At 68.9% G+C, this 56,576-nt stretch carries 52 protein-coding genes and 2 pseudogenes (1 of these 54 only partly in view); 19 read left to right on the forward strand and 35 right to left on the reverse strand.

Annotated features, from left to right (window positions below; translation table 11 throughout):
* Positions 1–6 precede the first annotated feature (6 nt).
* Positions 7–216, reverse strand: a complete 210-nt coding sequence (locus ACIA6B_RS24885) for a hypothetical protein (protein ID WP_396776788.1) — start codon at positions 214–216, stop codon at positions 7–9.
* Positions 217–350: 134 nt separating this feature from the next.
* Here ACIA6B_RS24885 and ACIA6B_RS24890 point away from each other — a divergent pair, with 134 nt between their 5' ends.
* From ACIA6B_RS24890 to ACIA6B_RS24905, 4 genes are all read left to right on the forward strand, one after another.
* Positions 351–869 carry an MFS transporter gene (locus tag ACIA6B_RS24890; RefSeq protein WP_396776790.1) on the forward strand — a complete coding sequence of 173 codons (519 nt, stop codon included), beginning with the start codon at positions 351–353 and terminating at the stop codon, positions 867–869.
* Entirely contained in the window at positions 866–1,168 is a 303-nt protein-coding gene (locus ACIA6B_RS24895; RefSeq protein WP_396776792.1) for a hypothetical protein, read from the forward strand. The genes ACIA6B_RS24890 and ACIA6B_RS24895 overlap by 4 nt, the downstream gene beginning before the upstream one ends.
* Positions 1,169–1,358: 190 nt before the next feature.
* A complete protein-coding gene (locus ACIA6B_RS24900) occupies positions 1,359–1,661 on the forward strand; it encodes a hypothetical protein (RefSeq protein ID WP_396776793.1) in 303 nt (100 codons plus the stop codon).
* Positions 1,651–2,721 carry a tyrosine-type recombinase/integrase gene (locus ACIA6B_RS24905; RefSeq protein WP_396776794.1) on the forward strand — a complete coding sequence of 357 codons (1,071 nt, stop codon included), beginning with the start codon at positions 1,651–1,653 and terminating at the stop codon, positions 2,719–2,721. Before ACIA6B_RS24900 ends, ACIA6B_RS24905 begins: the two co-directional genes overlap by 11 nt.
* A gap of 279 nt (positions 2,722–3,000) precedes the next feature.
* Here ACIA6B_RS24905 and ACIA6B_RS24910 read toward each other — a convergent pair whose 3' ends face one another.
* A complete protein-coding gene (locus ACIA6B_RS24910) occupies positions 3,001–4,002 on the reverse strand; it encodes a hypothetical protein (RefSeq protein ID WP_396776796.1) in 1,002 nt (333 codons plus the stop codon).
* Positions 3,999–4,340 (reverse strand): hypothetical protein, encoded by a 342-nt coding sequence (locus ACIA6B_RS24915; protein WP_396776798.1) that lies wholly within the window; start codon positions 4,338–4,340, stop codon positions 3,999–4,001. The genes ACIA6B_RS24910 and ACIA6B_RS24915 overlap by 4 nt, the downstream gene beginning before the upstream one ends.
* 272 nt (positions 4,341–4,612) lie before the next feature.
* On the opposite strand from ACIA6B_RS24915, the gene ACIA6B_RS24920 reads away from it, so the two are divergent.
* Positions 4,613–5,095, forward strand: coding sequence for an NUDIX domain-containing protein (locus ACIA6B_RS24920; RefSeq protein ID WP_396776800.1), 483 nt, complete (start codon positions 4,613–4,615; stop codon positions 5,093–5,095).
* 67 nt (positions 5,096–5,162) lie between these two features.
* Here ACIA6B_RS24920 and ACIA6B_RS24925 read toward each other — a convergent pair whose 3' ends face one another.
* Together ACIA6B_RS24925 and ACIA6B_RS24930 are read right to left on the reverse strand one after the other, a co-directional pair.
* The gene (locus tag ACIA6B_RS24925) at positions 5,163–5,996 is read right to left on the reverse strand and encodes a hypothetical protein (RefSeq protein ID WP_396776801.1); all 834 of its coding nucleotides are present in this window, start codon (positions 5,994–5,996) and stop codon (positions 5,163–5,165) included.
* A complete protein-coding gene (locus ACIA6B_RS24930) occupies positions 5,993–10,471 on the reverse strand; it encodes an AAA domain-containing protein (protein WP_396776803.1) in 4,479 nt (1,492 codons plus the stop codon). Before ACIA6B_RS24930 ends, ACIA6B_RS24925 begins: the two co-directional genes overlap by 4 nt.
* 225 nt (positions 10,472–10,696) lie before the next feature.
* On the opposite strand from ACIA6B_RS24930, the gene ACIA6B_RS24935 reads away from it, so the two are divergent.
* The 3 genes from ACIA6B_RS24935 (at position 10,697) to ACIA6B_RS24945 (ending at position 12,693) form a co-directional block, all read left to right on the forward strand.
* Complete coding sequence (locus tag ACIA6B_RS24935) at positions 10,697–11,083, forward strand: hypothetical protein (RefSeq protein ID WP_396776805.1); 387 nt, start codon at positions 10,697–10,699, stop codon at positions 11,081–11,083.
* On the forward strand, positions 11,080–11,607 hold the full coding sequence (locus tag ACIA6B_RS24940; protein WP_396776806.1) for a DUF6036 family nucleotidyltransferase: 528 nt from the start codon (positions 11,080–11,082) through the stop codon (positions 11,605–11,607). The genes ACIA6B_RS24935 and ACIA6B_RS24940 overlap by 4 nt, the downstream gene beginning before the upstream one ends.
* Positions 11,608–11,784: 177 nt before the next feature.
* Positions 11,785–12,693, forward strand: coding sequence for a hypothetical protein (locus ACIA6B_RS24945; protein ID WP_396776808.1), 909 nt, complete (start codon positions 11,785–11,787; stop codon positions 12,691–12,693).
* Between the two features lie 226 nt (positions 12,694–12,919).
* Here ACIA6B_RS24945 and ACIA6B_RS24950 read toward each other — a convergent pair whose 3' ends face one another.
* Positions 12,920–13,942 carry a zinc ribbon domain-containing protein gene (locus ACIA6B_RS24950; protein WP_396776810.1) on the reverse strand — a complete coding sequence of 341 codons (1,023 nt, stop codon included), beginning with the start codon at positions 13,940–13,942 and terminating at the stop codon, positions 12,920–12,922.
* 177 nt (positions 13,943–14,119) lie between these two features.
* Between ACIA6B_RS24950 and ACIA6B_RS24955 the strand changes: the two are divergent.
* Both ACIA6B_RS24955 and ACIA6B_RS24960 read left to right on the forward strand, forming a co-directional pair.
* Positions 14,120–14,227 (forward strand): annotated as a pseudogene (locus ACIA6B_RS24955) (LLM class F420-dependent oxidoreductase); the annotation flags it as partial.
* Between the two features lie 367 nt (positions 14,228–14,594).
* Entirely contained in the window at positions 14,595–15,947 is a 1,353-nt protein-coding gene (locus ACIA6B_RS24960) for an AI-2E family transporter (protein WP_396776812.1), read from the forward strand.
* A 99-nt stretch (positions 15,948–16,046) separates the two neighbouring features.
* Here ACIA6B_RS24960 and ACIA6B_RS24965 read toward each other — a convergent pair whose 3' ends face one another.
* The 4 genes from ACIA6B_RS24965 to ACIA6B_RS24980 form a co-directional block, all read right to left on the reverse strand.
* Positions 16,047–16,256, reverse strand: a complete 210-nt coding sequence (locus tag ACIA6B_RS24965; protein WP_396776814.1) for a hypothetical protein — start codon at positions 16,254–16,256, stop codon at positions 16,047–16,049.
* A 159-nt stretch (positions 16,257–16,415) separates the two neighbouring features.
* Positions 16,416–17,171, reverse strand: coding sequence for a class I SAM-dependent DNA methyltransferase (locus ACIA6B_RS24970; RefSeq protein ID WP_396776816.1), 756 nt, complete (start codon positions 17,169–17,171; stop codon positions 16,416–16,418).
* Positions 17,172–17,174: 3 nt separating this feature from the next.
* On the reverse strand, positions 17,175–18,422 hold the full coding sequence (locus ACIA6B_RS24975) for an MFS transporter (RefSeq protein ID WP_396776817.1): 1,248 nt from the start codon (positions 18,420–18,422) through the stop codon (positions 17,175–17,177).
* Positions 18,419–19,375: an alanine racemase gene (locus tag ACIA6B_RS24980; protein ID WP_396776819.1), complete on the reverse strand. Its 957-nt coding sequence runs from the start codon at positions 19,373–19,375 to the stop codon at positions 18,419–18,421. Before ACIA6B_RS24980 ends, ACIA6B_RS24975 begins: the two co-directional genes overlap by 4 nt.
* A gap of 445 nt (positions 19,376–19,820) precedes the next feature.
* Between ACIA6B_RS24980 and ACIA6B_RS24985 the strand changes: the two genes are divergently transcribed.
* Complete coding sequence (locus ACIA6B_RS24985) at positions 19,821–20,366, forward strand: hypothetical protein (protein ID WP_396776821.1); 546 nt, start codon at positions 19,821–19,823, stop codon at positions 20,364–20,366.
* Between the two features lie 108 nt (positions 20,367–20,474).
* Here the strand turns inward: ACIA6B_RS24985 and ACIA6B_RS24990 are convergent, their stop codons facing one another.
* From ACIA6B_RS24990 to ACIA6B_RS25015, 6 genes are all read right to left on the reverse strand, one after another.
* Positions 20,475–21,875 (reverse strand): acyltransferase family protein, encoded by a 1,401-nt coding sequence (locus tag ACIA6B_RS24990; RefSeq protein WP_396776823.1) that lies wholly within the window; start codon positions 21,873–21,875, stop codon positions 20,475–20,477.
* A 197-nt stretch (positions 21,876–22,072) separates the two neighbouring features.
* Positions 22,073–23,233, reverse strand: a complete 1,161-nt coding sequence (gene wecB / locus ACIA6B_RS24995) for a non-hydrolyzing UDP-N-acetylglucosamine 2-epimerase (RefSeq protein WP_396776825.1) — start codon at positions 23,231–23,233, stop codon at positions 22,073–22,075.
* A 6-nt stretch (positions 23,234–23,239) separates the two neighbouring features.
* Positions 23,240–24,103 carry a choice-of-anchor P family protein gene (locus tag ACIA6B_RS25000; RefSeq protein ID WP_396776826.1) on the reverse strand — a complete coding sequence of 288 codons (864 nt, stop codon included), beginning with the start codon at positions 24,101–24,103 and terminating at the stop codon, positions 23,240–23,242.
* A 6-nt stretch (positions 24,104–24,109) separates the two neighbouring features.
* Positions 24,110–25,627 (reverse strand): glycosyltransferase family 2 protein, encoded by a 1,518-nt coding sequence (locus ACIA6B_RS25005; protein ID WP_396776828.1) that lies wholly within the window; start codon positions 25,625–25,627, stop codon positions 24,110–24,112.
* A complete protein-coding gene (locus tag ACIA6B_RS25010) occupies positions 25,617–26,159 on the reverse strand; it encodes a hypothetical protein (RefSeq protein ID WP_396776829.1) in 543 nt (180 codons plus the stop codon). The genes ACIA6B_RS25005 and ACIA6B_RS25010 overlap by 11 nt, the downstream gene beginning before the upstream one ends.
* On the reverse strand, positions 26,156–26,305 hold the full coding sequence (locus tag ACIA6B_RS25015) for a hypothetical protein (RefSeq protein WP_396776831.1): 150 nt from the start codon (positions 26,303–26,305) through the stop codon (positions 26,156–26,158). The genes ACIA6B_RS25010 and ACIA6B_RS25015 overlap by 4 nt, the downstream gene beginning before the upstream one ends.
* Before the next feature lie 140 nt (positions 26,306–26,445).
* Between ACIA6B_RS25015 and ACIA6B_RS25020 the strand changes: the two genes are divergently transcribed.
* A complete protein-coding gene (locus ACIA6B_RS25020) occupies positions 26,446–27,498 on the forward strand; it encodes an LCP family protein (RefSeq protein ID WP_396776833.1) in 1,053 nt (350 codons plus the stop codon).
* A gap of 122 nt (positions 27,499–27,620) precedes the next feature.
* On the opposite strand, the gene ACIA6B_RS25025 is transcribed toward ACIA6B_RS25020, so the two are convergent.
* From ACIA6B_RS25025 to ACIA6B_RS25075, 11 genes are read right to left on the reverse strand one after another with little or no spacing between them, the layout of a single operon-like run.
* Complete coding sequence (locus ACIA6B_RS25025; protein ID WP_396776835.1) at positions 27,621–28,484, reverse strand: TylF/MycF family methyltransferase; 864 nt, start codon at positions 28,482–28,484, stop codon at positions 27,621–27,623.
* Positions 28,485–28,499: 15 nt separating this feature from the next.
* Positions 28,500–30,380, reverse strand: a complete 1,881-nt coding sequence (locus tag ACIA6B_RS25030) for a hypothetical protein (RefSeq protein WP_396776837.1) — start codon at positions 30,378–30,380, stop codon at positions 28,500–28,502.
* 47 nt (positions 30,381–30,427) lie between these two features.
* The gene (locus tag ACIA6B_RS25035) at positions 30,428–31,630 is read right to left on the reverse strand and encodes a glycosyltransferase family 4 protein (RefSeq protein WP_396776839.1); all 1,203 of its coding nucleotides are present in this window, start codon (positions 31,628–31,630) and stop codon (positions 30,428–30,430) included.
* Positions 31,630–32,616, reverse strand: coding sequence for a glycosyltransferase family 2 protein (locus tag ACIA6B_RS25040; protein WP_396776841.1), 987 nt, complete (start codon positions 32,614–32,616; stop codon positions 31,630–31,632). Before ACIA6B_RS25040 ends, ACIA6B_RS25035 begins: the two co-directional genes overlap by 1 nt.
* On the reverse strand, positions 32,613–33,935 hold the full coding sequence (locus ACIA6B_RS25045; RefSeq protein WP_396776843.1) for an O-antigen ligase family protein: 1,323 nt from the start codon (positions 33,933–33,935) through the stop codon (positions 32,613–32,615). The genes ACIA6B_RS25040 and ACIA6B_RS25045 overlap by 4 nt, the downstream gene beginning before the upstream one ends.
* Entirely contained in the window at positions 33,932–35,089 is a 1,158-nt protein-coding gene (locus tag ACIA6B_RS25050; protein WP_396776845.1) for a glycosyltransferase, read from the reverse strand. The genes ACIA6B_RS25045 and ACIA6B_RS25050 overlap by 4 nt, the downstream gene beginning before the upstream one ends.
* Positions 35,082–36,392, reverse strand: coding sequence for a glycosyltransferase family 2 protein (locus tag ACIA6B_RS25055; protein ID WP_396776847.1), 1,311 nt, complete (start codon positions 36,390–36,392; stop codon positions 35,082–35,084). The genes ACIA6B_RS25050 and ACIA6B_RS25055 overlap by 8 nt, the downstream gene beginning before the upstream one ends.
* Complete coding sequence (locus ACIA6B_RS25060) at positions 36,392–37,240, reverse strand: class I SAM-dependent methyltransferase (protein WP_396776849.1); 849 nt, start codon at positions 37,238–37,240, stop codon at positions 36,392–36,394. Before ACIA6B_RS25060 ends, ACIA6B_RS25055 begins: the two co-directional genes overlap by 1 nt.
* The gene (locus ACIA6B_RS25065) at positions 37,237–38,079 is read right to left on the reverse strand and encodes a class I SAM-dependent methyltransferase (RefSeq protein WP_396776851.1); all 843 of its coding nucleotides are present in this window, start codon (positions 38,077–38,079) and stop codon (positions 37,237–37,239) included. The genes ACIA6B_RS25060 and ACIA6B_RS25065 overlap by 4 nt, the downstream gene beginning before the upstream one ends.
* A complete protein-coding gene (locus tag ACIA6B_RS25070) occupies positions 38,076–39,641 on the reverse strand; it encodes a lipopolysaccharide biosynthesis protein (protein WP_396776853.1) in 1,566 nt (521 codons plus the stop codon). The genes ACIA6B_RS25065 and ACIA6B_RS25070 overlap by 4 nt, the downstream gene beginning before the upstream one ends.
* Entirely contained in the window at positions 39,634–40,515 is an 882-nt protein-coding gene (locus tag ACIA6B_RS25075; protein WP_396776855.1) for a sugar transferase, read from the reverse strand. The genes ACIA6B_RS25070 and ACIA6B_RS25075 overlap by 8 nt, the downstream gene beginning before the upstream one ends.
* Positions 40,516–40,909: 394 nt before the next feature.
* Here ACIA6B_RS25075 and ACIA6B_RS25080 point away from each other — a divergent pair, with 394 nt between their 5' ends.
* The 3 genes from ACIA6B_RS25080 to ACIA6B_RS25090 all read left to right on the forward strand — a co-directional run bounded on the left by ACIA6B_RS25080 (position 40,910) and on the right by ACIA6B_RS25090 (position 43,669).
* Positions 40,910–41,965 (forward strand): NAD-dependent epimerase/dehydratase family protein, encoded by a 1,056-nt coding sequence (locus tag ACIA6B_RS25080; protein WP_396776857.1) that lies wholly within the window; start codon positions 40,910–40,912, stop codon positions 41,963–41,965.
* A gap of 179 nt (positions 41,966–42,144) precedes the next feature.
* Positions 42,145–43,065: a glucose-1-phosphate thymidylyltransferase RfbA gene (gene rfbA, locus ACIA6B_RS25085; protein WP_396776859.1), complete on the forward strand. Its 921-nt coding sequence runs from the start codon at positions 42,145–42,147 to the stop codon at positions 43,063–43,065.
* The gene (locus ACIA6B_RS25090) at positions 43,040–43,669 is read left to right on the forward strand and encodes a dTDP-4-dehydrorhamnose 3,5-epimerase family protein (RefSeq protein WP_396776861.1); all 630 of its coding nucleotides are present in this window, start codon (positions 43,040–43,042) and stop codon (positions 43,667–43,669) included. Before rfbA ends, ACIA6B_RS25090 begins: the two co-directional genes overlap by 26 nt.
* Before the next feature lie 534 nt (positions 43,670–44,203).
* Here ACIA6B_RS25090 and ACIA6B_RS25095 read toward each other — a convergent pair.
* From ACIA6B_RS25095 to ACIA6B_RS25105, 3 genes are all read right to left on the reverse strand, one after another.
* On the reverse strand, positions 44,204–45,463 hold the full coding sequence (locus ACIA6B_RS25095; RefSeq protein WP_396776863.1) for a low temperature requirement protein A: 1,260 nt from the start codon (positions 45,461–45,463) through the stop codon (positions 44,204–44,206).
* 437 nt (positions 45,464–45,900) lie between these two features.
* Entirely contained in the window at positions 45,901–46,899 is a 999-nt protein-coding gene (locus ACIA6B_RS25100; RefSeq protein ID WP_396776865.1) for an aromatic acid exporter family protein, read from the reverse strand.
* Between the two features lie 402 nt (positions 46,900–47,301).
* Entirely contained in the window at positions 47,302–47,493 is a 192-nt protein-coding gene (locus ACIA6B_RS25105; protein ID WP_396776866.1) for a hypothetical protein, read from the reverse strand.
* 136 nt (positions 47,494–47,629) lie between these two features.
* On the opposite strand from ACIA6B_RS25105, the gene ACIA6B_RS25110 reads away from it, so the two are divergent.
* Both ACIA6B_RS25110 and ACIA6B_RS25115 read left to right on the forward strand, forming a co-directional pair.
* Positions 47,630–47,974, forward strand: a complete 345-nt coding sequence (locus tag ACIA6B_RS25110) for a hypothetical protein (RefSeq protein WP_396776868.1) — start codon at positions 47,630–47,632, stop codon at positions 47,972–47,974.
* A gap of 789 nt (positions 47,975–48,763) precedes the next feature.
* Positions 48,764–50,521 (forward strand): hypothetical protein, encoded by a 1,758-nt coding sequence (locus ACIA6B_RS25115; RefSeq protein ID WP_396776869.1) that lies wholly within the window; start codon positions 48,764–48,766, stop codon positions 50,519–50,521.
* Positions 50,522–50,936: 415 nt separating this feature from the next.
* Here ACIA6B_RS25115 and ACIA6B_RS25120 read toward each other — a convergent pair whose 3' ends face one another.
* Positions 50,937–51,533 carry a LysR family substrate-binding domain-containing protein gene (locus tag ACIA6B_RS25120; protein ID WP_396776871.1) on the reverse strand — a complete coding sequence of 199 codons (597 nt, stop codon included), beginning with the start codon at positions 51,531–51,533 and terminating at the stop codon, positions 50,937–50,939.
* Between the two features lie 47 nt (positions 51,534–51,580).
* Here ACIA6B_RS25120 and ACIA6B_RS25125 point away from each other — a divergent pair.
* A pseudogene (locus ACIA6B_RS25125) lies at positions 51,581–52,281 on the forward strand (ABC transporter permease).
* Between the two features lie 57 nt (positions 52,282–52,338).
* Here ACIA6B_RS25125 and ACIA6B_RS25130 read toward each other — a convergent pair.
* The 4 genes from ACIA6B_RS25130 to ACIA6B_RS25145 all read right to left on the reverse strand — a co-directional run bounded on the left by ACIA6B_RS25130 (position 52,339) and on the right by ACIA6B_RS25145 (position 56,447).
* A complete protein-coding gene (locus tag ACIA6B_RS25130) occupies positions 52,339–54,171 on the reverse strand; it encodes a VWD domain-containing protein (RefSeq protein ID WP_396776873.1) in 1,833 nt (610 codons plus the stop codon).
* A 196-nt stretch (positions 54,172–54,367) separates the two neighbouring features.
* The gene (locus ACIA6B_RS25135; RefSeq protein ID WP_396776875.1) at positions 54,368–54,940 is read right to left on the reverse strand and encodes a hypothetical protein; all 573 of its coding nucleotides are present in this window, start codon (positions 54,938–54,940) and stop codon (positions 54,368–54,370) included.
* Between the two features lie 595 nt (positions 54,941–55,535).
* Positions 55,536–56,105 carry an RICIN domain-containing protein gene (locus ACIA6B_RS25140; RefSeq protein ID WP_396776945.1) on the reverse strand — a complete coding sequence of 190 codons (570 nt, stop codon included), beginning with the start codon at positions 56,103–56,105 and terminating at the stop codon, positions 55,536–55,538.
* Positions 56,106–56,111: 6 nt separating this feature from the next.
* Positions 56,112–56,447 (reverse strand): RICIN domain-containing protein, encoded by a 336-nt coding sequence (locus tag ACIA6B_RS25145; RefSeq protein ID WP_396776877.1) that lies wholly within the window; start codon positions 56,445–56,447, stop codon positions 56,112–56,114.
* A gap of 62 nt (positions 56,448–56,509) precedes the next feature.
* Here ACIA6B_RS25145 and ACIA6B_RS25150 point away from each other — a divergent pair, with 62 nt between their 5' ends.
* Positions 56,510–56,576: the 5' end (the start) of a hypothetical protein gene (locus ACIA6B_RS25150; protein WP_396776878.1), read on the forward strand. 68 nt of this gene lie beyond the right edge of the window; only the first 67 of its 135 coding nucleotides appear in the window; it begins with the start codon at positions 56,510–56,512; the stop codon falls past the right edge of the window.

Raw genomic sequence — 56,576 nt, forward strand, 5'->3', positions numbered from 1 at the left:
CTACGCCTACCCGGTGCTACTGATCCCGATGGCCACCAGCATCGGCGCGTCCACCACCGCCGTCACCGGCGCGCTCACCGCCTCCGTCCTCACCGGCGCCCTCATGGCCATCCCCGTCGGCCGGTGGCTCGACCACCACGGCGGTCGCGCGCTCATGACCGCCGGCTCGATCACCGCCACCGCGCTGCTGATCGCCTGGTCCCAGGTCCACACCATCGGCCAGCTCTACGCCGTCATGATCGGCATCGGCGCCTGTGGCGCCATAGTCCTCTACGAACCCGCCTTCGCCGTCATCGTCTCCTGGTTCACCCCCGAACCGCCGCGCCACCGCCCTCCTCGCGGTCACGATCGTGGCCGGGTTCGCCAGCACCATCTTCATGCCCCTGACCGGCCTGCTGGCAGAACGCCTCGGCTGGCGCGGCGCGCTGCTCGCCCTCGCCGCCATCCACGGCGCGGTGACCATCCCGCTGCACGCGATGGCCGTCCGCCATCCTCGACCGGCAGGCGCCGCACCGGCCGACCCGGCCCGACGCGAGCACCCCGGACGACGGGCGGTCGCCCACGCCGCGATGCGCGACACCCGCTTCTGGATCCTCACCGCGACCTTCACGGCCCACGGCCTCGCCACTAGCACCATGACCGTGCACCTCATCGGCTACCTGATCAGCCGCGGGCACCCCACCACCTTCGCCGCCACCACCGCCGGCCTGCTCGGCGTCCTGTCCGTCACCGGCCGGCTCGTCCTCACCGCCGCCCGACGACGACTCCCCGTCACCACCATCGTGGGCGCCGTCTACGCGACCCAGGCCGCCGCCATGCTCGCCATGCCCTGCTCGCCGCCACCCGCACCGGCGCGATCATTAGCGTGATCGGCTTTGGACTCGGCTTCGGCATCACCAGCCTCGCCACCCCCGCCCTGCTCACCGACCGGTACGGCACCACCGCCTACGCCACCATCGCCGGACGCCTCGCCGCCCCGGTCACCATCGCCAAAGCCAGCGCACCCCTGGCCGCCGCCGCGCTGCTACACGCCAGCGACGACTACGCACCCCTGCTCGTCGACCTCGCCACCTGCTGCGCGCTCGCCGCCATCGGCGTCACCACCCGAACGAACATCCCCGCCCAGGAGCCCTCCTGCAGACACTCGTCACCCACTGCCCGAATGTGATCGTTCGCCCATGACACGACCTATCCGACCGAAGGAACACCTCGTCGGTCCACTCGTACCTGCTGTCCTGCCCGCGCGTCCGGGTCCAAGCCCGATGCCGATGCCCGCTCTACCTGCTCGAGCCTGTCCGTCGGCAATCGCTGCGGCGGCCCTGTTGCTGTGGATGGCTCTTCCGGCACGCTGTGGCCGGGTGAGCGCGCAGCACCTCCTGCGCGCGCTGGACTGGCCCCCGCACCACCGCCTCGACATTCAGCCGCGCCACGGCATGCTCGCCGTCTGCTCGGCCAGCAACGGCCGCCACCAGGTGGGCAGCCGAGGAGACCTACCCTTGCCGGCGAACGCCCGGCAACTGTGCCGCATCGAGCCCGGCCAACCCGTGCTACTCGCCGCCATCGTCACGCACGACCTGCTCGTCGTGCATCCCGTCAGCACCGTCGCACGCCTGCTCGCCGACCTGCACACTCACCTGGCGGGAGTCAGGGATGGACACTGACCCCGCCGCCGTCGCTGCCGCTCACCAAATTCTGGCTCACCTGGGCGTCACGGTGACCGACCTGCAGTCACACCCCGCGACGCCGGCCGTCCTGCCGACGGTCGCCGAGTACCTGCCCCGTGTTGTCGCCGCTGCCGGGCCCGGATCACGCCGCACCTACGGCACCTACTGGAACCGGATGGCCGCCGCGTGGCCCGAACGGCCCTTGGACACCATCGTCGCAAGCGACGTCGAGGCCCTGAAACAAGCGATGATCGCCAGCGCCGTGGCGCGGCGCAACAGCCGCAACGGCCGGCACGCCGGTGAGCATGTCATCGCCGCCGCCCGCGCCTTCTACCGACGCGCTATCGCCGACGGGCTGATCGACGCCGCCGCCAGCCCGGCGCACCGGGTCGCGAAACCCCGACGCCTACCCGGTACCCGCCGCGCGTTGACCGCACAGGAGCTGGAGGAGATCAACGCGGTGGCGCGCACCAGCGGGAACGACGTCATCCTGGACGCGCTGCTCCTGCGCCTGCACACCGAGACCGCGTGTCGCCGCGGCGGCGCCCTTGCCCTACGGCTGGCCGACCTCGATACCACCAACGGCCTCGTCCGCCTCACCGAGAAGGGATCCACTGTCCGCTGGCAGCCCATCACCCTCGACCTCGCCGGACACCTGCGGGAGCACGCCGACGCTCGCGGCGCGGTCCTACCGACCGATCCGCTCCTGCGCGCACGCAACGGCCAACCGATCACCAGCCGCCGCTACGACCACCTGTGGCAACGCCTCGGCGTTCACCTACCCTGGGTCACCGTGCACGGCATCTCGACCCACTGGCTACGCCACACCACCCTGACCTGGGTGGAACGCCACTGCGGCTACGGCATCGCCCGCGCCTACGCCGGACACACCGACAGCCCGGGATCCTCCACCACCACCTACACCAAAGCCGACCTGCACGACGTCGCCAACGCGCTCTCCGCCATGACCAACCAGCCCCATCCACTGGCCCGGGTGGCAGATCACGCCGGCCCCTGTTCGCAGGTGAACCACGTCGTATCGCCCACGTCCGAGTAGGGGACAGTAGCCGCGTGCGGTGTCGGGGGAACAGGCTCCGAATGCACCGCACGCGGCGAGGGGAGTGGACTGGCCCTGCGACCGGAGCGCGACCTATGCTTCGCTCCCTCTCGTGGCCGTTGACCTGCGGATTCGTACTTACGTCGGATCAACGATTGTGAGGTTGATGGTGCCGCTCGAACTGCCGACCCCCGCCCCTTTTGGCTATACCGTCTAGCGGATGACCGTCAGGAACGGTGCCGACGAAGTGTCGTTCCTTCTAATCGGCGTCGAACGGACCTAGACCGTCGTCGTGTCCTTGATCTGGAGAACGACTGGCCCAGCGGCGGTCGGCGCGAGCAAAGCTTCATAGGTGGGATTCCGGTTGTCAGTCCTCGCGCTTCCGAGCCACGTGTAGCGCACCGACAACTGGTAGGTGCCCTTGACCCGGTAGATCCCGAACTGCGGGTCGAAGGTGGCGCGAGCGGTGAGTAGGGGATCGCCCGTGACATCCCATTTGATCTTCTCGGCGCCCGACGCGGGACTCCACTCCGGGCATCCGGTCGGCATGGCCGATCTCGCGCCGCGGACGCATCGGGTGAACGCCTCGCTCAGCTTCGCTGCCGCGGGCTCCCATGCCATCTTGGGATCTTGTTTCGCCACCTCAGGGTCGCCTATGGCCGAGTGCTCCTTGATTTCCTGGACGTTGAGCTTGCCGTCGGCCCACTTAATCTTGGCCCAGTATTTTGCTGGCGTCACGGCGCGACGCGCCTGCTTTGAAGCGGTGTAGTCGGCCGTCACGATGACGGTTCCGAGCATGTCGAAGCGGCTCTCTGCCTCGGTGTATTGGATAACCGGAGCTTCGAGCGGGTTGCCGTAGAAGGCCCAACGAACCTCGGAGACGTCTGATGTGTCGGCGATCGATTGTGGGCAGTTCGCGGGAGTTGAGGACGTCGACTTGGCGCACCTGTCGAGCCAGTCGCTTGCGGCCGCGATGACGGCCTCTTGCTTCACTTCAGCTGGCCAGGGATCCGATATCTTTGGGAAGGGCTCGTCTCCGCCGAAGATGAAGTAGCCCAGGACGGCAAGGGCAATGACCACGCCCAGTCCACCCCCGCCTGCGACTGCTGCCGTCCCGTGGCCCGAGCTGGACTCCGCTACCTCGGGTTCGCTTCGCTCGGCATGAGGTTCGGGTCCGAAGTGGTTGCGAATATTGTTGTAGACGGGCCCTTCATAGTAGTTTCCCTCGACATTGGCCTGACGTTCCCCGCCAAAGCCAGTTTGTTGGTCTACCACCCTCACCTGCCCTCGCGATCGCCATGGCCCTGCTCGAAGTAGTTTCCTGCGACGTTGACCTGACGTTCCCCGCCAATCCCGATCTGGTTGACGGTGGGGCTATCTCTAGCCGGCTTCTTCGGGCTGCTCGGGCCATCCCTATCCTGAGCGCCTGACCAGGGTGCTGAGTTGCTGGCACTGCGAATCGTCAAGATCACGCCGATGATAGCGACCGGCAATGCGATGATATTCGCCCAGGCTGCAGCACCATCGAGGCTGCCACTGAAGATCATTACTAGCGAGGCGATGATCAACAGGCAGAGCGCGCCGGCGGTCAGGTGTCTTTTGGGCACGACGTCCATCATGGATGACCGAAGCATCCTCGCGGAAGCATCAATCGGGAATGTCCTTGATCTGCCACTGCCGGGCGGCCCGCTATGGGCGTGCCGGCTGCCAGTAGGTGGGCGTCGAACGGAGGTGAGCAGTAGCCGGCCACGGCGCATCTGACGAAGTGGCTGGCGATGTCGCGCCTAGCAGCTGAAGCGGGCCCCTCGACTCGGCCCGCAGGGCGGCGTGCCTCAGCGCGAGATCGTCCGTGAGCCCGCGCCAGGGCTGCTGCCGGGCGTAGCCTGCCGTGGTGAGCACACCAAGCGACAACTACACCGCGACGCTTCCACGCAAACGTATGGGCGCTGCGGTCTTGTTCGCCGACGCTCTCGGACGCGCGATGCTGGTCGAGCCCGTCTACAAGGATTACTGGGAGATCGTCGGTGGGTGCGTCGACGCCGACGAGTCACCCCGACAGGCAGCGGCACGCGAGGTCAAGGAAGAACTGGGCAAGTACATCGTTCCCGGTCGACTGCGGGTGGTGGATTGGGTGCCGCCGCGGCCGGATCGTACCGAGGGCGTCATGCTCGTCTTTGATGGCGGCGTGCTGGACGAGGTGGGCACCGCCGACATCCACCTGCCGCCCGACGAGCTGCGCAGCTGGGCCTGGTGCGGCCAGGAGGACATCAAGCACCGGATGTCGGAGTTGCTGGCTCGCCGGGTGTTGGCGGCGCTGCGGGCGAAGGACGAGGGCACGACATTCGACTTGGAGGACGGCTTCTCCGTGCAGTGAAGGCATGACGGTGGCGCGCCTCCTAGTAGCGCTCTGTTAGGTCGGCGGACCCCGGTCGAAACAGCGCCTATGCCTTCAACTGTTCGAGGTCGTTCAGTGCGGCTACGACGACGTTCCAGGCTATCCGGACAGTGTCGTCGTCGGGCGAGTAGTGCTGTTTGATCTGCTTTTTTGGGTGCACCAGGTTACGGTGGTTGCGCAATACGTGGGCGTAGTCGGTCACGTCTCGAGCGACCCACTTTTTCTCGGCAGCTAAATCGATCAGCGACTCCAGGTGATCGGTGGGGCCAGGGCCCTCGGTGTGTCGAGCGAGTGCCACGTCGTAGAGGACGCCTTCGAGCAGGCTTCCGAGCATGATGACGGTGGCGGTGCAGGCGCCGGATTGCCAGCAGGTGTGGGCTTCGTTGAGCCGGGCGGTGAGGTGGCGCCCGAAGTCCGGGTCTTTCAGGATGTTGGCGAGGCTCGCAGTGAGTTCCAGTGGCACCTGCATGGTGGGCCGCGTCATCGTCGGGGTCTGCGTGACGAGTTCGGGTCGGCCCGACGCGTAGCGGATCTGATAGCCCTCCACGGCGAGTAGGCCGTTGAGGTCGTCAACGAGGTGGCACCGAGCCTCGTCGTCGTCAAGATATTCGCGGGGATCGGCGAGGCGGAGCAGCAGTCGGCGAAGCCCGTCAGGGTCGCGACGGCGACGCAACGTACGGAGGACCCATTCACGGCGACCGTCGTCGACGTCGCCAACGCGGCGCCAGCCTGCGGCCTCGAACAGGGCGGTGATCTGCCGGCCGGTCCGATAGTAGGGGGTGCTGTCGTCGCCGCAGATGAGGTCTGCGAGTCGGTCGAGGACTTTGCTGTCGAGTTCGACAGTGACCTCATTGCCGTTGTTGATGGGATCAGTTGTCACAGGTTCTGCTCCTCATGCGCGAAGGGCAACTCGATCGGCTCCCATGCGTCGGCAGGGGTGTCCGACGCGCTCCGCGGGGAGATCCCACGTTCGGTGAGCCGGGCGAACAGGGTCGCTAACTCCTTGTGGGCGTCGAGCTCGAACTCGCTTTCCCGGATTCGGATAACTTCCCAGCCCATGCGGAAGAGTTCTCGGTCGCGACGCCCATCGGAGACGACGTCCGTCGGTCGGGTGTGCCAGCGGTGGCCGTCGCATTCCACCGCGAGCCTGCCGCCGCTTCCGACTACCACGAGGTCAAGCGTGCGCGACCCGACCTTGAACTGGGGCACCACGTGATAGCCGCGACGTTTGAGGATTCGGAACACGCGCTGTTCCAGCAGGGATTCGAACGGAGGACACTGGCGGTCGGCGCTGACGCTCTTGAGGTCTGGCGATGGTCCGAACACGGACGGCGGGTTCATCATGTAGCCGATCAGGGAAGCACGCAGGTCGTCGGGTTTGTAGTCCTTGGGCGGCACGGAGGTGAACAGCCACAGTTGATCGCGGGCGCGGCTGGCGGCGACGTTGTAGTTCTGGTAGAGGTTCTCGCCGACACGTCGGGGTGCCGCAGTGACGACTGTGGACAGGAAGATGACGTGACGCTCTGCTCCTTGGAAGGTGGGCGCAGAGCCGACGCTGATCTGGCGGGCGGCGCGGACTTCCGGTGCGACGGCCGTGTTGATCTCGTGGTCAAGGAGTTTGATCTGTCCCTGTCCGTGAAGCACGATGACCCCAAACGTTTTGCCCGCATATTTGGGATCGTTCAAGCATCCAAGCAGTTGCGAGACGATACGTTTCACCTCCACCGGGTTGCGGATTGCCTGCGCAGATCCCTCCTGGTAGGCGCCCTCGACGTGGCAGACGCGCAGCGGCTCCAGATCGGTAGCCTTCCTCTCGCGCAGCGGAATGATCTCGCTGGCCCCGCGGTAGAACTGCTCCTTCGACCAGTTGATGATTTCGGGCATGCATCGGAAGTGTTCCCGTAAGCGAACGACGGCGTCCTTCCCGGATCGCGCCGAGAGGAGACCGTACAGGTGTGCCTTAGGGGTGAAATGGTACCGGATTTCGGGATCTAGGTCTCCCAAGTGCTCCGAAAGGGCTCGGAAGTGTTCGTCGAAGGTCCTGCCCATCCGATTGGGCGCCGGGGTGCATTGCTGGTCGTCGCCGACAACAATGATCCTTGGTGCCAGCCATAATAGAAACAGGTGTTCCAGCCCAACCTGACTCCCCTCATCAACGATGACTACATCGAAGGCGTTACGTTTGACGGTCAGATTCTCCAGCAGGCTCGGCAGGGGAATTACCCATGCAGGCACGATGCCCTGTGCTTTGCCCATCGCCGCCTGCGCTGCCTGACGCAGTTCGCGAACCTTGCGGCCGCCGCCGGCCCCGATCTGCTTGCGGAAACCGCGGAAGCTGCGCAGGGCCCGCATGTCGGCGTCAGTCATGCGGTTGACGAGCGCCCGGGTTGCCTCGGCCGCTGCCAGCTGCTCGGTGACCTGGGCAAGGTGTATCTCAACGTCGTCGTAGTCCCGTCTGACCTCTTGCTCCGTGCCGGCAGTGCGCCGTGTCCGCACGAAATGGTCCGCGTGGTACCAGGCCCACGCCGCAGGCAGATCCCGCATACGGGCGTCCCAACGAGGATCGACACAGCTGTCTTGCAGCAGGCGAAGCAGTTGCGGATGCGCACTCTCCAGGAGCTGCGTGAGTCTGAGGCGCCGCCGCTCGGCGTGCTGCTCATGGCGGGCAGTGTCCAGTACAGCGATTGCCTGGCGGTATCCGTCGAGGGACCGCTGGTCGATCGCGGCGATGACGAGTTCAACCTCGCGGCACGGATCCTCACGCGTCAGGTGCCTTCGGACCGCGTCACGCAGTCCAGCTACGGCGGCCTGTGCAGCTTGTAGGCGGATGTGGTGGCGGGCGGCTGCGGTCGATGAGATCACCGCGCTGACGTCGTCAACGGTGGATAACCTAGCCGGCAGACCGGCGGCTTCCAGGTGGTCGCGAATGGCGGTGTGGACGGCGGCGAGATGTCGGACGTGCAGAAGGAGGCGGTACGAATCTTGCAGCTCGGACAAGGTTGCGGTCACACGGCCAGGCGTGACAACTACTCCGACGTCGGCCCACAGCCGCAGGAGTTGAGTGGTTTCGATGTGGACTTCAAGGTGATCGAGCGCGGCGTCTAGCAGAGGCAGCGTGGTCGGCGGCCTTCCATCGACGCGTATGCCACTGATCAGTGCGGCGGCCTTGATGCGCGCAGGTTGGACGGCGAGAAGCGTGCGACAGGTCAGACTCGTGAGGTGAGTGCGGAGTTCGCGGCCCACGGCGAGCATGTGGCGGGCCCGCCCCAGGTCGAGCTCACCAGCGTTTGTGAAACGTACTTCCGCACCTAGCGTGTGCGCCCGAAGTTTGGCCTGCAGGCGCTCGGCGCGGCCGGCGACCTCGGCCACGTGCCGCCACAGGGACTGCCGCCGTCCTGAGAAGTGATCTGCGATGGCACGTGCCACCCAATGCGGCGACGACCCGGAGTCCGCTTCCAATCCGAGCCGCTCCGCGATGGCGGTGAAGCGCTGCCCTAGCAGGTCCAGGTCCTTCAGCATGTCCTCACCGGCAGCCGCCAAGCGGGGCGCCCACACGTTGGTGTGTTCCTGGACGGCGGCCGTGGCGTCGAGTTCGGCATCGATCGCCTCGGCGAGCGCGGCCGGCGTAGGTAGGTCTGACAAGTCGGGGATCACTTGAGTGAGGCGGGCGCGTCGAGCGGGGTTCGTCGTTCGTAGCAGGTGCACCAGTTCGGTGGCTTCCGCTGTCGTCATGGGTGGCCTGTCGGGCAGCCCGCGGACGGCTGGCGGCATCCAGTCGAACTGCTCTGCGTTGCCCTTGACTTGGCGTGCGATCTGACCAAGTGATCCCCGGTAGAGCTCGGTGCTGAACCAGGGAGCGACCGGGTCGTGAGCGATGAACTCTGCCTCACGTAGCTGTTGAATGCGGTGGTTGAGGTAGGCGGATCGCGACCGTAACTTGTGCCGTTCACCGCGAAGCGCCTCAACCTGCTTGGTCAGTTCCTCAGTATCGGCGTACGCGGTCAGGTGCGACAGGGCGTCAAGACCGAAGCCGACCTCGGTAGCGGCGTTTCTGCCGTCGGTCATCAGTACGCAGAGATCACGCAACGAGGCTGGTACCTTCTCGCGAAGCTCGCGCAGCGCCTGATCCTTCTGGCTCGTGACGAGCACCCGCTGCCCGCGCGCCAACAGCGCCGACGCCAGATTCGCGATCGTGTGCGTCTTGCCGGTGCCCGGCGGCCCCTGAACCACGACCCCCGTCTCGGAGCGAAGCAGCTCGATGACATGCATTTGCTCATCGTTCGTCGGCAGGGGAAAGAGAGGGTCGCTACCGAGCACGTCGCCGTTGACAGCGCCCTGGCTCCTCAGCCACCCGTTACGCTGCTCGGGCTCGGTGTCCACCACGAGCTGGGCAAGCGCGACGGGAACCTCTGCGTCAGGTTGTCGTAGCGCCTCTCGGATGTGCTGGTAAGCCTCGGCAAGGAGCACCCGACTGCGCCGACGTACCAACAGCGCCGGCGACAAGCTGACCACTGGGACGCTCGGCAACTCGTCACCCGCCACTGCGGGACGGTCCTCCTGGTGCAGCTCCGTATCCAGGCATTCCTCGAGGAGGCCGACGATCGGAGGCAGCAAGGCTGGCCATGGAAGGTCTCCGTCGACGATCTCCTGCCGGCGATATCTCCCACGCTCACTCCGGAACAGCTCCTGATCGTCAAAGATTTCCCGATCTTCGATCCTTCGACGTCCCGTCCCCATCGAAACAGACACCTCGGCCGTCGCTCTGTCCAGTCGAACGACCACACCCTCGGCCATGATGTGACGACGAAAACGGGTGCCGTCCGGCGCTGTCCACCGAATCAGGCCGATCCCGAGAACGAACTCGTACTCGTCGTCCTGCTGCTCGATGGTCTTGGCAGCGCGCTCAAGTTGCTCGTACAACCGCCCGACAGCGTGCAGGCGCCGAGCCTCGTCGGACCATGTCTGCCACTGCTCAACCCAAGCGTCGAAGGCGCGTACGATCCGCGCCGGCGGCGGCCCGGGACTGTCGTCGCTATTCGGGTGGGCGTCCAGCAGGCGTGGCGAGGAACCAGCGAACCCGTCCATGGAGTCCATGTCGATCCACTCGTGTAGCAACTCCGGTGGCGCCGGCTCGGGCGGTGGTCGAGACGGACGCAGTCGCATGATCGTGTCATCTGCGGGGCTAGCAATCCACTGAACGCCGCGCGGCAGGGTGTCGAGCCAAATGACTGGATCAGGCGCGTCCGGGTCCTCCAGAATGTCGCACACTGGGTCCCGCTCGACTGCGGCCGTCACCTCCGCGAGAAACTCGACCAGCTTCGTCGTTTTCTCGATCGCAATCTGACTGAGAGTCACGCTCGCATGCACCCCCTGTAAGTTCGCGGCAACGTCACAGACTGCGCCGCCGTCAACCAAGATCACAAGAGTGATCCCGCGCGCCGCAGCGTGAGTAAGCGGTCCGAGCAGGGGTGCAGCACGAAAATCGGACCCCGTCGCCACCTCACCTCTGCGGTGTTCGCGGTCGGCGCCGCGATAGTCTGAAACGGATGAAGCTGTCGGCTCGAAGGTGAGGCTTGCCCGATGGGTTCCAGCTACGAACCGATGAGTCTGGCCAGGCTCGCCATCCATCTGGCATCCGCGGACACCGACCAGACTCGCTGGAAGCTCGTATGGGAGTTCCTCGAGGAGTACCGCTGGGAACCCGCAGAAACCAGGGTCGGCCTGTTGAGCGAGGAGCCTGGGCTGACCGGGGACTCTCGGTGGGATGCGCTACTTGCCGCGGTCGCGGAGCACCTGCTGGCTCAGGCGGATCTTGCTCCGCCCGCATGGGTCGACGCGCGTGTGCTGCGGCGGGCGTGGTTCCCTGCCGAACTGGCCATCCACCGGGCCGACGCCCTGGCATGGGCCCCGGCTGCATTTCGAAAGCATGGCGTGTACCTGTCCGTTCACGATCTGGCGGCGGCGTGAGCGGGTCAGACGGCGTCCTGATGGGGCGCGCGGAACTCGAACGCGCGTTCACTCACCTGGGCGAGCGGCTTGTCCGTCGCGGGGTCGTCGCCGACATCTTCGTTGTGGGTGGTGCCGCGATGGCGCTCGCCTACGATGCGAAACGGGTGACCAGGGACGTCGATGCGATGTTCGTACCGCACGGGGTCGTCCTGGATGAGGCGCGTGCGGTGGCCGACGAATTAGGTCTGCCGCCGTGGTGGCTCAACGAGCAGGCCAGTGTGTATGTCTCCGGCAAGGACGACCCGGGCAGGCGGCGGGTCTTCGACCACCCTGGCCTGCGCGTGATGGCGGCCTCTCCGGAGCATATCTTCGCGATGAAGGCGCTCGCGGCGCGGACCCGCGACGTGGACGACCTTCGGACCCTGGCAGCACTGGCCAACGTGGCGACAGTCGATGACGCCCTACGTTTGTGCAGCGACTTCTACCCTGACGAGGTCATTTCGCCGCGGGCCATGGGAGTCATCCGCGAACTGTTCGAGTAGGTCGAGCACTGCCGTCGAGATTGCCATCAGCAGTACCCGTCTGCGGTCATCGCAAGTATTCGGGACAAGCGCACCCGCTCGTGGTGGCTCACCTCCACCGGCTCGTACCTGTACGACGGGGGCGGCTCGGTCACTTCTTGCTCGTCCTGATTTCGTATGAAGGGAGCCCAGCGACCAATGGTTAAGCGCCGCCGGAACGTTGCCGTTGCAACCGCCGTCACCATCGCCGCGCTGGCCGGCTGTGCCCAGCCCGGAATGCCTGCCGCCGCGCCCGTCGGCGTCGATGCCCCGGCCATGTTGTCCGCTGTGATCGACCAGGTGTATGGAACGCCGCAACAGCGTCTGGCCGGCGAGGAGCGGATGTGGCTCACGAGCCAGTCCGCGATCGCCGCCTGCGCCCGGACCAAGGGCGCCGTGTACGGCGTCACCCCCTATCAGCCGATGAGCCCGCCTACCGACCCTGCCCCCGGCGATCTGCTCGGATTTGCGCCCCACCGCGCCGACTTCGGGGTTGCCGCCCGTATCGAGATGCTGGCCAAGCGAGGTGAGGCCCCCAACCCGGGTTTGCCTGCCGCCTCGGATGACCAAGCACGCTGGTTCACTGCTGTCGAGTCCTGCCAGAACGCCGCCACCGCGGGTGAGAAGCTCAGGGTTCCTGACGGGCAGCAGGAACTGGAAGTCGAGCTGGTAGACCTGCTCGGTAGCGTCCAGCAGCAGGTCGCACCGGACCTGACTCGCCAATACGCCAGCTGCATGAAGTCGGCCGGAATCGACGCCGGTGACCTGTCCGAGGCGTACCTGAAGGTCGAGCAGAAGTTCCCGCCTGTGTCATTTGAGCGTCCGTCGGACCCGACCGCCCTCCCTGAATGGGCCGACGCTGTCACATTTGAGAAGCAGGTAGCCGCTGCCGACTGGGCCTGCCGTGAATCACGGATTGATGGAGTCGTCAACGCCGCCGCTAACGACCTGCAGAAGTTCACCACCACCAACACCGCCCGAATCGCACGAGTCGCCGACGGCTGGAAGGCGATGCCCGGCCTCGCGCAGACGCTACGCGCCACCGTCAAGACCACACCTGTGAAGTGACACCCTCGCCGGGCTTGGTGGGCGACGGACCTGCCAAGCCCGTGCCGGAGTATGGGATGGAACTGGCGGAATTCCGGGAACCTCAGCAGGTGGAAAAGATCCTCTACTGCCGCCCTCGGACCAATCGTTGCCGACACCAATGTTCTCGGCGATCGAGTCGGTCTGGCGCTGCTCGCCGGGATCGCCGGCCATTACCTCGAGCCGTGCGCCTCAATGCTGTCCATGCTCACACACGGTAGTAGGAATGCCGGCTTGAGCCAACCCTGGTCGTACCGTAATCTATGAGCATGCGCACCCGAGGTGGTGCACATATGATACGTGCAGGTGTTCGGTTCCCCCCTCGGACACGTACAGTTATCCCACAGTAATCAGCGTCAGGCTTAGCCTCGACGCTGATTTTGTTTTCACCGGGGTTGTAGGTGAGAGCGAGCCGTAGCTCGCGGTAGACGGTGCTCTTGTCCTCGCTGCGGGCGTCGCGCAGGGTGGTGCGGAGGTCGTCGAAGCTGCCGACGAGGCGTCGGATGTCGTCCTCGGTGAGGCGACGGGGAGTCTGCGCTTGTGCTGACGTTGCCGTGTCGCGTTGGGCGAGGGCGGCGGCGCGTTGGGCGTTGACCTCGGCCATCCAGCCAGCGACGGTGGCCGGGTCGCCTCCGGCGTCTGCGACGGCGCGGTACTGGGCGAGTTTGGCGTCGCATGCGGCAATGATCTTGTTGGCGGCGGTGATCTCTGGTGCGATGCTGCCGGGGCCGGCGTCGAGGGCGTACTCGTTGGGGTGGCGGCACCGGTAGTAGGCGGTCTCATGTGCCTGGTGGCTTTGCATCTTGCGTCCGCACAGCCCGCAGAGCATGAGACCGCGAAGGATGTGGGGGCGGCGCGTCTTTCGTTGCCGGGTGCCGGTGCGGCCTCGACCGCTGGCCGCCATGATCGTCTGAACGAGCTCGAAGTCGTTGACGGTGACGAGCGGCGGATGCGCGATCGTGTCGGACCACACCCAGGAGGTCTTGTCGTTCCAACTGCAGCCGCTGTCTCCGACCAGGCTGCAGGGAGCTTCGCGCCCTTGGATTACGTGCACGCCTATGCCGCGAAGCGCTCCTTGCAGACTGCGACCAGGCAAACCATCGTAGAATTCAGTGCAGTAGACCCGGGTGATGTCGGTGCCGATCGCTGGTGTCCACGTAGCGGCACCGCGCACCCGCAGCGATCGCGACGGCTTCGTAGGTACACGTTCAGCCGCCAGCCAGACGCGCATGAACGGTAGGCCGCCATTCTCCATCCGAGTTCCAGGCGCGCTCGAATTCGGACGCAGTGATCTCGAAGGTTCTCCAGTCGTCGCCAGAGTCGTAGAGGCTCGTTTCGCCGAGGCGGGGGAGCGGCTCAACGAGCACGTCGTCGGGCAGGGCTTCCCGAGCGTCCGGGGAGCCACGAGCGGCTGCGGGAGGCGCTGGAGATCATCCGGCTACTCTGGCGCGGCGGCTACCAGTCGTACGAGGGGAAGCACCTGCAGTTGGAGGACGCGCGGGTGTTCGCCCCGTAGGGCGGAACTCCAGGACGACACCGGGCCCAGCGGCGTCGATGACCAGTCGACGCGCCGGTGGCCCTCCCGCAGCGAGCCCGCCGCCTCGAACAACTCATCCACCCGGTGACTGTGGCTAGCCTAGGAGCCGGCATCTCGTCCGAGCAGGCCATGGGCCTTTGCCTCGACGACGGCGCGACGCGGTGACGCGCCCGGCCTCTCAGCCGTCACGCCTCTCCCGACTCCTCCCCGGGGCATTCTCTCTTCCCGGGTCGGAGGTCATGGCCATCGACAGGGTTTCCTCGCCATGCGACGGGTAGGAGGGATGCCGTCACGGACAGGATGCCTCTGCCGCCCGGCACGGCCGACGACAGGACGAGGTGTGATCATGCGATGGACGGCGCGGGTGCGCGACGAGGCACGCGCGCGGCTGACAGCCGCCCGGCAGGCCGAACCCCCGCCCTTCGACGAGACCGGCCTGACCGACCAGCCGGCCCACATCATCGTCGTCGAACCCGACGATTCCCAGCGCGACCAGGTCGTCCCGCGCGGAATCCGAGTGGCCGCCGCGTGGGCCTGGCGACTGATCCTGCTGGTCGCCGGTGCCTACGTGCTGATCAAGGTGATCGGCGTGTTGCGGGTGGTCGTCATCCCGGTCATCGTGGCCGTACTGCTGGCCGCCCTGCTGCAGCCCGTCGCCGGGCTGCTGCGCCGCCGCGGCCTCGGCCCCGCGCCGGCCGCCGCCATCGTGCTGGTCGCCGGTCTGGTCGCGGTGTTCGGCACCCTCGCGCTGATCGTGCGGACCTTCGTCAACCAGTACGACGACCTCGCCGACCAGGTCCGCGGCGGCCTCGACGAGGTGCAGACCTGGCTGGCACGCGGCCCCCTGCACCTCGACGACCAGCAGTTGAGCGGTCTGGTCGATCGCGCCCAGCAGCAGGTCACGCAGAACCAGGGCGCCCTCACCTCCGGCGCGCTGAGCACCGCCACCACGCTCGGCGAGGTGCTCACCGGCTTCTTCCTGGTCCTGTTCACCCTGTTCTTCTTCCTGCGCGACGGCGACCGGATCTGGCGCTTCCTGTGCCGCCTGCTGCCCCGCGACGCCCGGGTGCCCACCGCCCGCGCCGGCCACTACTCCTGGCACACCCTCATCGCGTACGTCCACGCCACCGTTCTGGTGGTGTTCGTCGACGCCCTCGGCATCGGCATCGGCCTGCTCGTCCTGCGCGTACCCCTGGCTCTGCCCCTGGCCGCGCTGGTGTTCCTCGGCGCGTTCATCCCCGTCGTCGGCGCCACCGTCTCCGGTGCCGTCGCCGTGCTCGTGGCCCTGGTCACCCAGGGCCCGGTCAGCGCACTGATCATCCTCGGGGTCGTCATCGCCGTGCAGCAGCTCGAGGGACACGTGCTGCAACCCCTGGTCATGGGCCGCGCCGTCGCCCTGCACTCCCTCGCGGTGATCCTCGCCATCGCCACCGGCATCGTGGTCGCCGGCATCGTCGGCGGCCTCGTCGCGGTGCCCCTGCTCGCCGTCGCCAACACCGCCGTGCGCTACCTGACCACACATCCCGCCGGCAGCCCCACCGCCGACCGCATCCCACCGGGTACCCGCCCCACCGACGACGACGAGGCCGACGCCGAGGAAACCGCCGACGCGCGGCGCGACCAGGCAGAGAGCCCGCTGCCCTCCACCGACGACTCCGTCGACGCCGACGACATGAGTCCCCAGCACGCCCGGCGATGACGACCGGGCCGGGTTGGTCGGCCAACCGTTGCCGGGTATGTTTCACCTGCTCGTGAGCCCTTCGACCCAGCACGACGACACGACGCAGGATGGCACGGATCAGGACGAGGCCACGGATACCTCACAGTAATCAGCTTCAGGCTTAGCCTCGACGATAATTATGTTTTCACCGGGGTTGTAGGTGAGAGCGAGCCGTAGCTCGCGGTAGACGGTGCTCTTGTCCTCGCTGCGGGCGTCGCGCAGGGTGGGGCGGCGGTCGTCGAAGCTGACGAGGCGTCGGATGTCGTCCTCGGTGAGGACGAACGGCATTCGCGGGCCGCGGCTGCGAGCGGGGGCCAAGGCCGAGAAGGGGGGCGGCCGTTACTGTGTCGCCCATGCGGGACTCGCCTCTTCGTCAGCATGCGACATTTCTTTGTCGGCGCGACGCGGCCAGTCGTGACGGCAGACGAACGGCCGCCGTGCGGCCGGTCAGCGGCGGGATACGAAGTAGACCCGGGGAAGCCTCTCGTCGGCGACCATCGGCGTATCGGTGAGTGGGGTGAGCAGGTCGGCCGGCGCGGCGAGGTACGTTTCACGCCAGCCGACCTGCTTGAGCGTGGCAGCGAGCCGGTCGAGCGGCACGATGTGGTTCGTGATCGTGGTTTCGAACCGGTCGTACCGTCCGTCGGCTGCCCGGACCACGCCGGAGATCCGGTAGAAGCCGTAGCCGGCCTCCTCGTTCAGGGCCCCCCGGTACAGCAGGATCGACTCGTCGGTCTCCCGGATCTGGATGGCGTTGACACCCAGCAGGCCCTTACGGGTCGCCACGTCGAACGCGAAAAGTCCGCCCGGCCGGACAGCCCGGTACACACTCTTCAGGTAGGAGCCGATCCGGTCCAGGGTGCCCAGGTGGTTGGGGATGTCGTACGTCGAGATGGCGAGCGGAAACGGTTCCGGAACGGTGAAGTCGGCGGCATCGGCCTGCATCAGCGCGGCCTGCTCGCCGAGTCGGTGCCGTGCCCGCCGAAGCATCGCCGCCGACACGTCCAGGCCGGTCACCTGGTAGCCCGCCTGCTGAAGCTGCGCCGCCGCGATGCCCGTACCGCAGCCGATGTCGAGCACGCGGCGCTCACCGTCCGGATCGAGTGTGCGATGCAGCCGCAGGAGTTGTTCGGCGGCTCGGGTCGGGTATGGGCTCCAATGCTCGTCATAGGCTTGGGCGAACCCCTCGGCGTACTGCTCCATCACTCACGCACCTCCTGTGTCGTCGGTAAGCTGGCGGACCTGGGGTGAGGCGAGCGGGGCGAGACCCGCGACAAGCAGCACCGCACCGACGGTGAGCGTCGTGGGGCCGACACCGAGGCCGGTCGCGAAATGCCCGGCGAGGTAGATGCCGGCGGGCTTCAGCGACAACGCGAACACGTAGTTGCAGGAGATCAGCCGGGACAACGCGGCGGCCGGTACGCGCTGCTGCAGGGTGGTCTCCCACAGGACGCTGAAGACGTTGAACGCCGCGCCGGCGCAGAACGCCGCGGCGGCGGTGATCGCCACCGGCGCACCGAATCCCATCGCGGCCAGCGGCGCGGCGAGCAGCGGTGTGACGAGGACCGCCGTACGGAGGGGCCGACCGGGTTGGATCCGCAGGATGGCGACCACCGACAGCAGCATCCCGGCGGTGTACCCGACGAGGATGACCGACCACGCGATGGCGCCGATGCGTTCTACGGCCAGGATCGGCCCGAGTACGGTGAACGTCGCGGCCGTGCCGGCGTTGAGCACCGCCGCCGAGCCGACCACCACCCACAGCCACTGCCTGCCGGTGAATTCCCGGAACCCCTCCCGCAGGTCGGCCCAGACGCCACGCCGGACGCGGGCCGCGGGCCCGGGGGTGCGTAACCCGGTCAACAGGGTGGCGGCGACGAAGTACGTGGCGGCGTCGATCGCCAGCGCCACACCCGGGCCGAGCACGGCGACCGCTGTACCGGCGATCGCGACACCGCCGATGGTCGCGCAGTTGCCGGCGAGGCGCAGCAGTGCGTTCGCGGGTCGTAGCCGGTCGCTGTCGACCACGTCGGTCAGCACGCCGGTCAGTGACGGCAGCAGCAGTGCCGAGGCGCAGCCGGCCACAAAGGCCACTCCGACCAGCAGCGGTAGCGGTGCCCAGCCGGTGAGCAGCATCGCGGCGAGAGCGGCGAAGGCGCATCCGGACAGCGTCTCGGCCGCCACCAGCACCCGGTGGCGCGGAAGGCGGTCGCCGATCACCCCGCCGAGCAGCATCAGCCCGAGCTGCGGTAGAGCGTTTCCGGCAAGCACGGTGGACAGCGTCCCCGCGGTGGCGCCGGGTAACGCGAGGACGCCGAAGGCGATGGCGACCGGGCCGAACGCGTTGCCGAAGATGGAGATTGTGCGGCTGGTCAGGAGCAGCGCGAACCGGCGTTGTCGGAGCAGGCTCAAGTCGGCGGTCAACATCCCCGGCGGACCCGCGGTGGTGGTCATCCGCGGTCCGGCGCCGCGAACGGTCGCCAGACCGCTACCCGCTCGCCGTTCGCGACGACGGTGATCTCGGCGCCCCGCGTGAGCACGTTGGCGGCGAGCGGGCAGATGTGAGCCGGTGCCAGCCGGTCCTGGTAGGGCGGCGCGGCCGGCAACCAGGCCACCGCCGGGTCCCACGGTTGCGCGCAGCCGTCGAGCAGATCGGTCGCGTCGGCGGCTACGGTCAACGCCACATCGCCCGCCCGGCACGCTCCGGCGGCCGCCAGCCCTCCGTCCAGGGTGGCGTAGGCGCCGGCGCAGATCTCGGTCACGCCGTCGACGTCGAGCGCGCCGGGTGCGGTCGGGGTGCCGCCGACGCTGACCACCGGACAGTCGATGCCGGCGTCGCGGAGCGTCTCCGCCACGGCGACCACCCGCTGCGCGTGCCGCCGGCCGACGTCGTACCGGTCGCGGATCTCCTCAGTGGTGGCGGTCGGGGAATATCCGGCGATCCCGTCGAGCCGCACGCCGGGAGTGTCCACGGTGAGTTTCGCCAGCGCCAGCACGGCCTCGGCGGGTGCGTGCCGCAGGTCGATCCGAACGCCTACCTCGGTGCCTCGGGCGCTCGCTGCCGCGCCGACGCCGGTTATCGCCTCGGGCCGGTCGACGTGCAGCGCGAATTGTGGGACCTGGGTCGCGGCCGCCACGAACAGCGGAAACCGCCACGCGTCCGGCCACGGCCAGGCGAGCACAATGTTGTGGACCCCGGCGGCGGCGAGCTGCACCGCGGCGCTGGCGGTGTGCACCGCCACGCCGGTCGCGCCGGCGGCGACCTGCCGCTGGGCCAACTCGATGGTGCGGTGCGCCTTGACGTGGGCGCGGACCTGGCGGCCCGCAGCCGCGGCGGCCTGATGGAACCGGGAGATGTTCGCGTCGAGCCGCGGCAGGTCGACGATGACCTGAGGGGCGGTGGCCATGCGATCCCTGAGATGAGGCCGGGCCGCCATCGCTGGCGGCCCGGCGTGATCATATGCTTCGGGTCAGGACTCGAGCGGTGGTTCGAGGCAGCTCATAGGTCTCTCCCTTCGTCCAGTGCAAGGTCATCCGACGCTAAGGGATGCTGAGCCGAGATGTCAACGCTCATCAATCGGCACGTTGCTCAGCCGGCGCCAGCGCAGGCGGATGTGTCAGCGGCCTCGATCACCCTCGCGGGCGTTCCGGCGTAGGCCCATATCACCGACCCGAGCGCCGGGCATGATTACCCCATCACCGAGCCGCAGCGGCTTATCGATGCCACACCGGCCGGGGCGACGATCCGGACGGCCATCCACTCGCTGGTCGCCCTGCATCGGTGGCGGCACGTGCCCGCCGATGACTTCCGCGCCGTCTGGGGTTGGTCCAGTTCACCGCCCCGAGATCCTCGTGCTGCTGGTGCTGCGTTCCAACCGCAGCTTCCTGCACAGCCGTGCCTCCCCGGCGCTGGCCGGTACCGGTCTGCCGCTCATCGCGGTCACCGTCGCGCTGCCGTTCGGCCCCGTCGCCACGCCACTCGGGCTTGCCGGCTGCCACCTGGGGTGCTGGCGACCCTCGCCGCGCTCACACTCGTCAACGCCGCCGCCAACGGGACCGCCACACACGTCGTCCCGCCCGACCCGTCCGGCACGCGGCTCCGGCTGCCAGCCCTTCATCCAAGAACCTACCGCGTGGGGGTTCGAAGCCCGCCGTCGCGCTGCTGATCACCGCCGTTCTGGGGTCGTGGTGGCCAGCACCGGTTTCACCACGCTGATGGTCGTCGCGGCGGCGACCTCGGCCCGCCGGATCAGCTCACTGCGCCTCGGTCGGTCGGTACTGGTACCCATCGCGGTCGGCTCGCTCCCGATCTGCGCCCTCGTCGTGACGTCCGGCGCGGTACCGCTGACCCAGGTAGCGGTCGTTCCGATCGCCCGGATCCTCGTCGCGTCGAGCTGACGAGTGCCGTCCGACGCAGTTGACCGAAGCGCCAAGTTGATTTCGCATCGGTAAGACAACGAGGCTGCCCAGTTGTGCCTTGGCTCCTTTCTCGCAAAGCGTGCGAGGTCAGCGCGGTGGTTTCGAGGTGGCGCCCCGCGACGGGCGCGAACGGCCCGGCTTGCCTGGGGCGACTGAGCCACCCGTTCCCGGTATCGGTACGACGACCCTCGGCGGGCTGTTGTCGGACTTCGCCAGGAAGGACATGCTCTCCGGGTAGGACCACGAGCGGAGCGGGGCGGCGACCGTGGTCGCGCCGGTCTTCGTCGACCGTCTGTGGCGAGGGCTGGCAGTACGCCGCCCGGCGCCGACCCGGCTGGGGCGGCCGGTGGAGCCCGTGATGGGCGCCGGAAGTGCGCCGGAGGCCAGTCGCCCCTGGGTGGACCGGCGCCGCGACCGGCTGCTGCCGGTCTTGAACGCCAGAGCGGGTCGTTCCACCAGATACCAGGACAGCACCGCGAACAGCATGGTGCCGAGGAGGCTCAGCGCGATGTAGGTGATCATGCCGAACCGGGCACCGCCGAGCAGGGCGATCCCTTGCTGTACGGGGAAGCCGTAGATGTAGATGCCATACGTGAAGTCGTGCCGTCGACTGATCCGGGACAGCCGCTTCGGCAGCGTGACCGCCGCAAAGAGCAGAAGGTAGGCGAACGCCGGCACTCCAACCGCGAAGAATCCGCCCCACCACAGAGAGCCGAGCAGCAGCGCCGACGCCAGCACGGCCAGTTCCCGGCGCGCGGGAATCCGGTGCGCGTAGAGGCGCGCCGCCGCGCCGAGCAGGAACAGAAAGCTGAAGATCAACATCCAGTCGGCGGCGAAGGCGCCGATAAGCGGAAACGGACCGATGGCGCCATGCTGCGGTGGTCGGGCGCTCCAGGAGGACGCGGTGAGAGCGTCGCGCATGATCAGTGCGTAACAGATGGCGGTCAGGACCAGTACGGCACGCGGTGCGCGCCGGAGCACCGAGGTCACCATCAGGACGCCCAGGACTCCGTAGAGCGCGAGGTCGTAGCGAAGGGTCCACAGTGATCCGTCGAAGGCGCTCGGGCCGCCACCAAGCTTGCCGTAGGGCGTGTCGGCCAGCAGTCCGGAGATGGGGAACTGTTCCATCGAAGCGGCGAAGTTCGTCGTGACGTAGTCGAGAGGCCCCTGCGGGTGTCCCCAGAATCCGTCGAGGGTGCCGCGTTCGTAGAGCGCGACAAGTGGCGCGAAGACGAACGCGGTGACCAGCAGGCAGACCCACAGGCCGGGGAGCACCCGCAGTGCGCGGGCCTGGACGTACTGCCGCAGCGTGGAGCGCAGCGCGCTGTCGGTGACGAGGAACCCGGAGATCAGGAAGAAGCCGTACAGGCACAGCGTGCCGAGGTCACTCTGCTGACCGAACAGGGATGCCCCGATGTTCGGCTGGCCGAAGCCCAGGGGGCCGGCGTGGGCGATCACCACGCCGCACGCCATCGTCAGACGCAGCACTCCAAACGCGTTGTGTCGGGACGAATATCTGTCCTCCAGCGTCGGGGAGGGCTTTCCGTTGAACCACGCTTGCACCTGACGGCTCCTATGAAGGCGATCTGCTGAGGGCTACGGCCGCTGGCATGCCCCGGAGAGTCAATTATCAGGCGATAAGGTGCTTCTTGGGAGAAAACAACAATTTTGTCCCTATTGTTGGCTCACGGGGGGCTTGCGGTGGCCAACCGGCGTTCCATCGACGGAGCGGTCGAGAGGTTCAACAGGTCGGCGATCGCACCGACCGAGCGTTCGCTGGCTCGTCCGTCGCCGAACGGGGACCTCGACGCCGCGCCCCGAGGGGTGGCGAGGAAGCGCAGGCCGGCTGACACCAGCCGCTCGGGATCGGTGCCGACGAGCTCACCGCACCCCTCGGCCAGGGCCTCCGGACGTTCCGTCGTGTCCCGTGTGACAAGGAGTGGAACGCCCAGGGTGGAGGCTTCCTCCTGGAGCCCGCCGGAGTCGGTGACGACCAAGTCGGCCACCCGTAGCAGGCCGATCATCTCCGGATAGGGCAGTGGTGGAGTCACCAGTGCGTTGGCCGAGCCGGCCAGACCGCTGGTGACCGCCTCACCGAGTTTCGGGTTGGGGTGGGTCACCATCACGATCTGGGCATCCGGGCACCGACCGGCCAGCCGGCGTAGGCCGTCCACGGTCGCGGCCAGCCCGTCGCCCCAGTTCTCCCGCCGGTGGGTCGTGGCGACCACCAGTTGTCGGGTCGGGTCGATCCAGGTGGGTGGCGAGGCGGCGCCACGGTCGATGAGGTCGTGCAGCGCGTCGACCACGGTGTTGCCTGTCACCACGATGTGGCCGGCCGGGACGCCCTCGTGGATCAGGTTCGATCTGGCGCTCCGGGTCGGGGCCAGGTGCAGGGCGGCGATCCGGGCGAGCATCGCCCGGTTTGCCTCCTCGGGGAACGGCCGAGCCAGGTCGTGGGTGCGCAGCCCGGCCTCGAGATGAACAACCGGGACCTGGCGCCAGAACGCGACGGTGCCGCCGGCCAGGGCGGTCGTGGTGTCCCCCTGCACCACGACCGCCGCTGGACGGTGGTGTTCGAGCAGATCGTCAATTCCCGTGGTGAGTGCCGCCGCCAGCTCGGCGAGCGACCCGGTGCGCCGCTTCAGGCGCAAGGTCACTTCCGGCTGGAGGCCGAACGGGGCGAGGGCCTCGGTGACGCGTCCCGGCTGTTGTCCGGTGTCCGCCACCCGTGCCGTGAACCTCGGGTCATCGAGGAGACGACGGATCAGAGGCGCGGTCTTGATTCCTTCCGGCCGGGTTCCGGCCAGGATCAGGACCTTGTTCGCTGTCGATCTGCTCGGATACACGTCGGATCAGCTCCGGGCGGCGGCGAGCCGTCGTCGCACGAAGGAGATCCCACCGCCGGTGCCGGCCGCGAGTGCGCCCAGACCGAGGGCGAGTGGCGCACCCGCGAGCGGGATGACCGGGATCGGCGGTGCGACGGCGTTGGCCCCGCAGTTCGACGTACCGATGGTCACTCCGGCCAAGGCCCCGCCGATTGCTGTCAGGTTCAGTGCCGTGACGCTGAGCTGGCCGGTGCCCGAGCTGGACTGGCCGTTGAGGGTGAGGTTGATCAACCCCGGCACGCTCAGCCCGGTGTTCGGCGCCGGCGAGGCCGGCAGGCTGAGCAGCGTCGTGTCGACACCGAGCACCGTCGAGACGATGCGGGCGTTGACCAGGCTGGTGGTGCCGGTCGCCGAGGGGCTGCTCGTGGCCGTGCACGACGAGTAGATGGCGTCCGCTACCAGTGAGATCGTGGCGAGACCGTTGGTGCCGAGGTTCAGGGTCACCGCGGCGCCGGGTGTGACGAGGCAGCTTCCCCCCGGCCCGATGGTGATGGTGCCGCCGGTGCCGAGCACGCCGGCGCATGCTGCCGACGTCCCGTCGTTGTACGCCCGCACGTTCTGGCCCAGCACACCCGCCGTGATGACGTTCTGTGCGCCGAGCACGGCCAGCGGTGGATTCTGGTTCCCGGAGATCGACTCGGTGGTGCCGTCGTTGCTCGCCGATGCGCTACCGGAGCTGGCGAGGCCACCGCCGAGAAGGCTGATCTGCAGGGCCGACGCGGAGGACTGGGAGGTGTCCGCCATTGCCGGGGAGGCCGCCAGGACGGCCATGGCGAGGCCCCCGACCAGCACCGTCGCGGTGCGGGCGAGGCCGGATCTGACTCTTGGCATAGAGCTCTACTTTCTGATGTGGGCGATTGTGGGGCGGTCTGTGGGGGTGGAGCTGAGGTGGGTGAGATACCGCGGTGGCCGGATCGACCGAGGCCCCTCCGGCCGGCCGGGCCGGCGCACGGGAATCACCCGGTGCGGCTGTGCCGGTACCGGTACGCGACCGACGGCCGGGGTCGAGGCGGGCCGCGGCGGCGGGTCGCCCGCGCGGGCGGTCTTCTGCCAGTCGCTGCGAGCGGTGACCATGCGGGCGAATGCCAGCCAGACCGCGAGCGACTGGGCGTAGCTGTAGAGCCAGTGACAGACGCCAAGAAGCAGCGCTTTGGTTAGCGTGAGGTGCGGCTCGCAGCGGGCCCGGTAGACGACGCCCCAGAGGGCGAACGGCCCGATGCCGAACAGGATCACCAGGGGCGGGACACCCCAGCCGCCGCTGTGCCACCAGCCTTGAACCCCACCCGTGGTGTTGTCGATGTAGTAGGTCATGACGGCCAAGCAGGCGAGATAGACCGGGGTGCCAAGCAACTGGGTCCACGGCGCGGCCAGGAAGTGGGCGATCTCCAGTGTCGCCGAGTTGCGGATCCGCGGTGAGCGCAGCACCTTGCCGAGGTAGCGGCCGCACTGCATGGAGCCCTGGGCCCAGCGGGTGCGCTGCCGGACCAAGGGGCGGATCTTGGTCAGTGCCTCCTGGGCCACCCAACTCTCCGGGCAGTACTCGGTGCGTCCGCCGATGAGTAGGACGTGCAGGCCCAGCTCGAAGTCCTCCAGCAGTGCCCCATGCCATGGGGTGCCGTGTTCGGCGGCGATCTCGTCGAGTAGGGAGAGCCGGGTGAACTGCCCGTTACCGCCCATGGCGACGCTGCCGGTGTGCCGACGCAGAGACTGCATGGCCGCGATCGGGGCGCGGAACTCCATGTCCTGCAGGCGGATCAGCAGTCGTGCCCAAGCGCTCGCCGCGGAGGACGCGGCGCGCCGCTGCGGCGCACACTGCAGCATCCGTACCTCCACCTGCACGGCGCCGACGGTCGGATCGCCGAAGTACCGAGTGCCGGACAGGGCGACCGGGAACTGCGGATCGAGGTGGCTGTCCGCGTCGAGCACTCCGACGATCACGGCGCTGCGGTCGGTGTCGGCCGGCAGCCACTGGTCGATGTGCCGCCACGCGGTGTTGAGCGCGGCGCCCTTACCCTGCCGGGCGTCGGGCAGTCGGCGCCGGATCACGTGCACCCGGGGCTGGTCGACGAACGCCGCGAGCTCGGCCAGCGTCCCGTCGTCAGAGTCGTCGTCGACGCACCAGACCGTCGTGTGCGGGAAGTCGTGCAGCAGGCGCCGTACGGTGTCGCCGATGACGGCGGCCTCGTTGCGGCACGGCACGATGATGTGCCAGTCGAAGCCGTCCGGGCTGCCCCCTCGGCTACGCCGACCTCTCAGGTGAAACACCAGGATGCTGAGCACGTACGCGCAGAAGCTGACGCACAGCAGGAAAGCGGCCGTGTTGAGCAGCGCGAGGGACTGAGTCTCAGTGGACACCGGCGACCGCCCGTCGGGCGCGCCTGCTGCGGCTGACCAACACCAGGAAGAGGATCGTGACGGCGATCAGGCCCGCGGTGGTGATCACGGAGCCGATCAGCACGTGGCTGCGTTCGTAGCCGAGCCGGAAGCCCCAGGTCTGCATGGAGATCACGACCGCGGCGAGTCGGAGCTGGTTGACCACCACGAGCAGGGCGACCGCGAGGGCCAGGGCAGTGATGCCCCGGGGCAGAGAAATGCGCCGGAATCCGACGAGCGTCGAGGCCAGCACTATCGGCGGGATCAGCAACATCGCGACCGAACAGCCGCTGGAGACCATGAAGCCGACCCATCGTTCGTCGAGTGGGAAGGTGACGGCCGCCCCGATGGAGGTGGCGTCCGCCAGTCCCGCGGCGCTCACAAGCCGGGCGTTCAGCCAGGCCTCAGCGCTGGCGATGTCGTGCCACCGCCACAGGGTGATGGCGGCGACGGCGATGCCGAACAGGCCACCGGCGGCGGCGCCCAGCCACGCCCCGGGTCGGGAACGGATCATCGTTCTCGGCCCAACATGGTGACGACGCACAGCGCCAGGCCCAGGACCACCAGCCCGACTCCGACCAGCAACCACGACTGGATGGCGATTCCGGTGGCGGCCAGACCGCCGCCGATGTGTGGCCCCTTGCCGGGAATCCCGTACATGCCCAACCCCCTCGTCAACCTGGACGTCAGCAGGATGCATCCCGCAAAGCGGACAAATAGGAATGTAAACCTCATGCAACCCAAAAGGGTGACTAGGGTTATCTCGGAAAGGCAGCGAGACAACCCTGGAGGTGGGCAGCATGGTGACCGGGATTCCCGACCGCAGGATCGGTCCGGCGAGATCCAGGTGGCGGGCGCTGGCGGGCTGGCAACGGGCCGGCCTCGTGCTCGTCGTGCTCTTCGGCGTACTCTGCGCCGGGCTCGCCTCCCTCGGCTTCGGCCTCAAGCACCGCTACGAGAGCCGGGTCCAGCGGGAGGACATCCTGGGCCGGGGCGCCGGGCCCCACGACGAGCGGCGGTGGGAGTCCGGGCCGCTCAACCTGCTGCTGCTCGGATCGGACTCCCGCGACGGGGAGCCCGACCAGGCGTTGTACCCGGGGCAGCGGTCGGACACCATCATGGTGGTCCACGTGAACAAGGCGCGGGACGCGGTTACTGTCGTCTCCATTCCCCGGGACAGCTACGTCGACGTGCCCGCCGCGGGTCAGGGTTGGGCCGGCGGTTCGAACAAGATCAATGCTGCGTTCGCGTTCGGCGGGGCCCCGCTGGCCGCCGAGACCGTCGCCAAGCTCACCGGTCTACCGCTCGACGGGGTGCTGGTGGCCAACTTCGCCGCCGTCCGCAAGCTCGTGGACGCGGTCGGCGGGGTCACCGTATGCCTGCCCTACGCCGTCACGTCCTCGGACACCGGGGCCACCTGGCCGGCCGGCTGCCACGAGCTGAACGGCGCGGCGGCCGACGACCTCGTGCGCCAGCGGCACGGGGTGCCTGGCGGCGACTTCGGGCGCATCCACGACCAGCAACTTGTCGTTCGCGCTCTCGTCGAACGCGTCGCCTCCAAGAGCCTGCTCACCAAGCCGACCCAACTGGACCGGTTGCTGACCACGGCGGCGGAGTCCCTGGTCGTTGATCGCGACCTCGACCTGGCCGACCTCGCGCTCGCGCTGCGCCGGGTGAGGCCGGAGGCGGTGCAATTCGTCACCGTTCCCACCAGCGACACCGACCTGCGAACTCCCGCCGGGTCCGCGGTGCGACTGGACGAGACCCGCGCGCCGGCGCTCTTCACGGCCTTACGTGAGGACCGGGTGCCGCAGTGGCTCGCGACCAACCCGCAGACACCACCGGTCAGGTGAACGCGCCCGGCCTGGACAAAGTCCACCGTCGGCCGGGCCTCAAACCCGCAGTGGGGGGAGCGCACACAGTGCCGGCGGATGGAGGCTTCTGGCCGCCCATCCGCCGGCACCGTCGGGCACCGTTACCGAGATCGCCGCCAGTAGCGGCAGGTCCAGTCCACCCGGCGCAACTCGTCCACGATGCCGTGCTCGGCGCGGAAGTCGTCCACGGCCTGCTTGCATCCGCGTACGGCGTGGTAGTCGTCGATGATCACGTACCCGCCGACGGACAGCTTCGGGTAGAGCGAGCGCAGCGCGTCCATCGTGGAGTCATAGAGGTCGCCGTCGAGTCGCATCACCGAGATCCGCTCCACCGGTGCGGTCGGCAGGGTGTCGCAGAACCAGCCCTTGAGGAAGCGAACCTGGTCGTCGAGGAGCCCGTACCGCTCGAAGTTGGCCTTCACCTGCTCGAGGGACACGGCCAGGAAGGGTTCGGCCCAGAGCGCGTCCTCGACGTCCTCGACCCGAAGAGGGTCCGGTTTCGGCAGGCCGCGAAACGAATCCGCCACCCAGACCGTGCGGTCGTGGTCACCGTAGGCCCGCAGCATGCCACGCATGAAGATGACCGCGCCGCCCCGCCACACACCCGTCTCGATCAGGTCGCCGGGCACCCTCCGGTCGAGGACGTCCGCGATGCACCGTTCCAGGTTGTCGAGCCGGCGCAGACCGATCATCGTCTCGGCCTCCGGCGGCCAGTCACGGCCGGTGGCCCGCGCCTCGGCGTCGAACGGAAACTGGAGCACCACCTCCAGGCCCTTGCGTTGCAGTATGCGTCGGCCGTAGCGGTAGAGCCGGCCGTGCAGGGAGCCCTGGCGCGGCTGGTACGGCATCCAGTTCTCGCGGAAGACCGATCGGGTCAGTGCCTTCTTCAGCAGGTCACAGTAGAGCGCGCGTGGATCGTCCAATACCGGCCCGGACGCCTGCGTGGGCACAGTGATCTCACTCATTGACGAATCTCCTCATCAGTGTCGGATGTATCCCGACGGGCGGTCCCACCCGTCGTCAGGGGCGGCGACGCGAGTCACCGGCACCCCCGTGCTACGCGAAGCGGGCCGGCTCGCCACCCGTTCCGCCACCGCTGCCCTGCCGGAGCCGTAGGGATCCTCACCGCGGGCCGGCCAGCCGACCACCAAATGCGACCTAGGCTCCGAGCGGGACGGGCCGGCCAGCGGCGGCAGGCTCGGCGGCTCGGGCCAGGCCAGCGGCCGGGAAAGCCTGCCGTCGACGACCGGGGCCGGTCGGGTCGGCGGCGCCTCGACCGGCGGGCCCGGCGGGAGGGGGTGCTGCGGCTGCGGGTTGGGGCGGGCCGTGGGGGTGGCCATCGCCGTGGGGGTGGCCATCACCGGCGTGGACTCGGTGACGGCATCGTCGACCGGGGCCTCGGGAGTCGTCGCCGGAGACTCCGGGTCCGGCTCGACCGCCGGGTGCGCAACCGGCGCCACGGGATCGGGTTCCCGCCGGCGGTGCCGTCCGGCTGTGCTCGACGAGTCCTCGGCCAGGGCGTTGACGAGTTCCCGGATGACGGCGCCCTGCGTGGTGGATCTCGGTACCGGCAACGCCGGCAGTTCCGGGGCCACCTCGGCGTTGGATCCGGAGGGCGCCCCGCTGCGCTGTCGATCGTCGGCGCCGATCACCACGACACCGGACAGCGGGAGCCCGAGCTGGCGGATCAGCCGTGCCGCCTGGGTGCTGTCCCGCAGACTCGTCCGGCCGGCCCGGACGACCAGCAGCACGCCGTCGACGTGCTGGGCGAAAGCCGCGATCTCCCGCCCGCCGAGGATCGGGGGCGCGTGCACGATCACGCAGTCCTCGTTCTCGCCCAGCGCGGTGAGCAGCCCGCCCAACGCGTCGAGATCCTTGGTGCCGGCACCGTTGCGGGGCTCGGCCGGCAGCACGGCCAGGGTGGGAAGGTCAGGCAGCCGCCCGGGCGTGGCCTGCGCGGCGAGCACCTGCTGCCAGGTGTAGGGCGCGTCCGGGAAGTGCCCCGACAGCACGGGGTCGCGTACCGCGCCGTCGACAAGCGTCGCCCGGCACTGTTCGTCGGCCATGCCCAGGCCGAGCAACGCCGTCACCAACGCCTTGCCGTCGTCGTCGTGGGCGCTGGTGACCAGCAACCGGCGGCGTGGCAGCGGTGCGGTCAGCACGCTGAGCGTCGAGATCGTCGTCCGGATCGCGTCGCTGACGTCGGGGCGGCCATACAGCGCGGCGGCGTGGTGACGGGCGAATCGGTGGGGTAGCGGCGGCAGCGCGCCGACGACCGGCAGGCCCAGCCGCGCCTCGATCTGGGCGGTGTCCCGCAGCCGGTTGTCAAAGCGATCGCGCAGGATCGACGCGCCCCAGCCCGCCAGCAGCCCGGCCAGCGCGCCGAGCACGCCGTTCAGCAGTGGTTTCGGGAACGCGGGCCGGACCGAGGGGCTGGCTGTGTCGAGCACGCGCGCGCTGATGGTGGCGGGGCTGCCCATGTCCAACCGGTCCAGCTCTTCACTGACCGCGCGACTCGCCGCGTTGGAGATCGCCGCGGCCTGCGCACCGGAACCGGCGGTGGCGTGCACGGTGATGATCTGGAGACCGGGTTCGAACTCTCCGCGGACATGGCCGAGGACTGCCTGTTCGGGAAGGTTCAGGGTGCGCGCCGTGTCCAGCGCGACCTCGCGGGACCCGACCAGCCGGGCGATGGTCGGTGTGAGGTTCTGCGCAAGTGCCAGGTCCGCCGGCCGGTCGTCGTTGTTCGAACTGGCCGTGACGAGCACGGACGCCTGCGTCTCGTAGCGCGGCGGAAGAAGCTGGGTGACGCCCTGCGCGGCGGTGAGGCCGGCGCACAGCCCCAGTAGCGGGATACCCACCCGGCGCCAAGCGGCACCCCAAATACCATTTACTCCTATCGATGCGCTCATCGGGCGATCGCCTCTCTGGTTGTGTGTCCGGCCTCGGTAGGCGGTGTCTGCGGGGACCGGGTCGGGACACGCAGGTCCCGCCAGACGGTGCAGAGGGTGTCGGCGACGCGGTCCCAGCCGAACTCGGCACCCGCCCGGCGCAAGCCCCGCGCTCCGAGGTCAGCGGTGAGCGCGGGCTCGTCACGCAGTCGCGCGAGCCGGGCGGCCAGGGCCGGTACGTCTCCGGCCGGGAAGATCAGACCGGCGTCGCCGACCACGTACGGGATCTCGCCCACGTCGCTGCCGACCACCGGTACGCCGCACGCCATCGCCTCGACCAGGACCCGGCCGAACTGTTCGCGCAGCGGGATGCCGATCCACGGCACGACGTTGCGCTGCACCACCTCGACGGAGGGCATCACCAGCACGTCCATGCCGTTGAGGAGCACGGGCAGCTCGTCGTGGCCGACCCATCGGTGGCGCACCACGCGCCCGGGCCGCCGCATCGCAGCTCGTTCCACCTCCGAGGTCAGGCTGCCGTCCCCCACCAGTAGAACGTCGCAGTCGATCAGCTCGGCGGCGCGGAGCAGGTCAGCCACCCCCTTGTGTGGCTCGAACCGGCCGACGAACCCCACCGTGAACCGGCGATCAGCCATCCCGGTCACCATCGGACGGAAGACCCGGGTGTCTGTGCCGAGCGGCACGATCGTGGCCGGCCCGTGGTAACCCTTGATCCGCAACACGTTCAGCGCCGCCGGGGTGACCGGGAAGGCGTGGTTGACCGCCAGGTAGGACTGCCGTTCGATTCGCGGGAACGGCACAGGAAACCGGGTCACGACGTTCTGCGCCGCGTATAGCGTGGTCGGCACGCCAGCCCAGCAGCGTCGGCGCAGCCGCAGCGTCTGCCAGGTGGAGAGGTACGCCGCCTCGCCGATGACGTGCAGAATGTCCGGGCGGGTCGCGGTGACGTCGTGCCCTGCGGGGAGTCGGAACAACACCGAGGCCATGTGCCCGGTGCGGCCCTCGCCGAGAAGGTGCGGCACGACGTGGTAGCGCAGCCGCGGGTGTACGCGAGCCAGGCGAGCCAGCTCCCGTCGGGTCACCGGGGACACGTCCGCGGCGAGTACGGTGAGGGTGACGTCCGGCTGTTCGCACAGGACGTCGAACAGGTCGGTCCAATGTTCGGTGCGCTTGCCGACGACCGTGGTCAGAACGTGCATCACGCTCCTCCTTTCGTCTTTGGTGAGGCGACTGCGATCCGGCCGACACGGCTCCAAGCCCGCATGCGGGCGGCACCGGCTCGGGGTTGGACGGGTAGGCGTAGCGCGGCCAGTCCCATGCCGATCAGCGCCCGCAGCAACACGGCGATGCGGACGGCAGGCAGCTCTCCTCGGCGGTGGCGGGAGAAATACCGCAGCATGCTGCGGTACAGATGGGGCCAGATCCAGGCCGGGTCGGAGCTGCTCGCGCCGCCGGTGTGCACGGCACTGACGGACGGCACGTACCGCACCTCGGCGCCGTGACGGGCGGCCTGAAGGCACAGCTCCTCGTCCTCGTAATACAGGAAGTAGCCCTCGTCGAGTCCGCCGATCGCGGTGAACAGGTCGGTCCGCACCGCCAGGCAGGCGCCCGACAGCCAGTCCACCGCGACCGGTTCCGCACCTCGCACGCACGCGTCGTACGTGGTGCGCTGCCGCTGCCCGCTGAGCAGCCGGCGGAGCCTGATCGGCGCGAGCGCCCCACCGAAGCGACTGGCCAGCACCGTGACGAGTGACTCGAATCGGTGGGCGCTGATCGCGACCCGGCCGGAGGCGTCGACGATCCGTGGCCCGGCGACGCCTACCGAGGGCCGTGCTCGGATGACCTCGACCAGCGCGGCGACCGTGCCGGGACCGACCACGCAGTCGGGGTTGACCAGGAGCAACACGCCGGTGTCGATGCCGGTTGCCGCTCGGTTGACGGCTCTGGCGAAGCCGGTGTTGGTCTGGCTGGCCAGCATGGTCACCTCCGGGAAGTGACGCCGTACCAGGTCGACGGTGCCGTCGGTGGAGGCGTTGTCCACCAGCCGTACCGGCACCCCGCTTCGGCGCAGCGCGACCAGGGCGTCCCCGATCTGCCGTTCCGAGTTGTGCGTCACCACCACGGCGGTGGCATCGGTCGTCAGCGGCCAGGCATCGGGACTGCGCAGCGACGGTTCCGGTCTCATGTCGCCATCCGGGAGGGTGTGATTCGCGCGATTGCGCCGGCCTGTCCCGGCCAGGTGGTCCGCCAGTGCCTGACGAACTCGTTGCGTGCCGTGAGCAGGGTCAGCGCCGGCAGCAGGCCCAGCTCCCAGTGGCCGTCGGTCGGCGCGGCGAACAGCGCGGCCGCCAGGAACCCGCAGGACAGTGCTGCGAACGGAAGCGCGAGTCCGTCGCGGTACCCGAGACCGGCGCGGATGCTGCGCAGGATCGGCCAGAGCACGAACGCCAAGCCGACCAGGCCGAGGTTGGCCAGCACTGTGACGTAGAACGCGTGATAGACCGGTCCCACGTCGGTGATGGTGAAGCCCGGCAGATAGGTGTCCGGCGTGGACTGGCCGAGGCCCGCGCCGATGAGCGGTCGGTCGACGAAGACGTCCAGGCCGATCGATGACTCCACGCCTCGGTAGCCGGCGGACTGCTCCATACCCTTGGCGATCTCCCCGGCCCGCTCTCGTACCCCGGAGTTCAGGGCGAGTAGCGCCGCCACCGTGACGGCGGTCGCGGCGGTCGCGACCAGGCCGGTCCGGACGCTGCGACCACCCCGGAGAACGAGGATCGCGAGGGTGAGGACGGCGGCCAGCCAGATGCCCCGGTACGAGGCGAGCAGCACGTCGACGGCGAAGAACGCGGCGAGCAGAACCGCTCCGGTGCGCCGCCAGCCCGACGTGCGGCCGGCGGCCCAGACCAGCGGTGGAATCGCCAGCAGCGTCAGGAGCCCGCCGTGGCGGCCCGGCGCCGCCACCGTGAACGCGGTGAACGCCGTTGCGATGATCACGTAGAGGATGCCGGCGGACCGGAGCCGACGCGGTGTGGCAAGGGTGCGGGTGGCCAGGAAGAAGTACACCGGAATGATGGCGATCTGGTATGCCGCGACCAGTACCTCCGAGGGAGGGTTGCCGACCGCCAGGCCGTAGGCCGTGGCGAGGGCGGTCACGGCGACCAGGCTCAGCATTCCCCAGTCGCCGACCGTGCGGCGACCACGCGCCTCGACCCGCAGCCAGTGCCGCATCGCCAACGCCACGTAGCCGGCGGCCAGCAGCAGCACGTGCACGGCGACGTAACCCCGCACGTCACCGCGGCTGAGTAGGCCACCCACCACGGCGCCGCCGATGATGCCGACCGGCAGGACGGCCCAGGGCCAGAGCAGGAACGTGCCGAAACTCAGCAGGCCGACGGCTCCGGCCAGGCCGATCGGCCCGGGTAGCAGGGTCACCGCGGTCACCAGACCCCCCACTGCGGCGCCGCCGAGGAGCACGGTGGGCGCGAGGACAGCGGCCCTCATCGTGGCAGCCCCGCGAGTAGCGCCCGCAGCTCGACGCCTCGGACTGACCAGCTGTTGCGCACCGCCACCGACCGGCGGCGGGCCGCCTCGTCCGGCTGTCCCCCAGCGCTGAGCGCGTCGCGCAGCGCTGCGGCGAAGCTCTGCGGGTCGCCGGCGAGCCGGACCGTGCCGGCCAGCGGGCACAACGCCGGCAACGGCGTGGCGACGACCGGCTTACCGAGGGCCAGGTATTCGTAGCACTTCTTCGGATGCACGTAGTCCACCAGCCCACCCACCCGGTACGGGATGATCGTGACGTCGCAGGCCCGCAGGATGCTCGGGACATCCGCGTAGCGAACGGCACCGACGAGCTGCACATTGCTGAGGTTCGCCAGCGGTGCCCGGCCGGCCCGTGTGGACGGGCCGACGAGCAGGAACGACCACTCCGGGTGTGCCCGCGCCACCGCGGCCACCAGGTCGGCGTCGAAGGCCCGGGTGTCGACCGCGCCGCAATAGCCGATCAGTGGACGGCGCAGCGGACGCGTCCAGGGCGCGATCGGCCCGTCGGGGGTGAAGTTGTCCGGGTCGCAGCCGTTCGGCAGCACGGTCGGTGCCGGATCGGCGGTGGGCATCCGGGCCGGTAGCGCGCTGGACGACGCCAGCACCAGGTCGGCGGCGTCGACGGCGCGGCGCAGCGCGCGGCGCAGGTGCCAGCGGTTCCAACGGCGGGTGAACGTCCAGTCCAGGTCGGTGGCGTCGTACACGACGGCGGCCTCACCGAGTCGGGAGGCGATCGGCGCGGCCAGGTCTTCGTCCAGCCACAGCAGCCGTACGGTCGCGGCCCGTCGCCGCAGCCAGCCGCGTAGCAGGGTCGCGGCCAGCCAGCGGTTGGCCCGGTTGACCGGTGGCAGATGCCGGCCCAACGGCAGCAGCGCGGGCCCGGGGGTGTGCCACAGGCCGTCGGCCACCTGCCGGGCCCGGACCCGCCAGCGGGGGAGGTGCCCGGCCGGGTCGACGAAGAGAACATGGTGATCCACCGCGAGCTCCCGGGCCAGCGCGTGCTGCCGGTGGGCCCCGCTCGCCCATGGCGTGCCGCTGAAAATGACCACCCAGTCGCGCTCGCCGAGGGGGGTGGCCACCGGACCCGGCAACCTGCCTGCAGCGTGCTCAGCCATGACGGGACTCATCCATGATGCCCTGCGCGCGCCGGTCGGGTAGCAGCCCGTCCTCGCCGAGGCGCCCGAGGACGGGACGGGCGCGTTCGTCGTCGAGTGACAGCAGGCGTGCGCCGGCCTGCCGATCCAGCCAGGCGCGCAGGGCGCCGGCCGCGATTCGGCGGTTGAGCCAGTTCACCAGCGGGACCCGGTCCCCCAACGGCAGCGCGGTCGGTGCGACGGCGTGCCAGGCGGCGGAGCCGATCGGGGTGATCTCGCACCGCCAGCTGGGACGCGACGCGGGCGGATCGACGAAGAGCAGCCGCTGCCCGGGCCCCAGCCGCCCCAGCACCGCCGGGTGCTCGTCAACGGACCAGCGGGTCCGGCTGAACAGCACCACCCAGTCGCGGATGTCACCGTCGGGCAGCGGACCGACGTCGCCGCGCAGCGCCGCGAGCAGGTCGGGCAGGCTGAGCTGCACCGACCGGCCACAGAGGCGCTTCACCAGGTGATCGACTAGCAGGATGATCCGGAATACCAGTAGCCGGTAACGCGGTTCGGTCAGTCTCAGGTAACCGATCAGGCTGCCCAGCAGGTGCCGGAACCGGATGGCCGGTCCCAGCAACCGGCAGGAAGCGCCCCGACTGTGTGTGACGACCGCGTCCGGGATCATCCACGGGTGGTGTCCGGCCTGGGCGAGCCGCCGGGCGAGCACGGCGTCGTTCCAGTAGATCGGGAAGGTCTCGTCGAAGATCCGGTGCGGTTCCAGTACCTTCCGGCGTAGCAGCATGCAGCTACCGGAGGCGAGTTGTCGCGGGCGGCTGAAGTCCTCACCGCGCATCTGGAAGGTGTGCAGCGCCTGGCGGAACCCGGGCAGCCGGCGCAGCGCGGAGACCAGCGCAATGGACGCCGCGAAGGTGGGTAGCCGGACGTAGTGCTGCTGGAAGGTGCCGTCAGGGTTGAGGTAGAGCGGACTGACCCCGGCGGCTTCGGGCTGCTCCCGCAGGTAGCCGATCATTCGGCTCAGTGCGCCCGGGTGAAACCGGACGTCACTGTTGAGCAGGAGAATTAGCTGCCCGCGCGCCTGCCGGTACGCCTGATTGACGGCGGCGGCGAAGCCGGCGTTGTGGTCGTTGCGGAGCAGCCGGACCCGGGGTTGACCGGCCAGCAGGTCGGCCGAGCCGTCGGACGAGCCGTTGTCGACGGCCACGACCTCGTACTCCAGTTGCGGGTCGGCGGTAGCCGCCAGCGACTCCAGGCACTGCCGGGTCTCCTCCCGGGTGTTCCAGCTGACCAGGAGCACCGAGAGTTGTGGGGCGCGCATCACGACATGCTCCGGTCGTCGCGCCGAGCGATGATCCGCAACAGGTCTCCGAGCTGCGGGTGGGTCACCCGAGGCGAACCGCTGGCGGCCACGTCGGCGATCAGCAGATCGCGCGCGTGGCGCAGCCGGGCGGCTGGCCGCCAGTAGAACCGCGAGAACACCGTGTCCTGTCGGATTACGTCGAAGCCGGACTGGTGGAGGAGTTGGGTCAGGGTGGTGGGGGTGAAGTGCCAGCGGTGGTAGCGGGGTTGGAGGCCGGGCCAGGCGGTGCCGAGGCGGCGGGCGGCGGCGGAGGCGATGTTGGGTACTTCGAGGGCGAGCCAGCCGCCGGGGGTGAGGGTGGTGTGGGCGGTGTGGAGGAAGGCGCGGGGGTCTTCCACGTGTTCGAGGACGTGGAAGGCGCAGATGGTGTCGGCGGTGAGGGTGGGTGCGATGGTTTCGAAGTGGCCGGTGCGTACGGGCATGTGGAGGTGGTCGCGGGCGAAGCGGGATGCGGCTTCGCTGATCTCGATGCCGCTGGCGGTGAGGCCGGCGCGGTGGGCGGCTTCCAGGAAGTAGCCGCCGGCGCAGCCGGCTTCGAGCAGGACGGTGGGGCGGACGACGGACAGCAGCCAGCGCAGTCGTCGGGCCGCCTCGAAGCGTCGGGGTTGCGCGCGGAAGTAGTCGTCGTAGCCGCCGGTGGCGAAGTAGTCCTCGTCGTACAACTCCTCGGGCGGCGGAGCCTGCCTGGCGGTCCAGACGAATCCGCACTCCGGGCAGCTCCACATCAGGCCGTCGAGGGCAGGTGAGTCTCCACCGGCCCGGCCGCAGAGCTGGCAGCGCACCAGCTCGATCCGATCCAGTCTCATCTGGTACTCCGTCTGGTTCGTCGGATCCGGGCGATCACCCGGAGCAGGTCGCCGCGTCGGGGGTGGGTCAGCCGTGGTGAGCGAAGTCCGATCAGGTCCGCGGGCAGCAGGTGGCGGGCGTGCCGCAGGCGGTATCCGAGCGGCATGTAGTAGCGGAAGACGGCCGTGTCCTGTCGGATTACGTCGAAGCCGGACTGGTGGAGGAGTTGGGTCAGGGTGGTGGGGGTGAAGTGCCAGCGGTGGTAGCGGGGTTGGAGGCCGGGCCAGGCGGTGCCGAGGCGGCGGGCGGCGGCGGAGGCGATGTTGGGTACTTCGAGGGCGAGCCAGCCGCCGGGGGTGAGGGTGGTGTGGGCGGTGTGGAGGAAGGCGCGGGGGTCTTCCACGTGTTCGAGGACGTGGAAGGCGCAGATGGTGTCGGCGGTGAGGGTGGGTGCGATGGTTTCGAAGTGGCCGGTGCGTACGGGCATGTGGAGGTGGTCGCGGGCGAAGCGGGATGCGGCTTCGCTGATCTCGATGCCGCTGGCGGTGAGGCCGGCGCGGTGGGCGGCTTCCAGGAAGTAGCCGCCGGCGCAGCCGGCTTCGAGCAGGACGGTGGGGCGGACGACGGACAGCAGCCAGCGCAGTCGTCGGGCCGCCTCGAAGCGTCGGGGTTGCGCGCGGAAGTAGTCGTCGTAGCCGCCGGTGGCGAAGTAGTCCTCGTCGTACGCCTCGGACTGCTGCTGCGCGGTCCAGCTGAAACCACAGCCGGTGCAGCGGCGCAGCAGCCCACCCATTCGGGGGAGGTGGGTCTCCCGCGGGCCGCACACCAGGCATTCGGCGCTTCGGCTGTCGATGCTCATCGCCGCCCCCCACCGGCCGGCGACAAGATGGTGCCTCGGGCGCGCAGCAGCCGCTGTAGCCGCAGACCATCGGTCGCGCCGAGGTGACCGCCGGCGACCAGCAGCGCGGCGGTGATGAGCATGGTCAGACCGGTGCGGGTGGTCACGGCGAGCGCGGCGTCGAGGCGGTTCGGCCCGTCCGGCAGGAACCGGCTGGCCATGGCGGCGATCAGCCCGGCCGCCGTAGCCGCCGCGATCGGTGGCCAGACGACACGGACCAGCGCGGCCAGCGGCCGGCCCGTCGCGGCGTGAAAGTGGAACAGGAAGTAACCGGTGCTGAGGGTCACCGCCAGCGCGGTCGACAGCGTGACGCCGAGCGGGCCGCACAGCCACAGCATCGGTACGGTCAGGGCCAGGTTGAGGATGACCGAGAGCAACACGTAGCGCGTTTCCAGCCCGGGGCGGCCCTCGGCGCGGGCTACGACGGTGGTTGCGCCGGCGATCAGGTTTATCGCGTAGGCGGGTGCGAGGGTCATGATGCTCGCCGCTGCCCAGGGAATCGGGTGTCCCATCCAGAGGCGGACCAGTGGTTCGGCGGAGACCATCAGCGCGGCGGTGGCCGGGGCGAGGGCCAGCGCGAAATAGCGGGTGGCGGACAGGTGGAACCGCTCCAGCCAGCCGGTGCCCTGGGCCACCGTACGGGCCACCGCGGCGGGGAAGAGGACGATGAGGGCGAAACCTGGGGGCAGTCGGAGCAGGTTCAGCAGCCGGGCGCCCAGGTCGAATCCGCCGGCGACGGCGGTGCCGAAGACGCCTCCGAGGACGAGCCGGTCGAGTTCGACGTTGACCACCGCGGCACCACTGGAGACCTGCACCCGTAGGCCGTAGCCGCTGATCCTGCGTACGTCGTCCAGGCCCACACGTCCCCATCGGGGCCCCAACTCCGGGCGGCGTCGGCGGGCGGCAGCGGCGAGCAGTGTGGTGCGGATGGCGCCGGTGGCCGCGGCGGAGGCAGCCAGTGGCGTGATTCCGCCGTCGAGGCGCACCACCAGGATTGTCAGTGCAGCCCCGAGGACGGCCGTTCCGGCGCCGATCGTGGCGAGCGACCCGTATCGCTGGCCGCCTTCGAGCACGGCTCGCCAGGGCAGTTCGACGGCGCTGGCCACCAGTCCGACGATCATCCACAGGGTGGCGTGCCACGCCTCGCCGGCCAGTTCGCCGAGGCGTAGCAGCCCGGTGAGCCATGGCCAGCAGGCACCCAGCACACCCAGGGTGAGCAGGCCGAGCAGCACGGCCCAACCCAGTCCCAGGCCGAGTAGCCGGCGTACCAGATCTCGATCTGCCGGGCTCTGGGCGCGGGCCACCTCGCGGACAAGTGCTGAGCCGAGACCTAGGTCGAGCAGGGCAGCCATGGACAGCAGGCTGGCCAGGACGATCCAGGCTCCGAACTCGCGCGGCCCGAGGTGCTGGTAGACGACGGGTACCGAGATCAGGCCGGCCAGCGCCATGACCACCCGCGAGGCCAGCATGCTGGCGGTGTTGCGGGTGACCCGGCCACCGATGGTGGCGGCTGGACTAGCCACGGGGAAACCCCCGCACCAGGTCGACGAGGGTCAGCAGGAGTAGAGCCAGGTCGACGCGCATCGAACGACAGTTCAGGTAGAGCAGGTCGCACCGGAGTTTGTCCTCGACCGTGGCCGCGTACCCGCCGGTGAGCTGGGCGATGCCGGTCAATCCCGGCCGGATCAGGTGCCGCAGGTCGTAGTGCGGCAGCCCCTCGAAGCGGGCGATGAACTCCGGCCGTTCCGGTCGGGGTCCGACGAGGCTCATGTCGCCGCGCAGGACGTTCCACAACTGGGGGAGCTCGTCCAGCCGCGACCGTCGCAAGAACCGGCCGATGCGGGTCACCCGGGCGTCGTTCGGCTGCGCCAGTACGGGGCCGGTGGCTTCTTCGGCCCCGACCCGCATGGTGCGGAACTTGACCACTCGGAACAGCCGTCCACCCGCTCCGACGCGATGCTGGAGGTAGAACGGTGGCCCGGTGATCGACACCGTGAGGGTGATGGCCAGCAGCAGCGGGAGCAGGACGGCGGAGCTGAGCAGGATCACGGCCATGTCGCAGACCCGCTTGAGTCGCTCACCGTCGGGGTGGCCCGCCCGGGACCGGAGGCGGATCCAGGGCAGCCCGCCGAAACGCCGCATGGTGGGGGCTCGTAGGAGTCCGTACACCGGCCGGGCCAGCACCATGATCTCGGTTCCGCAGCGCAGGCACTCGGCTATCAGTCGTTCGTCGACGCTCTCGAGTGAGTGCTTGAGAAGCAGGAGCCGCGGTCGGATCTCGGCCAGGACGTGTGCGACCTCCCCGGCGCGGGCTGGCACCGGGAGGCGGACGGCCACGTCGAACTCCTCGTCGAGGCGGTCGGGCGGCGTGAACGTGTCGCTCGGCTCCAGAACCACGACGCGAACCCGTCGTCCGGCGGACTGATGGGGGCGAGTCCGCGGTACGCCGGCCGTGCCGTGCGATGGCACCGCGTGCGGTGGGGGTCGATACAGGCCCTCTGTCCGGACGTCCGCTGCCGCACCGGGGGCGGGAACACGCGCCTTCCTCACGGTGGTGGCCTCCTCCAACCGAAGCTCCGATGGCGTGCGGATCAGCACTCCACGAGCAACTATCGGGGATAGAAACGCCCATATCCGACGAACACCGAAAAAAGGGGCTAGGGCAGCAGGTCGCTGGAGTCCATGAACTTCTGCGAACAAAGTCACCTTCTGAGGGCTTTTGCCCGATATTCTCGTCGTGGCCGACCCGGCCGTAGTGGGTCAACGACCCAACGTTTCAAGGAGCTCCGAGATGGACCTTCCCGACCTGGTGGCTGCCAACGTGCCGCCGCCGGACCTGACGCCCCGACGCATCCTGGTGACCGGCGGCGCGGGCTTCATCGGCAGCCACGTGACAGCCCGGCTGATGCTGATGGGCAGCGAGGTCCGGGTGCTGGACAACTTCTCCACGGGGCGGATCGAGAACCTCGCCGACGCCGCGTTCGGTGGACTGACCGAGGCCGACGTGCTGTCGGGTGACATCCGTACGCCGGACGGGGTGGAGATCATCCACGACTGGCGACCCGACGTGGTGGTACACCTCGCCGCTCAACCCAGCCTGCCCGCCGCGGCGCGCTCTCCGTTGTACGACGCCGACGTGAACGTCTTCGGGACCGTCAACGTCCTCGACGCCTGCGTCCGTAGCGGCGTGCGGCTGGTGGTGAACGCCGCCAGCAGCGCCATCTACGGCAGGGTGGACGCCTGCGAGTTGCCGCTGTCCGAGGATCGACCGATAGCTCCGGTAAGTCCTTACGGCATCAGCAAGGCCACCGGCGTGCAGTATCTGGACTGGTACAGCCGCCAGCACGGCCTCGCCCACACCTCCATGGTCTTCGGAAACGTCTACGGGCCCCGGCAGGGCGGCAGCGCCTGCGGAGTGGTTGCTGTCATGGCCGACGGGCTGCTCGACGGGCTTCAGGTCACGATCAGCGGAGACGGCACGCAGACCCGCGACTTCATCCACGTCAGTGACGTCGCCGAGGCGGTGGCACTCGCCTGCCATCATGACGGCGTCGGGATGGTCAACATCGCCTCCGGGCGGCAGACCAGCATCAACGAGGTGTACCGGGCCGTCCGGGAGGCCGTCGGTGCCGCCCAAGATCCGCGCTACGAGCCGCTTCCGTGGCCGGGCGAGGTGCGCAACATGGCCCTGGACACCAGAAAGGCCCGTGACCTACTGGGCTGGCAGGCTTCGATCGGCTTCATCGAGGGCGTACGGATGACCGTACGGGACGCCCGCCGCCGCAGGCCCGCGGCCACTGTTCCATCTCGAGCGCCGATCGCCGAACGGATGATGAGCAGCCACTGACCGACGGGCCGCACCCCGAAATGAACGGGAGCCGCCGCCCGGATGTTCCTGTCATCCACTGTTGCGATCGGACACCGCCGCGATCGCGGGTGAAAGCGAGCGAATTGATCAGGCGGTCTCACATCCGACACGACCGTCGGCCTCTGCCCACAACGTAATCCCGGCCATACCATAAAGGCATGCGAGGGCTGTTGCTGGCAGGTGGAACGGGTTCACGTCTGTGGCCGGTCACCCGGTCGGTGTCCAAACAACTCCTCCCGATCTTCGACAAGCCGATGATCTATTATCCGCTGTCCACACTGATACGGGCGGGAATACGTGAGACGCTCATCGTCACCGCCCCGGAGAGCACCGACCAGATTCGGCGGTTACTGGGCGACGGAAGGCAGTGGGGGCTGCGACTGGAGTACGCCGTGCAGCCGCGCCCGGAGGGCATCGCGCAGGCGCTCCTCGTCGGTGAGGAGTTCCTCGCCGGCGGCCCCGTGGCGCTCGTCCTTGGCGACAACATCCTGCACGGGGCGGGGCTGGGGCGAAAGCTGAGCGAGTACACCACCCTCACCGGCGCCCGGGTGTTCGCCTACCCGGTGGCGAACCCGTCGGCGTACGGCGTCATCTCCGTGGATGAAGCCGGTCGCGCGTCCTCCATCGAGGAGAAACCGGTCGTTCCGCGATCGCGGTACGCCGTCCCCGGGCTCTACTTTTACGACGGCGATGCGGTCAAGATCGCACACGGACTACGGCCGAGCCTACGGGGCGAATTGGAGATCACGGCGCTCAATGAGGAGTACCTTCGCCGAGGAAGTCTGCGCGTGACCGTCCTGGGCCGGGGAGCAGCCTGGATGGATGCCGGGACATTCACCACGTTGATGCACGCCTCGGAGTATGTGCGAGTCATCGAGGAACGGCAGGGCCGCAAGATCGGTTGCGTCGAGGAGGCCGCCTGGCGTGCGGGTCTGATCGACAACGAACAACTACGTGCCCTAGCGCTACCGTTGCAGAAGAGCGGCTACGGCGAATACCTCCTGCGGCTGGCGACAGAGCCCGGCCGCCAGAACTCCCCGACGGGAGGAACCGGTGAAGATCCGACCGCTGTCCCTTGACGGGGCTTGGGAGATCACGCCCCAGAAGCACCAGGACGGGCGTGGCAGTTTTCTTGAGTGGTATCGGTTTGACAGGTTGGAGGAGGTCGGCGCGGGACCGGTAGGGTTCCGGCAGGGCAATCTGAGCGTCTCTGCCGCCGGCGTCGTGCGCGGTATCCACTTCGCCGCGGTGCCACCGGGACAGGCCAAGTACGTGAGCTGCGTTCGGGGCCGAATCTGGGACGCTGTGGTGGACCTTCGGGTCGGCTCACCGACCTTCGGGTCCGTCGAGGGGGTGCAGCTTGACGACGTCGACCGCAGGGCGGTGTATATCGCCGAAGGGCTCGGACACGGCTTCTGCGCTCTTTCCGACAACGCCGTGGTGGCATATCTGAGCTCTACGACCTACGACCCCGCCCGCGAGCACAGCGTGCATCCGCTCGATCCCCGGCTCGCGATCGCCTGGCCGGTTGAGCATCCGGTCCTGTCACCCCGTGACGCCTCGGCCCCGAGCCTCGATGAATTGCGGGATGCCGGACTGCTGCCGCGCCACGATGCCTGCGGTCCGCCCGCCGTCGGCGACAAGGAGGAACCGGCGTCGTGGGTGGGTAGACATTGTCGCTGAAGCGCCGACGGCGTCGGTACGCGTCGCAGCCACTCGATCGAAGGCGTCGATGTGAGCCACCTCTGGCCCAAGGCCCGCCTCTCCGCGCTCTCATACTCCTTCGGTCGCAGGCGCGAACCTCGCCCGTACCTCAGCCGGCGCGTCGCGGAAGACAGGCTGTTCGTGGCGCACCGTCGCATCCTCCATGGCCAGGGCAGTAGTGACTGGCCTCAGCGGCCGCGCTGCTCGCTGTCTCGTCGACTGCACCCCTTTTCGGCGACGACACCCTTGGGGGCACCGGCAGCTCCCGCAGCATCCCCCGCTTGGCGGGTGATCAGCATGGTGCTGCGATTCCGTGCTGCGCGCCCGGCTCACCGCTCGCGCTCGCCGGTGCGCGTCACGTATACGACGACGGTGGTCATGGTGTCTCCCGGGGGTTCCAGGGGCGTGGACCGTCACGGTTTGCAGCCGTCGGTGGTAGGTGACACGAGCGAGCGGTGGCGGGTGCCAGCGGCGAAGTCGTGCGTGGCCGTTCAGGTCAACGGTGCGGGGTAGCTAGTACGGCGGTTTGGCCGTCTCCAGCGGCTGTCCGCCGGCCCGCGCCCGGCGGATGTCCGCGATGGCGGCGGCGAATAGGGCGACGGCACCGGTCGCCGCGGCGACGATCGGGGGTGCGTGGATCAGGATCGGGATGGGCAGGAGCAGCGCGGCGATCGTCAGGTAGCGGGCCGGCGAGATGCGGTCGAAGACGGCCTTCTCAAGTCGGGCGCGGCCGATGACGAAGACGGCGGGGCCGAGCACGATGGGCACAATCCATTCGGCCGGCGCGCGGCCAGTCGGATGACTGATGGTCACCTCGTAGCCCAGGGCGGTGGTGACGACACCGATGATGATGATCAGGTGGATGTCGGTCGCGGAGCGGCTGATCTTCGACGGGCGGCTGGACTGTGCGATGGCGTCGGCGAAGATGCGGCCAGCGCGGTAGTAGTAGAGACGCCAGAGCAGGATCGTCGTGCAGGTGGCGATGGCGAAGGCGCTGGTGTGCCAGAAGTCGAACGGGACCGCGCTGTAGGTCAGTCCGATCGCGAGGATCGTCTCACCCAGCGCGACGAGGAAGAACTGTTGGTATCGCTCGGCGAGGTGCTCCGCGGTGATGTCCCAGTGTTCGAGGTCCTCCCGCCGGCCCCAGGGCACCGACCAGCCTGTCCGGGAGGCCGCCAGCTCGATTGCGAGCGCCACCGCCCACAGCGGTGCCTGCGTGGCGCCGCCGACGAAGGCGCCGCCGAGCCATAGGACGCCGGTGATGCTGTAGACCACCAGCATGCGGTGTTTTAGAGCACGGTGTCGCTCGTTCGGGACGCTCAGTGCGAGGGCCAGCGGGCGGACGAGGCGTCCGGCGATGTAGGCGACCGCGAACGTCACCGCGTAGCCTTCGTATGCCTTGGGCGTGACAACTCCCATGACCAGGGCGGCGACCAGGGCCGTAGCGACTGCCGCTTGGGTCACAATCGAGTCGGGGTTGTACCGGCTCGTGGTCCAGTAGGTGCTCTGCCAAAGCCCGAGCAGTGCCAGCAACAGCAGCAGGGTGCGGCCGGACGGCGGCAACGCCTGTTGCCACGTCGTGGCCCCGGGATGCTGGGCGAGGTCCTCGAACGACCGGGCCACGATGCGGATCAGCGCGAACACGAACACCAGGTCGAAGAAGAGCTCCAGGAAGCCTGCCCGTAACGCCTGCTCGGGCGCCGAACCCGAGCGCACCAGTAGGCGGCGGCGCCACCCTACGTCGGCCCCGTCCGCCGGCATGTTCTTACCCATCCGGCGGCTCCGCCTCGCACGGCGGTGGGGCACCTCGTCGGCTCGTCGCTTTGGCGAGGTGGTGCCGGAGGATCGGCCGTACTGCGGCGATGGGTGTCAAGTCCTTTCTCCCACACGCAAAAATTAGCCGCGTAGGCGCCTTATCCGGAGGTTTCGGTCATCCTGTCGGCGAGTCCGATTGCGTCGCATCGGATCACGCCCATACAGCAACGGCAGAAAGTGGATCGAGTCCGGACCGCGTTCGTCGATCCCCGCATGATTGTTGCTGATGATGACCGGCGGCAGGCGGAACTAAGTTGGTTGCACGGTCGGATCGGTCGAGGGCTTCGCCCGGTGGCGGCGCGTCGGTGGCTGCCGCCCGGCGCAGCATTAGCTTCGAGTAAGAGGTGGCTGATCGACCACCACGAGCCCGTTGAGACAGGCGGGCACGGACGAGTTCATTTCGCTCGGGCGGTGGTGTCGGGGCCGAGGTGGCATCGGAGTGCCTCGGCTTCGTCCCTGCTGACGCCGGTGGCCTGGATGGTGTTGACGGCGATGATGCTGATGTCGTTCGCAACGTTGACGCCGTTGATGTCGAGTTTCTCGTTGAGGGCTTCCTGCGCCCACTTCACGGCCTTCAGTGCGGACTCTTGCGACTGGGAAGGCTTACCTGAGGTGGGCGACCATTCGATGGCGACGTGGCGAACGGAGTCCGCGAGGCAGTGGATTGCCTGCGGCAGAGAAGGGGGTACGGCCTCGTCGCGTCTCAGAGCGGCTTCCATGTTGAGGGCGAGGTCTCGGCTCTGGAGGAGGGACCGGAGCATCAGTTCGCTGCCATGTCGCCAGCCTTCGACGGAGTTGTGGTTGTGCCAGCGCAGGGGCGAGAGCCGGACGACCTCGACAGCCGCCGACAAGGCTGTCTGCAGATCTGAGGTGTCGAGGTTGCGCAGTGCGTCCAATGCCTGCTGCGCGGTGCCCGGATCACGATTGGCGCCGGCGTCGGCTACTCGATCGATCTGCTCGGCGATTCGCCGCAGGAGAGGCCGTCCCGCCCGGCGGATGCGATGGATCGGGTGAAGGGGCAACACGATCAGGGACACCAGCAGGCCGACCGTTCCCCCGACCACGCCATCGACGAGTCGGGGCACTGCGAGGCTGGTGCTGGCGGGCGACAGCACGGCCAGCACCATCGCGCTGCCGCCGACCTGGGTGATGAACGACCCCTCGCCGCTGAACAGCATCGCCAGCAAGATCGACACCGCCACGATCAGCCCGATCTGGATGTGCCCCCTGCCCACCCAGGACACCAGCAGGTCACCGAGGGTGATGCCCACGGCCACGCCGGCGATGAGGAACACGGTGCGCCGGAGCCGCTGTCCCACCGAGCTCGCGATCGTTCCGACGGCCACCGCCGGGGCGAAGAGGGGCTGCCGGTTGTCGAGCAGGTCATTGGCCACCCACCAGGATGCTGCCGCGGCGACTCCCGCCTGCACGGCGATCAACAGACTCAATCGCAACCGAATGAGGCGCGCCCTGACCCTGTCTCCGCCGCTACGCCGAACTGACGACCACACCTCGTGAACAGCCGGTGAGCCTCCTGCCGAAGCTTCACCTTGAGGTCCACGGCCCATGGCTCGAACCTAACCAACGGTTGGCCCGGCGGCGCGGCAATCGAGATGAAGTGTTACCGGAGAGTCGTGGCGCGTCGGGAACGACGGCCCCAGCCACCTCCGCCGTCGTCGTTGAACCCAGGCGACGGCGGAAGCCGTGGCGCTTAGGTGCGGCCCGACGAGCGGGATCGGCGGCACCAGGAATAGCGCATGACGCTCAGCCCAACCGGTGATGCTCGGATCGCTGGCTCATCCCGCCGCCATCAGTGTCTCGCGGCACATCTCGACGCGTTCGGGATGAATGGCTCCATGTAGAGGGTAAAGCGGCACGCTGATGCATTGCTGACCGATCTCGGAGGCGCAGATCGGGCACAGGAGGAACAGCCCCGTCCCCGGCTTCTGGAAACCCTGTCCGACCATCGCCTCCACAATCTTGCGCATGGGTCGGTGGACGAGGCGCGGGTCGTCTGGCGCCCGGAATGCCAGCGGCATCCTGGCGGGGACGGGCGGCGGCACCCGTGATTGGTGCCGGGAGCGCGCCGGAGACCGGTCGCCTGTTCCCGGTGCGGCCCGGCAGGTGCGTGATGCGCAGTTCGACAGCGCCGGAAATGGGGGTCGCCGCTACGACCTGCTGCGGGCTCGCATCGGACAACAGCTACCGTGGGTCGCCGTGCACGGCATCACCACCCACCGGCTGCGCCACACCACCCTCACCTGGGTGGAGCGCCGCTTCGGCTACGGCGTGGCCCGTGCCTACGCCGGGCACACCGATCGCCGGGGACCGGCCACCACCACCTACATCAAGGCCGACCTGCCCGCCGTCGCCACCGCACTCGTGGCCCTCACCGCTCAGCCGCACCCACTGGTGCCCGCAATGGAGCACCTGACGCGATCCAGGGCGCCGACAGGTGGCATTTGCTGAAGAACCTCAGCGATACTGTCGAGAAGGTCGTCCTCGGGCACCGCCGATGCCTACGCACCCACGCCCGAACCAACATCTGCCCTGGCCGCGCCAGCCGACGAGCCGACGGACTGTCGATCAGCGCGCCCGCCCGCCACCTCGACATGAACGTCAGAACCGTCCGCAAGTACGCCCACGCCGCCACCGCCGAGGCGTTGATCGGCCCGCACGCCAGTAGCCGACCCAGCGTCGTCACCCGTTCCACTACTATCTGCGGCAACGCCTTACCGACGGCATCCACCAGACTGCTGACCTGCACGCCGAGATCCTGACCCGCGGCTATCAGCGCAGCGTGCGGGTGCTCCGGGACTGGCTCACCATCAACCGCGCCCGACCCGCCCCTGTGACCGCAGTCCGGGTGCCGTCGGTCCGGCGGATCACCGCCTGGATCATGCGACCCGGCCACAAACTCACCGACGACGAACACGCCGATCTCGCTGATGCCCGCCGCCGCTGTCCGGACCTTGACACCGTGGCCGGCCTCGCCCGCGGGTTCGCCGCGCTGGTCCGCCACCAAGGCACCGGGCAGCACCTAGACGCCTGGATCGACCGAGCCCGCCATGCCGGATACCCCGAGATCCGCGGCTTCGCCGCCGGTCTCCCCGGCGACCGCGACGCCGTCGTCGCCGGCTGCCGTTCCTTTCTCGCTCGGGGTCGCAATGGTGACAGGACGTGTTCGGCCGTTCACCTACGCTCTGGTCAATGCCCGCGGTGGAGGTCACAGCGGGGCCGGCAGGAGGAGTGTGGGCAGTGCAGGCAGAGCGTACGGCGGGGCAGTTGCGCTACGACCAGACAGTGACGATCAAGGCGCTGCCGCGGCCGACGGTGGAGCCGACCCGGCCGACCGACAGCGAGAACCGGGTCTGCGGCGATGACCTGGTCTCGGCGTTGGACCGGCAGGTGTACAAGACGCCGCTGTTCATGATCGAGACCTGGGCGCGGGGGCAGCAGGAGGCTTTCGGTCAGCAAGGCCCGGCGATCGCGATCGAGAAGTCGTACCGAAAGTGGGAAGGCACCGCGCACCTGGAGATCGAGTCGCCGGCGCTGCTGTCGAACGAGGGCCTGAAGCTGCACTTCAGCGTGACGGGCAACCCGCGGTACATGGCTCAGCCTCACGACCTGGTCCCGATCTACCTGGAGACGCCGACCGCGGACACGAAGAAGCCGGGCGAGCGGCAGCTGTTGGTGGTGGTGATCGAGCCGACGTGGGACTACAACCACTGGGAGATCCGGGTCGAGTACACGCTGCAGCAGTTGGCCACGATTCTCAAGATCAATCCGAGTGGCCCGGTTACCGCTCACACGATCATTCAGCGGTACCGCGAGCTGGGCCTGCGTGCGCAGTGGCTCGGCGTGGCCGACCAGCAGCAGGTCCAGGTCAACGGGGTGCGCCACGAGAGCGGCGGGCTGGATCAGAAGGGGGGCTCCGGCAAGCTGCGGCTGGTCCCGTACACCCTGCTGGAACTGGCCGGCACCGAGAACCGGCGCAACACGTCCTGGAACATGAGCGAGAAGCTCAACACCAGCCGCCCGGTGTTCAACACCTTCCAGGAGATCCTGCAGGGCGGCAAGGAGATGATGACCACCCTGGAGTGCGAGGCGGAGTACAGGCTCGCCAGCGAGGGCGACCTCGACCAGGTCATCGTCGCCATGAACAAGCTGCACGACGACAGCGAGATGCAGAAGCGGCTGGGCATCCTCAAGATGACCGGTGAGCAGAAGGTGTACGAGGACACCTACTTCGACCTGCCCACTCCATACGATCTGCTGGCCAACCGGATCGTGCTGCGCCGACGGCACCGCAGCAGCGACGCCGGGGGCACGTACCTGTTCGCGCTCAAGGGCAAGACACACCAGGACGGCGAGGGCCGACGGCTGCGCCTGGCGGCGCAGTGCCAGTTGAAGACCACCGCCCTGACGACCACGACCGGTCAGGCGCTGCTGCGGCGGCTCCTCACGGACGACTCGGCCGACAACGCGGTGGGCCGTACGATGCTGCACGCGCTGGACCACGTCAAGCCCGTGATCAACCGCCTGAAGCAGGAGGACGTCGTCCCGGCGTTGACGGTCGTGTCGAACCGGGACACGTTCACGATGACGCTGGCCAACGGCACGCAGATCGACTTCAGCGCGGACAAGGCCACCGGCCAGGTCGGCGACGGGCGTTCGGCGACCGTGTACAGCTTCGAGTTCGGGGTGGGCCATCCGGCCCTGACCCAGGCCGCGACGACCGGAGGCCCGACCACCGGAGGGGACGGCGAGACGACCAAGAAGGTCTCGGTCAAGGACAAGATCGGCCAGTTCGAGGGCGCCGCGCCGCAGATCGTGCGGCCGTACCACGTGCCCGCCGACCTGGTGAACCCGGCGGTGTTCACGCAGCCCGACTACCAGCAGTTCGTCAACCTGCTGCACGCCGTCGTCACCGAGGTGTTCCAGCTCGACATCAGGCGTCTCGAACTGGGCGGTAACAAGGCCCACGACCTTGCGAAGCTTCTCGGTCTCATCTGACTCCTGAATCGACACCACCGCGGACGTGTGACCGAGCGTGCTACCTACAGCCCACCACGAGGCCGCCACGCGGGGTTGACGCTGCCTGCCCTGAGCGGCTGGTGCCGACCTCGTGGCGGCGAGGCGGGTCGGGGTCCTCTCCAGCACTGGACATGTGGGAATCATGGTTGTGGTGATGGCATGCAGTTCCGGGTGCCAAGTCCGCTGTAAATCCTTCGGGACGGGCGAGTGGTGCCCGTCAGAGGGCCGAAGCAGCAGGCGCTGCTGGCCCTGTTCCTGCTGCGACCCAACCGGTTCGCCGCCGTCGACTGGCTGGTTGAGGCGCTGCGGGACGGGCCACCGCCGGTCTGCGCGTCGCTTCCGGAGTCGCGCGACAGGGCGTCCCGGCCGCGGGAGGAACCGGCGTGCGGACGTTCTACCGAGGTGCCTCGGCGGCGGCCTGGACGAAGGCGCGTACCAGCGGGGTGTTCCCGCTGGTACGCCACACCGGCGCGGAGCGCATCACCGGTGCGTCGGTGATGGGCAGGAAGACGATGTCGTCCCGCTGCCGGGTGGACGCCACATCCGATCCGACCGGTGACACGATGCTGCCGCCGGCGATCGCCCGGAAGGCTTCCTCCAGCGTGAGGATGCCCAGTCCGCGCCGGACGGGTCGGCCGGTAGGTGTGGTGGACGGGGTGTGCGCCTCCCAGATGTAGTCCGGGATGGGTCCTTCGGGGTAGACGACCGGATGGTCGCCGAGATCCTCCAGTTCGGCCCGGCCCCGTTCGGCCAACGGGTGGCCCGCGGCGACCGCCAGGACCAGTTCCTCGCGGTGCAGGACCGGCCCGACCGTGAGGTCGGGTTCGCGGACGGGTAGCCAGAGGATCCCGATGTCGACCGCGCCGGACCGCAGTGGTCCGAGCGGGTCGATCGGCAGGATTTCGCGTAGGCGCAGCTCACTCTGCGGGTGCCGCTGTCGGAACAGGTCGAGGATCGCCTCGACGAGGTCTTTTTCGCCCTCACGGGCCACACCACTGAGGTGGACGCGAGTTGAGTGCCCCGTCGCATTCGCTGGTCATGCTGCGTCGCAACGTCAAACACCTGATCCGTAACCCGACGTCGGTGTTCTACGCCGTCCTGATGCCGATCATCATCATGCTGATGTTCGTCTACATGTTCGGCGGCGCCTTCGACTACATCGATTACGCGACGCCTGGCCTGATCCTGCTGGCGGTCTGCTACGGGCTGGGCGGTACCGCGACGGCGGTGAACTCCGACATGACCAAGGGCATCATCAACCGGTTCAAGGCTATGGACGTGTCCCGCGGTGCGGTGCTGACCGGCCACGTCGTCGCCAGCGTGCTGACCAACATGATCGCCATCGCGGCGCTCGTCGCGGTGGCCCTTCTGCTGGGTTTCGACCCGACGGCGAACGTGACCGACTGGCTCGCGGTGGGTGGCGTCGCGCTGCTGCTGGCGATCGCGGCCGGCTGGTTCACCGTCGCGCTGGGCCTGTTCGCGAAGTCGCCGGAGACGGCGGGTATGGCCGCCGTCCCGCTGGTGATGCTGCCGTTCTTCAGCAGCGCCATCGTGCCGGCCGACAAGATGGGCCCGGGCCTGCGGCAGTTCGCCCCTTCACACCGATCATCGAAACCATCCACGGGCTGCTCGACAGCTCGCCCGACACCACCGACGCGGCGATCGCCGTCTCCTGGTGCGTGGTGATCACGGTCGTCGGCTACCTGTGGGCGCGCTCCAGCTTCATGAAGCGCGCATAGGAACGACAACCCCGCCGGGGGCGGCCCGCGACCTGCGGGCCGCCCCCGGCGTCGCCGCTACCGGTTGCCGTTGACGACCGGAGGGACCAGGCCGACGTACGTCAGGGCGGCCCGGCCGCCGACCACCGCGACGTCCAGCGTGCAGGCGTCGAGCCACTCCTGGCGGACCCGGTACTGCAGGCAGGTGGCCTCCGCCCGCTTGCGGAGGTCCTCGTTGAGGTCGCGGGCGAAGAACGGCGCGGACGGGTTGCCCGAAGCGACCGCGCCGCAGGATGCCAGCAGGGTCCGGGTCGGAGTGACCCGCCAACTGGCGCCGAAGCGCTGGTAGAGGTCGTCGAAGGTGAGCGGGACGGCGAACTGGGTGCCGTCCTTGGCGGCGAGGCGCCTGGGGTCGCCGTCAGGGTTGCCGAGCAGGCCGACCACCGGGGTCGGATAGGTACCAAGGCCGACGGACACGTCGATGTAGCCGCTGTTGACCGTCACCCGGATGTTGTTGCCGCCGGCGTCCGTCACCACGTAGACGTTGCCGATCCGGTGGATGTCCACGCCGGATGGCAGATGCAGGGCGCCGTCGGACGGAAGGTCCCTGGTCCGGCCGTCCACCACGAGGCTCTTGCCGTCGCACAGGGCCACCTTGGTGCTGCCCATCCGCGCGGCGACCGAGCGGTCGACCGAGGCGTTGGGCCAGGTCGGTGCGCCGGACGCCTTGCGGGTCTGCACCTCGAAGCCGCTGCCGGCCTGCGCCTCGACGAAGTCGCCGGAGGCCTGGAAGTCGTACAGCAGGCCGGCGAACGTGTGCTGGTGGGTGTCGCCGATGACGGAGGCCGCCGCGCAGTTGGTGGCCGCGCCGCCGGCGGTGTTCTCCACGAAGATGACCGCGGGGCCGGGCGCGGTGGCGGCCGGCGCGGGTGAGCCGAAGTTGAGGTTGTTGGTCTCGCCGGTGAAGCCCTGGGCCGCGCAGATGGGCGCCGCCGTGCCCCCGTAGGTGATTCTCGTGCGGACGTTGAGCGACGCGCCGGCGTTGAAGGTGGCCGCGCCTCCGCCGTCGCTGTTGCCGCCGTAGCCGAACACGTTGAACTCCGACGTGGTCCAGCCGGCCGCCGCGTTGACCGAGTTGGAGCCCGCCGCGGTGTATGCGGTCGAGCCGACGAACAGGGTGGCGCTGTCACTGGTCGCGCTGACCGTGCCGGTGAGCCGCAGCGCGCCCAGGTTGGTGATCGGCTGATGGGGTACGGCGGTCGCGCCAGGGCTGTTGCGGTAGCAGTAGATGTCCGGGTCGCCGGTGAACGAGAACTGGGTCCAGCCGCCGGCCGGGCAGGCCGCGTTGTACTGCAGCAGCCAGTACTGGATGAACACCTGGCCGCTGGAGCCGTTGTTGGCGTAGACGAACTGCTCCCAGCCCCGGCACCCGAGGTTGGGTGATCCGGCACAGGCCGTGCTGGTGAAGAAGTCGGTGTTGATCTGGAGGGTGTAGGCGTCGGCGACGGGCGGCCCGGCGTTGGCGATGGGCGAGCTCTCGCTCGTCACGTTCACGATGTTCTCGAACGTGCCGGACGACTCGGAGATGAATCCACTCGGCGCCTGGGCGGAGATGTCGTTGCCGTTGCCCACCACCAGCGGGCGGATGCTGCGCCTGGGGGTCATGGGGATCGCCGGCGCGGCGACGCAGTCGGACTTCTGCCAGGCCAGTCGGGGGTAGCCGGCGGTGAAGCAGCCCTTCGCCGACGGGTGCGGGACGTTCGTAATCTCCGCCTGCCACGCCCTGAGGTTCGTGGCGGAGGGCGCCGCGTACGCAGTGGCGGCGGAACCGCCCACCGCGACCAGCAACGCCAGCGTCGAGATGCAGGTCAACCTGCGGGTCGCCCCGCGTGTTCGCGCGAAAAGCCCCATCGCCGATCCCCTCGTCAGCCGGCAGTGACGTCACCGGACGCGAAAAGGCAACCATTGATGGGCGCCTGGATACGCGTAATGACGATGTTGTGACAGGCGGGAAGTGTGCACTCTGGTGATCGCGCCGGGCGCGGTCGCCTGACTGCCGTCACCGGTACACGCGCACGTGGTCGATGAGCATCCGCGGTCCACGGCCTCACGGCGCGGCGGTCACCGGCGGTGGCTCCTGGCCGCGGACGGCGAGGATCTGACCGCCGTACTCCTCCTTGGTCGCCTCGAACGCGTCGCGGAAGGCACGGAACCGCCGCGTCAACTCGGGGGCGGGAAGCGGCCCGTCCGACTCGCTGTGGAACACGCGCAGCGTCTTCTGCAGCCGGACCGCCTCCTGGTGCCCGAGCAGCGACTGCTCCCAGTCCCGCAGAAGCTGCTGCCCGAGCTGCCCGGCGGCGGCCACGAACCCGAGCACCGCCGGCACCCAGGTCGGTGCCGCGACCGCGAGCGCCAATGGGACCGCCAGCGCTGACAGCCCGGACGTGAACGCCAGGCTCCGGTGCCGGATCGCCCGGACACGGGCCGTGCGCACGACCCACGCGATGTGACCCTGCGCCCAGTCCAGGTAGTCGCGTTCGGCGCGGCTCAGCTCTCCCGGCGGTTCGTAGCGCCGGAACGCGCGCGGATCGGGGCGGCTTTCCTCGGTCAGCAGGGTGCGAACCACGGTCAGGACCGCCGCCAGGGTCAGCAGCGGCACGGCCCGCCTCGGTCGCGGCATGCGCACCTCCAGACATTCCACCCTGCAAGGTAGGACACGCTCGCCATCGACCCACGTCCCCGTGTCGTACGGTGGATCGATGCGCATCCGGCGGGCCTGCCTGACGCGGCGCGAGGTCAGCGAGCGGCTCAGCCACAGCACCCGGACCTGCCTCGTCATGGTGCCCGAGAACGTGCCGCCCTGGGGCGCGTGGCCGTCCTCCGATGACATGTGCTCCTCCGTGGCTCCGGCCGACGATTCGGACCTTGCGGCTTGGACCGAATGGGTCTCGGGCAAGCTGTACGACGTTGTCGGCATGCCCCCGGGTGCGCCCCTGACACCCGGTAGTCCGCGGGTACGCCGGCGGGCGCTCCGATGGGCCGCCGTGCCGGCTCGTACGTACCGTTTCGCGACGCCGACGTCCCGCAACGCGGTGCTGGCGACCTCACCTCGTTCTCCCTAGCCGTCCTCCGCCAGATCGATCCCGTCCTGGATGACTGACGACACGCGCGAGCAGCGGCTGCGGGCTCCGGGGCAGGCCGAGGCGAGCGTCGGCCGGTGAGCAGCGGAACCGCCGATCAGGCGACGCAGGCCGTCGCGCCGCGTCCCGTGATCCTCACGCCACCTGGGTACGCCAGGTGCGTGACGGGTCGCTGTCGCACGTGTACTGGACGATGGCGACGTTGAGGCCGGTCGAGCCGCCGGCCGGCGAGAGGCAGAGGTTGCTGAGCACGTTCTGGAAGCGGGTGTTGCCGGCGCCGTCGGTCAGCAGCCGCCACGCTCGCGCCGGATTGCTGTCGCAGTAGAACTGGACGACGACGGTGTTCAAGGTGTCGACGCCGCCGGCCGGGGACAGGCAGAAGCCGCTGTTCATGTTCTCCAGGAAGAACGTGGTGGTGCTCTTGCCGATCGGGCGGATGTTCCACAGGCGTGAGGGTGCGCGGTCGCAGTAGTACTGCACGGCGGCGGCGTTGGCGGTCGTGCTGGCACCGGCTAAGGTCAGGCACAGGCCGCCGGCATTGGCGTTGGACACCGCCTTGGCGGCGACGGTGTCCCAGGCGCGGGTCGGGTCGTCGTCGCAGGTGAACTGCACGGTGGCGACGTTGAGGCCGGGATCGCCACCGGCCGGGGACAGGCAGAGTTGACTGGCGAGGTTACGCAGCGCGTAGTGGCCGCCCTTGGGCAGGAAGGTTCACAGCCGTGACCGGTTCAGGTCACAGGCGGATTGCACGACCACGACGTTGAGGCCGTTGCTGCCGCCGGCCGGTGAGAGGCACAGGTGTGTGTAGACGTTGCGGATCTGGTACGAGAACGTCTCCTGATTGAGGACGAACTGCCAGTTGCGCGGGTTGTAGCCCTCGCAGGCGTACTGAACGATCGTGGTGCCCGACGCGGTGCTCGAGCCGGCGGGCGTGAGGCAGAGTCGGGTGCCGACGTTCTGGATCTTCAGGACCGGCGGTGGCGGTTCCTCCGCGGCGGCTGGCGCGGCGACCAACATGAAGCCCAGCAGGGCGAGCACGGTGGTCACGGACAGGATGCGGCGACTACGACGACTATCGGGCATGGTCGGCCCCCCTTCGGTGACTCCGCATGCTAGAGCCCTCTATCCACCTCGACGGCGGGTGCGGCGTGGGCGGTGCGGGTAAGGCGCTGCCGT

Origin of the sequence: Micromonospora sp. NPDC051141, from assembly GCF_044455765.1 — a bacterium.
In the GTDB taxonomy this organism is placed as follows: Bacteria; Actinomycetota; Actinomycetes; order Mycobacteriales; family Micromonosporaceae; genus Micromonospora.

Bases quoted from the DNA above. Each gene is read 5' to 3' on its own strand.
- ACIA6B_RS24885 (WP_396776788.1), bottom strand. From the start codon at position 216: ATGGTGTGGACCTGGGACCAGGCGATCAGCAGCGCGGTGGCGGTGATC.
- ACIA6B_RS24905 (WP_396776794.1), top strand. From the start codon at position 1,651: ATGGACACTGACCCCGCCGCCGTCGCTGCCGCTCACCAAATTCTGGCT.
- ACIA6B_RS24915 (WP_396776798.1), bottom strand. From the start codon at position 4,340: ATGATGGACGTCGTGCCCAAAAGACACCTGACCGCCGGCGCGCTCTGC.
- ACIA6B_RS24935 (WP_396776805.1), top strand. From the start codon at position 10,697: ATGGGTTCCAGCTACGAACCGATGAGTCTGGCCAGGCTCGCCATCCAT.
- ACIA6B_RS24945 (WP_396776808.1), top strand. From the start codon at position 11,785: ATGGTTAAGCGCCGCCGGAACGTTGCCGTTGCAACCGCCGTCACCATC.
- ACIA6B_RS24950 (WP_396776810.1), bottom strand. From the start codon at position 13,942: ATGCGCGTCTGGCTGGCGGCTGAACGTGTACCTACGAAGCCGTCGCGA.
- ACIA6B_RS24960 (WP_396776812.1), top strand. From the start codon at position 14,595: ATGCGATGGACGGCGCGGGTGCGCGACGAGGCACGCGCGCGGCTGACA.
- ACIA6B_RS24965 (WP_396776814.1), bottom strand. From the start codon at position 16,256: ATGCCGTTCGTCCTCACCGAGGACGACATCCGACGCCTCGTCAGCTTC.
- ACIA6B_RS24970 (WP_396776816.1), bottom strand. From the start codon at position 17,171: ATGGAGCAGTACGCCGAGGGGTTCGCCCAAGCCTATGACGAGCATTGG.
- ACIA6B_RS24975 (WP_396776817.1), bottom strand. From the start codon at position 18,422: ATGACCACCACCGCGGGTCCGCCGGGGATGTTGACCGCCGACTTGAGC.
- ACIA6B_RS24980 (WP_396776819.1), bottom strand. From the start codon at position 19,375: ATGGCCACCGCCCCTCAGGTCATCGTCGACCTGCCGCGGCTCGACGCG.
- ACIA6B_RS25000 (WP_396776826.1), bottom strand. From the start codon at position 24,103: ATGCCAAGAGTCAGATCCGGCCTCGCCCGCACCGCGACGGTGCTGGTC.
- ACIA6B_RS25010 (WP_396776829.1), bottom strand. From the start codon at position 26,159: ATGATCCGTTCCCGACCCGGGGCGTGGCTGGGCGCCGCCGCCGGTGGC.
- ACIA6B_RS25015 (WP_396776831.1), bottom strand. From the start codon at position 26,305: ATGTACGGGATTCCCGGCAAGGGGCCACACATCGGCGGCGGTCTGGCC.
- ACIA6B_RS25020 (WP_396776833.1), top strand. From the start codon at position 26,446: ATGGTGACCGGGATTCCCGACCGCAGGATCGGTCCGGCGAGATCCAGG.
- ACIA6B_RS25025 (WP_396776835.1), bottom strand. From the start codon at position 28,484: ATGAGTGAGATCACTGTGCCCACGCAGGCGTCCGGGCCGGTATTGGAC.
- ACIA6B_RS25035 (WP_396776839.1), bottom strand. From the start codon at position 31,630: ATGCACGTTCTGACCACGGTCGTCGGCAAGCGCACCGAACATTGGACC.
- ACIA6B_RS25040 (WP_396776841.1), bottom strand. From the start codon at position 32,616: ATGAGACCGGAACCGTCGCTGCGCAGTCCCGATGCCTGGCCGCTGACG.
- ACIA6B_RS25045 (WP_396776843.1), bottom strand. From the start codon at position 33,935: ATGAGGGCCGCTGTCCTCGCGCCCACCGTGCTCCTCGGCGGCGCCGCA.
- ACIA6B_RS25050 (WP_396776845.1), bottom strand. From the start codon at position 35,089: ATGGCTGAGCACGCTGCAGGCAGGTTGCCGGGTCCGGTGGCCACCCCC.
- ACIA6B_RS25055 (WP_396776847.1), bottom strand. From the start codon at position 36,392: ATGCGCGCCCCACAACTCTCGGTGCTCCTGGTCAGCTGGAACACCCGG.
- ACIA6B_RS25060 (WP_396776849.1), bottom strand. From the start codon at position 37,240: ATGAGACTGGATCGGATCGAGCTGGTGCGCTGCCAGCTCTGCGGCCGG.
- ACIA6B_RS25065 (WP_396776851.1), bottom strand. From the start codon at position 38,079: ATGAGCATCGACAGCCGAAGCGCCGAATGCCTGGTGTGCGGCCCGCGG.
- ACIA6B_RS25080 (WP_396776857.1), top strand. From the start codon at position 40,910: ATGGACCTTCCCGACCTGGTGGCTGCCAACGTGCCGCCGCCGGACCTG.
- rfbA (WP_396776859.1), top strand. From the start codon at position 42,145: ATGCGAGGGCTGTTGCTGGCAGGTGGAACGGGTTCACGTCTGTGGCCG.
- ACIA6B_RS25095 (WP_396776863.1), bottom strand. From the start codon at position 45,463: ATGGGTAAGAACATGCCGGCGGACGGGGCCGACGTAGGGTGGCGCCGC.
- ACIA6B_RS25105 (WP_396776866.1), bottom strand. From the start codon at position 47,493: ATGCGCAAGATTGTGGAGGCGATGGTCGGACAGGGTTTCCAGAAGCCG.
- ACIA6B_RS25130 (WP_396776873.1), bottom strand. From the start codon at position 54,171: ATGGGGCTTTTCGCGCGAACACGCGGGGCGACCCGCAGGTTGACCTGC.
- ACIA6B_RS25135 (WP_396776875.1), bottom strand. From the start codon at position 54,940: ATGCCGCGACCGAGGCGGGCCGTGCCGCTGCTGACCCTGGCGGCGGTC.